This is a genomic window from Allobosea sp. P4_E12 (genome assembly GCF_056401655.1).
Genome location: NZ_JBFUIY010000039.1, coordinates 1 through 51,318, shown reverse-complemented (window position 1 = coordinate 51,318; position 51,318 = coordinate 1). Strand labels below are relative to the sequence as shown.

Genomic DNA, 51,318 nt, shown 5'->3' with positions numbered 1-51,318 from the left:
GTAACCAGCGATGGCTCTTGTAAACGCAGCACACCGAAGTCTCGTTTGACTTGCCCGAAAGCAAGTCCGCAAGAACATCGCCGTCCACGTTTCTCTTTCTGTCTTCAGTTTTCAAACAGCGGTGCGTCTAACAAAGACAAGCAGGCCAACCGATCTCTCGGCTACAAGGCCCGAAGCTCTCATGAAGCGCAGTAGAGCGGCCCCGCCAGCGGCGGCGCCGTCTCGATGGCTGCGTTATAGGCCCCACCMTCTCGACCTGTCAACGCCAAAACAAAACTTTTCCGACAGTTCGATGACTTTTTGTCCCGGCTCGCCGATCCCGACTTTATCCATCGCGCGCGTACGAGCGCGGCGCGCGCCCTACGTGCGTGGCGCCCGCAAAGAGCCGTAATCGACGGCCAAAGCCCCGCAGCGGCTCCGACCGCGGATTGATTCCGGGCTGCGACCCGGGCATGGTCGGAACCAGGCGCGTACGCGTGCAGCAGATGCGGCTTCTTCGGAATTCCGGCCCGCCCGGGCACCGGACCAGGATCAGGATTCTCTGACGACCAGCGATGAACGCCCATCCCGAGCTCAGCACGCCAGCAGAACCGCTATCGCCGGAAGCCGCCGCGCTTCTGGTCGATCTCGGTATCGAGCCGCCGATCCGGCCGGATGGTGCTCCGCATCAGGCGTTGGACCGGCGTGGCGTCTCGCTGCGCTGGTTGGCCGCCTGCGCGCTGGTCGGCTCCTGCGGCGCAGCCCTGCTCGGTGGGGCGATCCTGGTCTCGACCCGCGGGGATACGAGTTTCCCCGAGCAGCCCGAAATGGTGACCGCGCGCGGCCCGTCCTCTGCCGGCCTGGGTGGCGGGGCGCGCAAGGCGGACAAGCTGGTGGCGGACCAGCCTGTCATGGCGGCCCGACACAGCGCTCGCGCGCCCATGTCCCAACGCGTCGGTGACCGTGAGGTCATCCGCGTGCGCCCCTTCGTACGGCTTGCCTCCAACCTGTCGCTGACTACCGGCGTCTACGCGACGAGCATCCCGCCCTTCAATCCGCTGCGCCTGTTTGCGGAAGGTGGCCAGCCCGCCGAGCGCTATGCCGAACCGGCCGGCGACATGCCGGATGCCGATGTCACCATCGTCAAGCGCGACCTCACCACGATCGCGATTCCGCCCGCGCGCCCACGCCTCGGCGACCCCGACGTGAYCAAGCAGGTCGAGGAAGAGCGCGCCAACCAGGCCGTGGCGGGCCGGCAACGCCCCTTGCCGATCCCACCACAGCTGATGCTCAGCCGCACGCTGGGCGGCGGTGCGGCGCCCAGCGCCACGAACGATCTTCTTGCCTATTCTCCGGCCACGGACACGCGCTTCTCCGGCATCGAGGTGCGCGTCGTCCCTGAAAATGTCACCAACGCACTGAAGACGCCCATCCCCGCATCCCGCGAGCCGCTTGTCGAGGACAAGCTGCTGATCACCCGGCGCGGCGAGAATTTCGAACAGGTCATGCGCAATGCCGGAGCTCCGGCCGAGCAGATCAGGGCGATGATCCAGGCCTTCAGCGGCAAGGTGCGCGTTGCCGCCTTGCCGGATGGCCAAGTCCTGCAAGCGCTGTTTGCACCCGGTCCGCGGCCAGGCGATCCGCGCCAGATCGTTCGCGTCTCGCTGCTCACCAACGGCCAGCCCGAGGCGACGATTGCGGTCAACGACCAGGGCGCTTTCGTTCCGGTCTCGCTGCCGAAGCAGGAGATCGTCGGCACGCCCCGCAGGGCAACCACGGAAGACGAAGAGGACGAGGAGGATACCGGCGGCGCCAGGCTCTATGAGAGCCTCTACGAGACCGGATTGCGCCACGACCTGCCGCGCCCGATGATCGACGAGCTGGTTCGGATTTTCTCCTACGACCTGGACTTCCAGCAGCGCGTGCGCGGCGGCGACAATCTCGAGGTGATCTTCACCGAGGACGAGGAAGGCGAGCGCGGTGAAATCCTGTCGGCAACGCTCACCATCAACGGCGATACCCGCCGGGTCTTTCGCTATCAGTCCCCTGAAGACGGCCTGATCGACTATTTTGACGAGGAAGGTCGCTCGCTGAAGAAGTTCCTGCTGCGCAAGCCGATCACCGATGCCGAGATGCGCTCCGGCTTCGGCATGCGCTACCACCCGGTCATGCGCTATTCGAAGATGCATACCGGCGTCGACTGGGCCAACCGCATCGGCACGCCGATCCTGGCCGCCGGCAACGGCACGGTGATCAAGGCCGACTGGGCCTCCGGCTACGGTCGGCGGATCGAACTCCAGCACGCGAACGGGTATGTCACGACCTATTCGCACCAGTCGGGTTTTGCCAAGGGCATCGCTGCCGGTGTGAAAGTGCGCCAGGGCCAGGTCATCGGCTATCTCGGCAATACCGGCCTCTCCACCGGACCGCATCTGCACTACGAGGTCATGGTCAACGGCAACTTCGTGAATCCGATGAAGATCCGCGTTCCGCGAGGACGCGAGCTCGAAGGCAAGACGCTGGCCGAGTTCAAGCGCCAGCGCGACGAGATCCAGGGCTTGATCGTGCGCTCGGGCGGCGTGCTGGCCCAGGCGCGCTAGTGCCCTCGCGGGACTGACCGAAAACGCGGCACGGCTATGCCGCTATTTGCGCCACCGCTTCCTTGACTTTGCCTGCTGCAAGACCGATCGCGAGGGGCGCCTTCCCGCTCCCGCTCATCGAATCTGTCGCGCCGATGCTCTCCTCCCTGCTTGTCGTCCTGCCCGTCTTCGGCCTGATCGGCCTCGGCTATGTCGCCCGCTGGACGAAGCTGGTCCGCGAGACGACCGGCGAAGGTCTTTCCGACTTCGTCTTCGTTCTGGCCGTGCCCTGCCTGCTGTTCCGGACGCTGGCCAAGGCCGACATCCCGGCGAGCCAACCCTGGGGCTACTGGATCTCCTATTTCACCGGCCTCACCATCGTCTGGGCCCTGGCCATGCTGATTGCGCACCGCGTCTTCAGCCGTAAGGGACCGGAGTTGGTGGTCTCGGGCTTCGCCGCGGCCCAGTCCAACACGGTCTTCGTCGGCGTGCCGATGATCCTGAAGGCCTATGGCGATGCCGGCGCGGTGCCGCTCGGCCTGCTGCTGGCGATCCACCTGCCTGTGACGATGACGGCGGCAACCCTGCTCGCCGAGGGCCGCTCGGCGTCGCTGAAGATGATGGCCCGCAGGCTCTTCACCCATCCCATCATCATCGGCATCCTGCTCGGCTCGGCGGTGCGGCCGGTGATCGGCTTCATCCCAGCCCCGGTCTGGACATTGGTCGACCTGCTCGCCGGTGCCGCGGTCCCTTGCGCCTTGATCAGCCTCGGCATCGCCATGCGGCGCTACGGGCTGGAATCGGGTCTCGGTCTGCCGGCCGTATTGAGCGCCCTCAAGCTCGGCCTTCACCCGCTGATCGTCTATCTGCTGGCGACCCGCGTCTTCGAGATGCCGGCGCACTGGTCAGGCGTCGCAGTGCTCTTCGCCGCCTGCCCCTGCGGGATCAACGCCTATCTCTTCGCCGAGCGCTATCGGCAGGGTGTCGCCGATGCCTCGAGCGCGATCGCGCTCTCGACCATGCTCTCGCTCTTTACCACCGCGGCCTGGCTGACCTGGCTCGGCGTCGGCTGAACCGCCGATGCATCGGCCCAAAAAATGGGTTGCCGCTTTCGGGCCGATCCAAACATAGCCCGCGGACCGGATATGGGATCCGGCCCGATCTAGGCAAAACCGAGCCGCGCGCGGATGTCTGCGGCCGTAACACCCTGTGCCCTCAGCTCCGCGAGGCCTTCCGACATCCGGCTCTTGGCGAGCTTCTGGCCGGTCTCGTCCTGCAACAACCGATGGAAGTGGTAACGCGGCACCGGCAGGTCGAGCAGGTGTTGCAGCACGAGATGGATATCGGTCGCCGCTTCGAGATCCCGTCCGCGCACGACGTGCGTGACGCCCTGAAGCGCGTCATCCGCGACTACGGCAAGGTGGTAGCTGGTCGGCACGTCCTTGCGTGCCAGAACCACATCCCCCCAGCGCGCGGGAGCAGCCGCTACACGCGTCACTCGCCCATCCTCATCGAAGAGCGGATACCCGACCTCCCCGCCGATCCCTGCCGCCGCCCGCCCCATCGCCAGCCGCAACACATGGGCCTCGCCGCTCGCCGCGCGCTTGCCCGCGTCATCGGGAAGCAGCGCGCAGCAAGTCCCGGGATAGAGCGGCGATCCGTCGGGATCGCGCGGCCAGGGCCGGCCCGCCTCTGCTTCCTTGACCTCCACTGCACGCATGATCTGCCCGCGCGAGCAGAAGCAGGGATAGATCAGCGCCTTCGCCTGCAGCCGGCCGAGCGCGGCGCGATAATCGTCGAAATGTTCGGACTGCCGGCGGATGGCGGCGTCGAAGCGGATGCCGAGCCAGGCGAGATCGTCATGGATGCCTTGCTCGAATTCCGGCCGACAGCGCGCGACGTCGATATCCTCGATGCGCAGCAGCAGCYTGCCGCCCAATCGCTTGGCCAGGCGCTCGTTCATCAGCGCCGAGAAAGCGTGGCCGAGATGTAGCCGGCCGTTCGGGCTGGGCGCGAAACGAAACACCGGTCTGTCGCAATCGCGTGAGGACGTTGCCATGGGCCCTCTCTATGGTCTGGCCATGACTGGGCCAAGTCTTCAGGAATGCCTAAGTCTTCGGACACAGCCAACTCTCCTGACGCGCGCGCACTGCCACCATCCCGGTTCAAGAAGCGACGATGACCAGAATCACCTGTGACGCCGACCTCGAAGAGGGCATGGCCGCGCTCCGCCCGCTTCACCCGAGCTGGAGCGCCATCATCGACCGGACCGGCCTGCCGCCGCTGCGTCGCCGCGAGGGCGGCTTCAAGGGGCTGGCAACGATCATCGTGGCGCAGCAGCTTTCGGTGGCGAGCGCGCGCGCCGTCTGGACCCGGGTCGAGTCGGTCCTGACGCCGCTCACGCCGGAGCGCGTGCTCGCTGCAAGCGATGAGGATATGCGGCTGTCCGGTCTCTCGCGGCCGAAGCAGCGCACCCTGCGCGCCGTTGCCGCGGCAATGGTCGACGGAACGCTCGACCTGGGGTCTCTGGAGGGCGGTACGCCGGAATATATCCACGAGCACATGACCGCCGTCTCCGGCATCGGACCCTGGACCGCGGATATCTATCTGTTGTTCTGCCTCGGACACCGCGACGGCTTCGCAGCCGGCGATCTCGCCATCCAGGAGGCTGCACGCGTCGCCTTCGGCCTCGATGYCCGCCCGAAACCGGGCGAGCTGCAGGAGATGGCCGAGGCCTGGCGCCCCTGGCGCGGCGTGGCAGCCAGACTGCTCTGGGCCTACTACGCCGCGCTGAAGCGCCGCGAGGGGATCAACGCCTAAAGCATCGGTCCGCGAAGTGGAGTGCGGCTTTCGGGAAAGCCGATGCGAATACAGAAGGTTGGATCGGACCTTAGCCGCGAACCACTTTGAGCGCGGCCTGAGCGGCCGCGCGCAGGAAGCCCGAATCGCTCATCACGGTGACAAGCCTGGCTCCCATCTCGACACCCTCCTTCGCCCTCTCGGCGGTGGCGGCATAGAATGCGACCGGCTTGTTCACGGCAGACGCACGGGCCACGATGTGACGCAGGGCCTCGTCGACCTCCTTCGCCGAGGCGTTGACCGACGCTCCGCCGGACAATGCGATCGAAAGATCGGATGGGCCAACGAACAACGCGTCGATGCCTTCAAGCGCCAGAATATCGTCGAGAATCGCCATGGCCTCGCGCGTCTCGATCATCGCGAAGGTCATCGAGAAACGATTGGCGGCCTTGAGATAGCTATTGGCATCGAGCCCCGAAGCGCCCAGGCCGCCATAGCTGCCCCAGCTGCGTTCTCCGAGCGGCGGATACTTGGCATAGGCCGCCAGACGGCGCGCATCCTCCATGGTGTTGATCATCGGCGCGATCACGCCCGAGACGCCGGCATCGAACAGCTTCGACACGTTCTGGAATTCGCCAACCGCGATCCGCGCCAAAGCAGGCTTTCCGGCCGCATTGATCAGCGGGATCGCCCGGATGACCTCGCCAAGCGTGATCGGCCCGTGCTGCATGTCGAGCGTGACGGCGTCAAAACCTTCCTGCGCGAGCACTCCGGCAATGCTCGGATCGGGAAGCCCGCACCAGGCAGACAGGAGCGTATCGCCCTTGGCGAGACGATCGGCGAGCGAGGACAGGACGGTTGGCTTGGCGGAAGACATCGGCGTTTTCATCCGGTTGAGCCCGCTCTTGAGACACGGCGGGACGAGGACAGTGGGCAGCAAACTCGCACAAAAACAAACGGGCGCTCATGCGCCCGTTTCAACCACGTCCTGCGTTTGGTGAACCGGCCGTGCCGATTCACGTGAAACAGGGATTCGCCACTAGCGCCCGGCCTGGACTTCCTCTGCGGCCCTGATCAGGAGCTCGGTCATCACGCGGCGAATCTCCTCGTCCGCAACCGCGACGCTCGCAGTTGCGAAATCGGACCTCACCTTGCGCAGCACGTCATCGTCGCCGGCCTCCTCGAAATCGGCCAAGACTACGGACTTAGCGTAAGCGTCCGCTTCAGCGCCGCTCTTGCCGAGCTTCTCGGCTGCCCAGAGGCCGAGAAGCTTGTTACGCCGGGCCGTCGCCTTGAAGCGCAGCTCCTCGTCGAGGGCGAACCTGTTCTCGAAGGCATCCTTGCGCTGATCGAATGTCGTCATGCGGGTTAAGTCCTCTTGCGGGCTCCGGGTGGCTTCTCCAAGCGATATAGGGTGCCGCAGCGCCCAGGGCCAGCGCGGATTGCAATCTGGCGATCGGGCCCTTCGCCCGGTTTGTTGCGTTTGCAGTGCAGAAGCGCCATATAGCGGTCGCGAGGGTGGCCGATTGGGCTATGCTCGCTTTGAACCGGACCAATCCGCAATCCAGGCCGATCGCGTCCGAGCGCAGATCTAAGGCGAGGCTTGCGAAGGACCGGCGGAACAGGGGCCACGATCCCGCCGCGGGCAACCGCGACCAGAGAAAGGCCGATTTTGGATTTCCTCAAGCCACGGTACATCCCGATGAATCGCCGCCGTCGCATTTACGAAGGCAAGGCGAAGGTCCTCTATGAGGGACCGGAGCCCGGTACGCTGATCCAGCACTTCAAGGACGACGCCACCGCCTTCAACGCCAAAAAACATGAGGTGATCGACGGCAAGGGCGTCCTGAACAACAGGATCTCCGAGCACATCTTCTCCAATCTCAACGATATCGGCGTGCCGACGCATTTCATCCGTCGGCTGAACATGCGCGAGCAGCTGATCCGCGAGGTCGAGATCATTCCGCTCGAGGTGGTGGTGCGCAACGTCGCCGCCGGCTCGCTCTCGACTAAGCTCGGTCTCGAAGAGGGCACGCAGCTGCCGCGCTCGATCATCGAGTTCTATTACAAGAACGACGCGCTGAACGATCCGATGGTCTCGGAAGAGCACATCACCGCCTTCGGCTGGGCGACGCCCCAGGAAATCGACGACATCATGGCGCTTGCCATCCGCGTCAATGATTTCCTCTCCGGCTTGTTCCTCGGCGCCGGCATCCGCCTCGTCGACTTCAAGATGGAATGCGGCCGGCTCTGGGAAGGCGAGATGATGCGCATCGTCGTCGCCGACGAGATCAGCCCGGATTCCTGCCGGCTCTGGGACATCAAGTCCAAGGACAAGATGGACAAGGACCGCTTCCGTCGCGACATGGGTGGGCTGATCGAGGCCTATACCGAAGTGGCCCGCCGCCTCGGCATCATGGGCGAGAACGAAAAGGCCGGCCCTGCCGCCGGACCTCGCCTGGTGCAGTGAGCACTGGCGGAGCCGTGACAGCGAATTGGAAACGGGAGCGCCTGCGCTCCCGTTTGCTTTTGGCTGCGCTGCTCGGCGGCCTGAGCCTGCTCACCGCCTGCAGCAACCATTTCGGACCCGGCCTTGCCGAGCTGGCGGCCGATCGGGGCTGGCAGCCGCTGCCGATCGGCTCCTGGGTCGTCAATGACGGCCTCGAGCCCCGTACCATCGTCTATTGCGCCGGCGCGCCCTGCCTGCGCCCCGCTGTCGCAGCCTTGATCGCCGTTGAAGGCCGCAAGGCCGACGAGTTCGAACGAGGCCTCGCCACCGACCCAGCCCGTCTGGCGCGTGAATTCTCGAAGCCGGTCGATGCTGCAAAGGGCGCGAAGCCCAGGCCCACAGCGGCCACGGTCAAGAGCACCACCAGCGTTTCCCGCTTCGATGGCGGCGGTCCGTCCGGATTGCTCGTCGAAATTCGCGGCAAGGGCGAGACCGGACTGCTTGCGGCAACCGCGATCCTCTATGGCAGGGAAGCCGGCAAGCTCGTCATGGCGATCGCGGTCAGCAACGATGCCGAGGCCGCGCAAAACTATGCACGCGCCGCCTGGCGCAGCCGCTGATTCGCCGTGAAGCCCTGACATGTGGTTGAGCCCGAACCGATTCGCCGCTAAGGCACCCCGCAGAAGCCCTGCCCGGAGAGCACAATGAAAGCCCGCGTCACCGTCACCCTCAAGAACGGCGTGCTCGATCCGCAGGGCAAGGCGATCGAAGGCGCTCTGAAATCGCTCGGCATCGACGGTGTCGGCTCGGTGCGTCAGGGCAAGGTCTTCGACATCGAGTTCACCGCCGGCGACAAGGCCGCCGCCGAGAGCGCGCTCAAGGATGCCTGCGAGAAGCTGCTCGCCAACACCGTCATCGAGAATTACCGCGTCGAAATCGGAGCGTGAGACGATGAAAGCCGCCGTCGTCACTTTCCCCGGATCCAATCGCGAGGGTGATGTCGCCACTGCCCTGCGGCAGGCCGGTGCCACCGTCACCCATGTCTGGCATGCGGACACGGAGCTTCCGGCCGGCACGGATCTCGTCGTGCTGCCGGGCGGCTTCTCCTATGGCGACTATCTGCGCTGCGGCGCCATCGCCGGCCGGGCCCATATCATGGATGCGACGCGAGCCCATGCGGCGCGCGGCGGCTATGTGCTCGGCATCTGCAACGGCTTTCAGATCGCCTGCGAAGCGGGGTTGCTCCCGGGTGTCCTTGCCCGCAACGCCAATCTGAAATTCGTCTGCAAGCGCCAGCATCTCACCGTCGAACGCGCTGATACCGCCTTCACCCGCGCCTACACCAAGGGCCAGGTCATCGATGTCTGCATCGCCCATGGCGAAGGCAACTATATCGTTGATCCCGAGACCTTGGCGCGCCTCGAAGGCGAGGGCCTGGTGGCCTTCCGCTACGCCGACGCCGACGGTCAGGTCACCGCCGAAGCCAACCCCAATGGTTCGCTGAACGGCATTGCCGGCATCTACTCGCCCGGCTTCAATGTGCTCGGATTGATGCCGCATCCGGAAAACCTGATCGATTCGCTCACGGGCGGCACCGATGGGCGCGGCATGTTCGAGAGCCTGATCAACGGCAAGAAGGCAGCCTGACCGGCTCGCTCCCCGTCATGCTTGGGTTTGGCCCGGCATGACGGACACGACCGGGCCGGGCGGCCCGGCTCACTTCGCCAGCGCAGCCGCCTTCGCCAGCAGCTTCTGCGCGCTGTTCACATCGAGCGCGCCGACATGCTTGTCGACGATCCGCCCGTCCGGGCCGATCAAGAAGGTTTCCGGCACGCCATAGACGCCCCATTCGATTGCGCCACGGCCGGCGCGATCGACGCCCACGGCAGAATAGGGATTGCCGAGCGCTCCCAGGAAGCGGCGGGCATTCTCGGCCTCGTCCTTGTAATTCAGCCCGACCACGGCGACCTTGCCCTGCTTGACCACGGGCGCCTCAGCCATCGCGACAAGATGCGGGTGCTCGACGCGGCAGGGCGCGCACCAGCTCGCGAAGACATTGACGATGGTGGCCCGCCCCTTGGCCAGGTCGGCCATGGTGAAGGCCGGGACTGGCTGCCCGTCGCGCTGCAACCCTTCGAGCGCGGTCAGCGCGATCGTCGGAGCCGGCTTGCCGATCAGCGCCGATGGAACCTTGCTGGCATCCCCGCTGAACAGCCCGACCAGGAAGACCAGGGACAGCCCGGCAAACAGGATCAGGGGAATCAGGAAAACCAGCGGCGAGCGCCGGCCTGGCGCGCTCTCGACCTCGCTCACGACAATGCCTTCCCGGAACGGCGGCCGGCGCCGCGCTGTTCCAGCGCGTCGAGAGCCTGCCTTTGCGCGCGGTGATCGCGCCAGGTCATCAGAATCAGCCCGCCGAGGATCATCACGACAGACGCATAGGCGGTCAGGATGTAGCCGGCATGCGGCCCAAACGCGCTCATACCGCGACCTCCGCCGCCAGCCGGTCCAGCCTCTCGGCCTCGAAGATCGTCAGCGTCCGGACCCGGCGGCGCATGATCTCGGCCCGCATGGCGACGAGATGCAGCGCCAACGCCAGCAGCGTGAAGCCGACTGCCAGGATCAGGAGCGGCCAGAGCATGGCGGGATGAATGGTCGGCCCGCCGGCGCGAAAGACCGATGCCGGCTGGTGCAGCGTATTCCACCAATCGACGGAGAACTTGATGATCGGCACATTGACGAAGCCGACCAGTGTCAGGATCGCCACTGCCCGCCCGGCGCGCGAGGGATCGTCGAGCGTGCGCCACAGCGCCATGATGCCGAGATAGATCAGGAAGAGCACGAGCACCGAGGTGAGCCGCGCATCCCAGACCCAATAGGTCCCCCACATCGGCTTGCCCCAGAGAGCCCCCGTGATCAGGCAGATCAGCGCGAAGCAGGCTCCGATCGGAGCCGCCGCCTTCTGCGCCACATCCGCAAGCGGATGGCGCCAGACCAGGGTGCCCAGTGCCGAGACCGCCATCATCGAGTAGAACATCAGCGCGAGCCAGGCAGCCGGCACATGCACGAACATGATGCGGATGGTTTCGCCCTGCTGGTAATCCGCCGGCGCGACGAAAAAAGCGAGATAGAAGCCGACGGCAAGCAGCAACGCGGCCGCGCCCCCAAGCCAGGGCAGCAGCCGGCTCGACAGGCGCATGAAACGCGTCGGATTCGCCAGTTCGATCAGGCTAGCCATGCGGCCCTTTTGCTCTTCATTTGACGAGTGAGGATGTAGCAACCGGCTTCACGCTTCACAATCGCAGCCGATGGCCATGGCGTCGCAGCCTAGTCCGCCTGCCGGAGCGCCGCAGCAGCGGCGATGGTGCCGATCACGAGCGTCGCGAGCGACAAGGCGCACAGAATCAGAAACGGCGTCAGGAAGGGCACCGTGCCGCCAAGCGCGCTGTTCGAAGCCGAGACGCCGAAGATCAGCACGGGTACCGTCAGCGGCGCGACGAGGATCGGCAGGATCAGGCCGCCCCGCTTGAGGCCGGCCGTCAGCGCGGCTCCCGTGGCGCCGATGAAACTAAGCGCCGGCGTCCCGACCAGCAGCGTCCCGGCGACCGGCAGCATCGCCTCGGCGGGAAGCGCGACCAGCAGGCCAAGCAGCGGGGCAGCCAGCGCCAGCGGCAGGCCGGTCGTCAGCCAATGGGCGAGCCCCTTGGCCAGTACGGCGAGTTCCAGGGGCAGGGCCGAGGCGCGGATCAGGTCGAGAGAACCGTCCTCCTCATCGCCCTGGAAGAGCCGGTCGAGCCCGATCAGGGTCGCAAGCAACGCTCCGAGCCAGAGAATGGCCGGGCCGATCCGCGAGAGCAGATTGAGATCGGGCCCGAGTGCGAAAGGCACCAGCACGACCAGTGTCAGGAAGAACACCAGCGCGAGCTCCCCGCCTCCGCCGGCACGAGCCGCCAGGGCGAGGTCGCGTTTCAGGATCGCCAGGAAAGCTCCGCTCACGGCCCGATCCTCATCTCGCGCGCCGTTTCCAGGCCAAGCGGGCCGTGCGTCGCCGCCAGGATCGCGCCGCCCGCATCGAGATGAGCCTGCATCAGCCCGATCAGCATGTGTTGGGAGGCCGTATCGAGCGCCGAGGCCGGTTCGTCGAGCAGCCAGAGCGGCCGTCGTGAAACCAGGAGCCGTGCCAGCGCGACGCGCCGGCGCTGCCCGGCCGAGAGATAGCCGACCGGCAGAGCCGCGACATGCGGCAAGCCAATAGCGGCAAGCGCCTCATCGGCGGCGAGCCCGGGCTCGCCGAGCAGGGCCTGGACGAAATCGAGATTCTCGCGCGCCGTCAGCGCCGTTTTCAATCCGTCGCGATGACCGACGAGATGGATCTGCTCCATCAGGGGCGCATCGCCGATGCCGGTTACTCGCAAAACTCCGGCGGCGGGCCGCAACCGCCCGCAGATCATGGCGATCAGGCTCGACTTGCCGGCGCCGTTGCGGCCGGTGAGCGCAATCGCCTCCCCGCTCCCGAGCGTGAACTCAAGCTTTTCGAAAACCAGTCGCCCGCCTCGGCGGCAAGCCAGGTCTTCGGCGCTCAGCGTGAGTGGGGCGTAGGAAAACTGCGTCAAGGCCAGGGCATCTTCCCGTGCGTCAGAAGCTGCCACGCACGCGTTTCGTTCATGTAGCGGGCTTCTTGGAATTGATCTATAGAACGCTCGGCTACGCCGCACGCCGATCCGGCGCGGGGCTCGGGCACTCCCGGGGCGGCGCGCGCGTCATGCGCATTAGGCCTTCGATCTCGCCTGCCCGCAAGGGCGACCGAATCGCGACCGCAACCCCTTGATCAGGATTATGCCCGCATGGCTAACCAGGATTCCTTCAAGTCCCGCAAGACGCTCGACGTCGGCGGCAAGAGCTACGTCTATTACTCCCTGCCCGACGCCGAGGCGAACGGCCTTCCCGGCATTTCGAAGCTTCCCTTCTCGATGAAAGTTCTGCTCGAGAACCTGCTGCGCTTCGAGGATGGCCGCTCGGTCACCAAGACCGACATCGAGGGCTTCGTTGCCTGGCTGTCCGACAAGGGCAAGGCCGGCAAGGAGATCGGCTTTAGGCCCGCACGCGTGCTGATGCAGGATTTCACCGGCGTTCCGGCAGTGGTCGACCTGGCCGCGATGCGCGATGGCGTCGTCGCGCTCGGCGGCGATCCGGCCAAGATCAACCCGCTCGTCCCCGTCGACCTCGTCATCGACCATTCGGTCATCGTCGACGAGTTCGGCACGCCCAAGGCTCTCTCGCAGAATGTCGAGCTTGAATATGAGCGCAACGGCGAGCGCTACCGCTTCCTGAAATGGGGCCAGGGCGCCTTCGACAATTTCCGCGTCGTCCCGCCCGGCACCGGCATCTGCCATCAGGTCAATCTCGAATACCTCGCCCAGACCGTCTGGACCAGGACCGAGACGATCGACGGCAAGGAGGTCGAGGTCGCCTATCCCGACACCGTCGTCGGTACTGATTCGCACACCACCATGGTCAACGGCCTGGCCGTGCTCGGCTGGGGCGTCGGCGGCATCGAGGCCGAGGCTGCCATGCTCGGCCAGCCGCAGTCCATGCTTCTGCCCGAGGTCATCGGCTTCAAGCTCACCGGCTCGCTGCGCGAAGGCATCACTGCGACCGACCTCGTGCTGACCGTCACCCAGATGCTGCGCAAGAAGGGCGTSGTCGGCAAGTTCGTCGAGTTCTTCGGCCCCGGCCTCTACAACCTGACGCTCGCCGACCGCGCCACCATCGCCAATATGGGCCCGGAATACGGCGCAACCTGCGGCTTCTTCCCGGTCGACGCCGAGACGATCGACTATCTCACCACCACCGGCCGCAAGTCGGACCGGATCGCGCTGGTCGAGGCCTACAGCAAGGCACAGGGCCTGTTCGCCACCATCGAGACGCCGGACCCGGTCTTCACCGACACGCTGGAACTCGACCTGGCCACGGTCCAGCCTTCGATGGCCGGCCCGAAGCGCCCCGAGGGCCGCGTCGACCTCGGCGCCGTCGCCAAGGGCTTCGCCGCAGCGATGGACACCGAATACAAGAAGGGCGCCGAGATCGCCCGCCGGGTTCCCGTCGAAGGCCGCGCCCATGATCTCGGCCATGGCGACGTCGTCATTGCCGCCATCACCTCCTGCACCAACACCTCGAACCCCTCGGTGCTGATGGCCGCGGGCCTGCTCGCCCGCAACGCGGTCGCCAAGGGCCTGACGGTGAAGCCCTGGGTCAAGACCTCGCTTGCCCCCGGCTCGCAGGTCGTGGCGGAGTATCTCGCCAAGTCCGGCCTCCAGACCGACCTCGASAMGCTCGGCTTCAACCTGGTCGGCTWCGGCTGCRYCACCTGCATCGGCAAYTCCGGYCCGCTGCCGGGCCCGATCTCGAAGGCGATCAATGATCAGGGCCTGATCGCGGGCGCCGTGATCTCCGGCAACCGCAATTTCGAAGGACGCGTCTCGCCGGACGTGCAGGCGAACTACCTCGCCTCGCCGCCGCTGGTCGTCGCCTATGCGCTGGCCGGCAGCGTCCAGAAGGACCTGACGACCGAGCCGCTCGGCACGGGCAAGGACGGCCAGCCCGTCTTCCTGAAGGACATCTGGCCCTCCAACAAGGAGATCCAGAGCTTCATCGCCCAGAACGTCACGCGCGCCATCTTCGAGGCGAAATATGCCGACGTGTTCAAGGGCGACCAGCACTGGCAGGACGTGAAGACCCCGGAGAGCCAGACCTACGCCTGGGACGATGCCTCGACCTATGTGCAGAACCCGCCCTATTTCCAGGGCATGGGCAGGAAGCCTTCGCCGGTCACCGAGATCGTCGGCGCGCGCATCCTCGGCCTGTTCGGCGACAAGATCACGACCGACCACATCTCGCCGGCCGGTTCGATCAAGGCCGCCTCGCCGGCGGGCAAGTACCTGACCGAGCACGGCGTCGCCGTCGCCGACTTCAACCAGTACGGCACGCGGCGCGGCAATCATGAGGTGATGATGCGCGGCACCTTCGCCAATATCCRCATCCGCAACCACATGATGGGGCCGAACGGGCGCGAGGGTGGCTACACCATCCACTATCCCAGCAAGGAAGAGCTGCCGATCTACGACGCCGCCATGCGCTACCAGGAGGAGAAGGTGCCGCTGGTCATCTTCGCCGGCGTCGAATACGGCAACGGCTCCTCGCGTGACTGGGCGGCGAAGGGCACCAACCTGCTCGGCGTCAAGGCCGTGATCGCGCAGAGCTTCGAGCGCATCCATCGCTCGAATCTCGTCGGCATGGGTGTTGTCCCCTTCACGCTTGCGGAAGGCACGAGCTGGGCTTCGCTGGGCCTGAAGGGTGACGAGAGCGTCACCATCAAGGGGCTGGCCACGGTCAAGCCGCGCCAGATGCTGGAGGCGGAGATCACCTTCGCCGACGGCACGGTCAAGAATGTCCCGATTCTCTGCCGCATCGATACGCTGGACGAGCTCGATTACTTCAAGAACGCCGGCATCCTGCACTACGTGCTGCGCGGCATCGCGGCGTAGTCCGCGCCCTGCCCTGGCTCCGTCTGACCGGGCCGGGGACATCGACATACAGGGCCGGCCTCTGGCCGGCCCTGTTTCGCCTTGCGGCGCCTCCAGTTGTCCTCGCGCAGGCGTAGGTGTAATGGGGCGTCACAGCCATCCTTGGCGGGGGGCTTGGGGCAGGCGCGCRCCAGCGCGCCCGGATGTCCGCCGCCACAATCCAAGACGACGGGAGCACCCGCATGTCCGCMACGTTCGAGACGGTCGCCGGTATCATTTCGGAGACCTGCGATATTCCTCGCGAGAAGATCACGCCCCAGAGCCACGCCATCGAAGACCTCGGCATCGACTCGCTGGCTTTCCTCGACATCGCCTTCGCGATCGACAAGGCTTTCGGCATCAAGTTGCCGCTCGAGCAGTGGACCCAGGAGGTCAACGAAGGCAAAGCGCCGGCCGAGCAGTATTTCGTGCTTGAGAACCTGTGCCAGCGTATCGACGACCTCGTCGCCGCCAAGAAGGCCTGAATTTCGCTCGCAGGGCCGCCGCTTCGATGAATTCGCGAGGCGGCCTTGAGACGGACACCCTCTCCCGATAGAGCATGATGCAGCCGAGCCGGGCGTTCCCTCGCCCGCTCGGCGCATCTGTTGCTCGCCACCCGGTCAGGACCCGCATGCGCCTCGAATATTTCGACATGATCGACACGGTCGTGACCTTCGATCCGTCGCAGAAGCGCATCGCCACACGTTCGACCGTGCCGAGCGCGAGCCCCGTTTTCGAGGGGCATTTCCCCGGCCACCCGCTTGTTCCCGGCGTGCTCCTCACCGAAACCATGGCCCAGGCTTCCGGCTATCTTCTGCTCGCTCTCAACCAGTTGCAGCAGATGCCGTTCCTGATGATGGTCGACAAGGCGCGCTTCCGCACCTTCGTCGAACCTGATGCGGTGCTGGATGTCAGTGCCGAGCTCGTTCACGAAGGCTCGGGCTACGCCGCCACCAAGGCAAGAATCGCGATCGACGGCAAGCCGATCTGCGATGCCGAGCTGCGTTTCCGCCTGATGCCGTTCCCGGCCGACATGCGGACGTTGATGGAGCAACGGATCGCGGCGATCGGCCTCGTCCCGGAACGGAACTGACATGATGCGTGACGTCGTCATTACCGGCATCGGCCTGGCCTCCAGCCTGGGCGAAGGCATCGAGACGCATGCAGCGGCTCTGGCCTCCTCCGTTGAACCGGTCGTCGATACCGAGAGTTTCGCGCCCTATCCCGTGCACCGGCTGAAGCCGCTCGAACTCGATCGGCAGATTCCGAAGAAATCCGATCAGCGCCAGATGGAGCCATGGCAGCGGCTTGGCGTCTATGCCGCCGGTCTTGCTCTCGACGCTGCCGGCCTGAAGGACGACGTCGACGCCAAGAGCGAGCTCCAGGTCATCGTCGCCGCCGGTGGTGGCGAACGCGATCATGCCGTCGATTCCGCGATTCTGACCGGCTTGCGCGGCGCGAACCAGCCTGGCGCCTTCCTGAACGAGCGGCTGATGGGCGACCTGCGCCCGACGCTCTTCCTGGCGCAGCTCTCCAATCTTCTCGCCGGCAATATCGCGATCGTCCACGGCGTCACCGGCGCTTCGCGTACCTTCATGGGCGAAGAGCAGGCCGGCGTCGACGCGATCCGCACCGCCCATGCCCGCGTCGCCTCCAGCCAGGCAGACGTGATGCTGGTCGGCGGCGCCTACAATGCCGAGCGTCGCGACATGCTGCTGCTGCTCGAAGCCGGTGGCTATTTGCGCAAGGGTGATTTCGCACCCGTCTTCGAACGGCAGGATGCGCCGGGACTGATCACCGGCAGCGCCGCAGCGTTCCTCGTCCTCGAATCAGCCGAGCGCGCCAAGGCGCGTGGCGCCAAGGTTCTGGCCGGCCTCAGCCATGTCGCGGCCGCCCGCGCGCGCCGCAGCGAGCAGGGCGCGGTCGAGGCCACATTGCGCAAGCTGGTTGCCGGCTTCGGCGCAGTGTCGTCTTCAGCCCTCGTCATCTCGGCGGCGACCGGCGCAGCCGGCGTCACCGGCGAAGAGGCATCGGCCATCGCCAACCTGCCCGCCGCCAAACGCATTGCCACAGGCGATCTCGTTGGCCACAGCCTCGAGGCTGCATTCCCCATTTCGGTTGCCCTTGCCGCCATCGCCCTTGCCAATGGCCAGGCAAGCGAAGCGATCGTCACCGGCGCCGGCCATTGGCGCGGAGAAGGCGCGGCGCGCCTCGTGAAAGCGTGAGGATATCGCCATGAGCGCACAGCATCGCGACTCCAAGGGCCGCCCCGTCGTCGCCGTCACCGGACTGGGTGTCGTCACCTCGCTCGGCCAGGGCAAGCAGACCAACTGGGAGGCGCTGACCGCCGGGCGCTCGGGCATCCATCGCATCGAGCGCTTTCCGATCGACGGGCTGCGCACGACCATCGCCGGCACGGTCGATTTCCTCTTCGATGCGCCTTTCACGGCGCCTCAGCTTTCCGAGAAGCTCGCGACGCTTGCCGCAGAGGAGGCCGTGAGCCAGAGCGGGCTCGGCTCGGACGGTGATTTTCCCGGCGAACTCTTCATGGCCGTTCCTCCGGTCGAGATGGAATGGCCGCAGAAGCAGGAACTGGCCCAAGCCATCGACGGCGACGTCGATTATGACGGATTGCTGCGCGCCGCCGCCGCGCACAAACACAAGCCGATGCATGAGCTCTTCCTGTTCGGAGGCGTCGCCGATCACATCGCCGATCGGTTTGGGACCCGGGGTTCGCCGATCTCGCTCTCGACCGCCTGCTCGTCGGGCGCAACCGCCATCCAGATGGGCGTGGAGGCGATCCGGCGCGGCGAGACGAGCGCGGCGCTGTGCGTCGGCACTGACGGCTCGGTCCATGCCGAGGCGCTGATCCGCTTCTCCCTGCTCTCGGCATTGTCGACGCAGAACGATCCGCCGGAAGGCGCGTCCAAGCCCTTTTCCAAGAACCGCGACGGTTTCGTCATGGGCGAAGGGGCCGGGGCGCTGGTTCTCGAGGATTACGACCACGCCCTGGCGCGTGGCGCGACCATCCTCGGCATCGTCGCCGGTTGCGGCGAGCGCGGCGACGGCTTCCACCGCACGCGTTCGAGCCCGGACGGCAAGCCGGCGATCCTCGCCATGCAGGATGCATTGGCCGATGCCGGGCTGACGCCGGACGATGTCGACTACATCAACGCGCACGGCACCTCGACGCCCGAGAATGACAAGATGGAGGCGATGAGCTGCTCCGCCGTCTTCGGCGAGCGCATGGCGCGCCTGCCGATCTCCTCGAACAAGTCGATGATCGGCCATACGCTCACAGCCGCCGGAGCCGTCGAAGCAGTGATCTCGCTTCTGACCATCGCCAACGGCCGCATCCCGCCGACGATCAATTACAACCTGCCCGACGCTGCCATTGCCCTCGATGTCGTGCCGAATACGGCGCGCGACGCCAAGGTCAGGACCGTCATCTCCAATTCCTTCGGTTTCGGCGGGCAGAACACCTGTCTCGTGCTGACCGCCCCCCCGGAGGCGGCATGACCCGCATTCTCGTCACCGGCGGCGCCAAGGGCGTTGGCGCCGAGATCGTGCGCGCGCTCGCAGCCGCAGGGCATGATGTCGATTTCACCTATCGGTCATCGGCCGATCAGGCGCTGGCGCTGGCAGCCGAGATCGGCGCGGCACATCCCGGCCAGGCCGTTCGCGCGCTGCCGCTCGATCTCGCCGACAAGCCAGCCCTGGACACATTCTGCGAGGCGGTCGAGGGCGACAGCTATTTCGGCTTCATCCACAACGCCGGACAACCCTACGACACGCTCGCAGCGATGATGGTGCAGGACAAGGCCGAAGCGATCATGCAGGTCAATTTCTGGGCCTTCACGCGTCTTGCCAAGAGCCTGATGCGCGGCATGCTCCGCGCCCGCAGCGGACGCATCGTCGCGATCGGATCCGTGGCCGCGCTGCGCGGCAATCCGGGCAACGCCGCCTATGCCGCCTCTAAGGGCGCGCTGATTTCCTATGCCAACACCCTGGCCGTCGAAACCGGCAAGCGCGGCGTCACCGTCAACGTGATCGCGCCGGGCTTCATCGATACCGACATGATGGCCCCCTACGCCGCCTATCGGGAAAAGATGGAAAGCCAGATCCCCGCCGGCCGCTTCGCGAAGCCCGAGGAGATCGCCGGGCTCGCCACCTTCCTGATGAGCCCCCCGGCCGGCTATATCACCGGCACCGTCCTGCCGATTGATGGTGGCCTGACGGCACAGCTCGGCGTGCATCRCTGAGCGCGCTCAGCCGGTAGATGCGTATTTGAAAGGCTCGACATGCGTTCCCTCCAGCTCTTCGGCGACCGTGACCTGCGCCTGACCGAAATCGACCCGCCGCCGCCACCCGCCGCCGGCGAGGTGCAGATTCGCGTGCGCGCCGTCGGCCTGAACTATCTCGATGTCTGGGGTTTCCGCGGCATGGCCTTCGCCAAGCGCAAGATGCCTCAGGCGGCCGGTGTCGAGGCCGCAGGCGAGGTTGTGGCTGTCGGCGAAGGTGTCAGCCGTTTCCGGGAGGGCGACACCGTCACCATGTACGGCGCCGAGACCTGCGGCCACTGCAAGGCCTGCCGCGAGGGTCGCGACAATCTCTGCGAGAATGTCGCCGGCATCATGGGCTTCCATATCGACGGCTTCGCCCGCGAGCTGATCAACCGGCCCGAGCGCCTCGTGATCAAGGCTCCGAAGGGCGTCTCCTTCGAGGAGGCCGCCTGCGCGCCGATCGGCTTCGGCACGGTGCAGCACATGCTCTTCGACAATGCCAAGCTGGAGCCGGGTGAATCCATTCTCGTTCACGCCGGCGGCTCCGGCATCGGCACCGCCGCGATCCTGATGGCCAAGGCGATCGGCTGCACCGTCTACACCACCGTCGGCGACGACGAGAAGGGCGCCAAGGCCAAGGCGCTGGGCGCCGATTTCGTGGTCAACTACAAGACCGAGCGCTTCGAGGGCGAAGTGCGCCAGCTCACCAAGCGCAAGGGCGTCGATGTCGTCTTCGAGCATGTCGGTGCCGATACCTGGAATGGCTCGCTGCTTTGCCTGAAGCGCGGCGGCAGGCTCGTCACCTGCGGCGCAACGTCGGGCCCCTCGACCACGATGAACCTGATGCAGCTCTTCCAGCAGCAATACCGCATCTTCGGCTCCTTCGGCTGCCGCATCGAGAACATCGCGCAGTCGCTGGAGAAGATGGCGGGCGGCATGAAGCCGGTGATCGACTCGGTCTTCCCACTCGAGGATTTCGAGAAGGGGCTCGCCCGACTTGAGGGCCGCAAGGTCTTCGGCAAGGTCATTGTCGCCTTCTGAGCCCGGAATTCGCGCGCCAGACTTGACCGGCGCGTATTCCTGACGCAAGTCGCGCGGCTGGCGCCGGGCCTTTCCGGCTCTTCGGAAAGAGGCCCTCGCGGCATTGAGACGTTTGAAGCACTTCGCGGGCCGGCTCGTTGCGGCCGTCATGATCGGCCTGATCCGGGCTCTGTTCGGTTTCCTGCGCCTGCTCGGGCCGGAACGCGCCAGTGATCTCGGAGGCTGGCTGCTGCGCAGCGTCAGCCCGCTGATCCCGGTCAATCGCGTCGCACTGGCCAATATCCGTGCCGCCTTCCCGGAGAAGAACGAGGCCGAAGTCCGGACGATCGCGCGCGGAGCCTGGGAGAATCTCGGCCGCACCGCTGCCGAGTACGCGCATCTCAAGACCCTCTTCGACTATGACGACGACAACCGGGATGCTCCCTCGCGGGTCGAGGTCTCCGGCATCGAGCATTTCGTCGCGCTGAAGGATGACGAGAAGCCAGGACTGATCTTCTCGGCGCATCTCGCCAACTGGGAGCTCCCGGCGATCTGCGCCGCGGCCTACAAGCTCGACACAACCGCGGTCTTCCGCGCGCCGAATGACCCGGCAATCGCCAACGTGGTGCACGAGATTCGCTCCGGCGCCATGGGCGGGCTTGCCGCGGCGAAGCAGGGCGCTGCCTTCGCGATGCAGGGCGTGCTTGAGAAGGATGGCCATCTCGGCATGCTGATCGACCAGCATTTCACCCGGGGCGTGGTGATCCCCTTCCTGGGCCGCCCGGCCCTGACCAACCCGATCCTCGGCAAGTTCGCACGCCGCTTCGACTGCCCGGTCCATGGCGTGCGGGTCATCCGGCTGCCGGGGCAGCGCTTCCGGCTGGAACTGACACCGCCGCTCGACCTGCCCCGCGACGAAGCCGGCGAGATCGACGTCACGGGCGCCATGGCGATGATGACCGCGGTGGTGGAAGGCTGGGTGCGCGAGCACCCTGAGCAATGGCTCTGGATGCATCGGCGCTGGCGCCCGAACATGATCAAGGCGGCTGCGCTGGCGAATTACGGGGATACGACCTGGCCACAGCCCAAATTCAAGGCAACGTGATTTCCAAGTGAGGCTTATTGAGCGCTTTGGTAACGTCTCGCAGTCAGCTTGAAGCCGAGTTTCGAGAATGACCCGCCGGTTACGCGCCTTTTCTGCCTTCCTTGCTGCCCTCGCGTTTGGCGGCGCGACAGCGCTTGCCCAGACGCCGGCCAAGCCGCCAAGGGCGGTGATCGAACTTTTCACCAGCCAGGGCTGCTCATCCTGCCCCGCGGCCGACGCCCTCTTCGTCGAGTTGGCCAAGGACCCGAGCCTGATCGCCCTCACCATGCCGGTGACCTATTGGGATTATCTCGGCTGGAAGGACACGCTCGGCCAGGACGTTTTCAGCAAGCGCCAGAAATATTACGCCAAAGGTCGCGGCGACGGCCAGATCTACACGCCTCAGGCCGTGATCAACGGCGCTTCGCACATGGTCGGCTCCGACAAGGCCCTGATCGAGCAATCGCTCAAGGAGCACGCGAGCCCGGCGCTTCCGGTCTCCGTCACCCTGTCCGAAGCCTCCGGCCACCTGAGCATCAAGCTCGATCCCACCGGAACCGGCAGCGAGCGTGGCGGCGGCGTCTGGCTGGTGCCGATCTCGCGCCTTGTCACGGTGCCCATCGAACGCGGTGAGAACAAGGGCAAATCGGTGACCTACGCCAATGTCGTGCGCGGCATCGTCAAGGTTGGCGAATGGACCGGGGCGGCCACGACGATGTCGGTCCCGCTCGCGACGACACAGCTTCCGAATGCCGACGCTTATGTCGTCCTGGTGCAGGGCGACCAGCCCAATCGGGTGATCCTGGGCGCCGCACGCAGCCCGCGCTGAGGCTTCAGAGCAGGACCACCTTGTTCGGTAGCTCGTCGACGTCGTCTGCCGCTGGCGGCGCATGGCGGGCAAGAACGCTGCCGACCGCTCCAACCGCATCGATCAGACCTTCGCGCAGGCGGTCCTCCTTCGCTGCCGCGAGCAGCGGCTCGATGATGCCGCGCCAGACCGCCTGATCGATCGTCTCGTCTATTCCGATATCCGCGACGATTTCGGCATAGCGCTCCTGCAGGGCGATGTAGAGCAGGACGCCGGTGCGCCCACGCGTGCGGGTAAGGCCGCGTGCGGTGAACTCGCGCAGCGCAACGTCATGGGCCCGCCGGCGCTTGATGAAGCCAGGCACGAATCGCCCACCGCGCCCATACCAGAGCAGCGTCACCATCAAAGTCGCAGCGCAGACGAGTTGGATCAGGAAGATTCGCGGAGCGCTGGTTGCCGTCAGTATCAGCAACGGCCAGGGCACGAACAGCGCCAGCACCAGTGCCATCACCAAAGGCACGGTGCGGTAGCTGCTTGCAGCGCGGTCGATCACCACGACGATCTCGCCGGAGGTCAGGCTTTCCGCCTGCCGCACCGCTTCCGCGATCGCCTCCTGGTCTTGCGTATCCATCACCAACTCCCAGAAGCACCGCCGCCGCCGGACGAGCCCCCGCCGCCTGAAAAGCCGCCGCCCGAACCCGAACCCCAGCCGCCGCCACCGCCCCAGCCGGAACCGGAACCCGTCCCCCAGCCGGAGCTGGTCGGCGGCAGCGTCACCCAGCGGCCATCGCGCATCCGGTGTCCGCGCCCGCCGCCTTGCTGGTTCAGCCCACGCAGGATGCTGACCACGACGATGAAGATGAAGAACATCACCAGGATGACGGCAACATCCTCCCCAAAGCTGCTCTCGTCACTGCGGACGGTCGCGCGGCGCTGCCATTCCTCGGCATCTCCAGCCAGAATGCTTAGGATCGCGTCGACGCCGCCCTCGATGCCGCCGGCAAAATCACCCGTCTTGAATTTCGGTGCCACCGCGGTGGTGATGATGACCTTCGAGAGCGCGTCCGTGAGCGCGCCCTCCAGCCCATAACCGACCTCGATGCGGACCTTGCGCTCGTTCGGCGCGACGAGCAGCAGCACGCCGTTATTCCTGGCCTTCTCGCCGAGCTGCCAGTGCCGGAACAGGCGATTGCTGAAATCTTCGACGGCGTAGCCTTGGAGCGACGGCACGGTCGCAACCACGACCTGATCGCTGGTCTTGGCCTCATGGGCCTGCAGCTTCTGCTCGATGCGGCTGCGCGCCGCGGCATCGAGCAGATTGGCGTTGTCGACGATGCGGCCGGTCAGGGCAGGAAAATTGGGATCGGCCGCAAGCGCGAAGCCGGCCCAGAGCAGGACAAGCAACAGGGAGAGATAACGGAGAACCCCTCTCCCTTCTGGAAGAGGGGCTACCCGACCTGTTCGGTGAGCGAGCCGGGGCACCCCGGGGCCCGCTTAGAACTTCACCTCTGGCGGCTTCTCCGCGCCCGCCGCCGCGGAGAAGGTTTCCATCGCCTTGGCGCCCCAGAACAGCCGCGCCCAGATCACGCCGGGGAAGGTGCGGATCTCGGTGTTGAAGCTCTGCACCGCCTGGATGTAGTCGCGCCGGGCTACCGCAACACGGTTCTCGGTGCCTTCGAGCTGCGACTGCAGGGCGAGAAAGTTCTGGTTCGACTTGAGCTCAGGATAGCGCTCGACCGTGACCAGGAGCCGTCCCAGAGCGCCCGTCAGGGCATTCTGCGCATCCTGATACTCCTTGAACTTCGCGGGATCTGTGATGGTCGACGCGTCGACCTTGACCTGCGTCGCCTTGGCGCGCGCCTCGATCACCTGGGTCAGCACCTCGCGCTCCTGCGAGGCATAGCCCTTCACGGTCTCGACCAGATTGGGGATCAGGTCGGCGCGGCGTTGATACTGGTTCTGGACCTCGCTCCAGGCCGCTTTGGCCCTCTCCTCGAGTGTCGGCACATTGTTGATACCGCAGCCCGCGAGCATAAGGCCGAAGAGGGTGACGGCCGCAAGCGCAAGGCTGCGGCGACGAACGGTGGAGAGCGCGAACGACATGTCGATGCCCCTTTTGGCAATGATCGAGCGATCGATTCGGAGCTTAGCGCTCCGCTCGAGCGGGTGAAAGGCAGCTCGTACAATCACCCGTTGCGTTATCCGGGCCTTGCACCGCAGCCCTTCCACTGCTGGGATGGGCGTCAGCCTGCAGCGGGAGATCGCCAGCATGAACCTCTCCTTCTCCACATCACGCTCCGCCGGACGATCAGCCCTCCTTGCGCTGGCCGCAGCCAGTGCCCTTTGGGCAGGAGGAGCGGCCTCACAGCCCCTTGCACCCGCGCCCGAAGCTGCGACCGGCCGCATCGCCAAACCCGTCGGCACCGCGCAGCGCTACATGGCGGCGGCGGCCAATCCGCTCGCCGCCAGCGCCGGCCGCGAGATCCTGCGCGCCGGCGGCAGCGCGACCGACGCTGCGATCGCGATCCAGCTCGTTCTCAATCTGGTCGAGCCGCAGAGCTCGGGCATCGGTGGCGGTGCCTTCTTCGTGCACTGGGACGAGGCCGGACGAGCACTCGTCACGCTGGACGGCCGCGAGCGGGCTCCCCAGGCAGCCAGGCCCGACCGCTTCATCGGCGCCGACGGCAAGCCGATGAAGTTCATCGACGCCGTCGTCGGCGGACGATCGGTCGGCGTGCCCGGCACGGTCAAGCTGCTGGAGGAGGCGCATAAGCGCTGGGGCAGACTGCCCTGGGCCACCGTCATAGCCCCCGCGATCAAGCTGGCGGAAGAGGGCTTCACCATCTCTCCGCGCCTCAACGGCCTGCTTTCCGGTGAGACAAATCTCGCAAAGGACCCGCGCGCCTTCGCCTATTTCTACGAGCCGGACGGCAAGGCCAAGGCGGTCGGCACGGTCCTGAAGAATCCGGCCTTCGCCGCAACACTTCGTGCCATCGCCGAGAGAGGGTCCGACGCCTTCTACTCCGGGCCGATCGCCGAGGACATCGTCTCGACCGTGACCGGTCACAAGACCAACCCCGGCGATATGACGCTGGCCGATCTGCAAGCCTACAAGGTCGAAGAGCGAGAGGCCGTCTGCGGCTCCTATCGGGTCTGGCGGATTTGCGGCATGGGGCCGCCGAGCTCCGGCGCGATCGCCGTCCAGCAGATGCTCGGCATCCTCGAAACCCAGAACATGGCCCGGCTCGGCCCTTCTGCCGAAAGTGCACACTGGTTCAGCGAGGCAGGTCGCCTCGCCTTCGCCGATCGCGCGCTCTTCCTCGCCGACCCGGCCTTCGTCAGCGTGCCCGTCAGCGGCTTGATCGACCGCGATTACATCCGCTCGCGCGCCGGGCTCGTCAGTCCCGACAAGTCGATGGGCCGCGCCAAAGCCGGCGATCCTCCCAACAAGCGGGCTCAGCTCTTTGCCCCCTCGGACGGCATCGAGAACGGCACGAGCCATATCTCGGTGATCGACGCCGACGGCAATGCGGTCTCAATGACTACGACGATCGAGGATGGCTTCGGCTCGCGGCAGATGACCAAGGGCGGCTTTCTGCTCAACAATGAGCTGACCGATTTCAATTTCGCTCCGGAGGAGGAGGGCAAGCCCGTCGCCAACCGCGTCGAGGGCGGGAAGCGCCCGCGTTCGTCGATGGCGCCGACCCTGGTGTTCGATGCCTTTGGCCGCCTCTACGCCGTGGTCGGCTCCCCCGGCGGCAGCCAGATCATTGGCTTTGTCGGCAAGACACTGGTCGCCCTGCTGGACTGGAAGATGTATCCGCAGGCCGCCGTCGACTTCGCCAATTTCGGCAGCCGCAATGGCCCCACCGAGCTTGAAAAGGGCACTGAGGCCGAGGCCTGGAAGACAGCGCTCGAGGCCAAGGGCCATGAGGTCAGGCTGCTGGAAATGACCTCCGGCATCCAGGCGATCGTCAAGACCCCTGAAGGCTTTGTCGGGGGAGCCGATGGCCGGCGCGAGGGGGTGGCGATCGGCGACTAAAGCATCGGCCCGAAAAGTGGATTGCGGTTTTCGGAAAAGCCGATGCAAACACAGAAGGTTAGATCATCGGACCGGATACGATATCCGGTCCGATGATGTAGCGGGTCCGGCACATCATGCCCGGGCGAATTCCGGGCCTCATCGGCTTCGGAGTGTCTCGGGTCGGCGCTGCGCCCGAGACAGGCGGCAGGCGTTAAACCTGCCCGACCGGGCGCTCCCCACCCGCGCCGCGCCCCGCGATCAGCCAGTAGACGAAGCCGGTGGCGGCCCCGACCAGGAACAGCGCTGCGATGATCTGTGTCTCGCTCGCCGTCGGTGCGCGTGACAGCCGCAGCATGGCGAGCGGCAGCAGCGCCGCGAGGGTGCCTGTCAGCCCGCTCTGGATGAGCCCGCTGCGGATGCGGAAGAGCTCGGAGCCGATAGCGACGAGCACGACCGGCGCGACCATGATTGCAAAGCCCAGCCGGCCGAGCAGTGTGAAGGCAGCTTCCGCCGTGGGGCCGGGATCGAAGCCGCTCTCGGCCTGGGCGAAGAGCGCTGTGAGCAGGCGCTCGAAGCCGCCGCCGATCAGCAGGGCGATGTCAGGCGAAACCACGCTGGCGATGAGCAGGGCAAACATCCCCGATCCCATCGCAACGAGCAACGCGAATGGAATCAACAGCAGCCAACGCAGCATATGTCAGCCCGCCAGCGCCGCAGCTTCGGCCTCGCTCTGCTCCAGCATCAGCCGGGCACGCGCCGAGAGCTTTTCAGTCTCGCTCTTGAGCTGGCCGCAGGCGGCGAGGATGTCGCGCCCGCGTGGCGTACGCACCGGCGAGGCATAGCCTGCGCGGTAGACGATCTCGGAGAAGCGCTCGATCCGGTCCCAGTCAGAGCATTCATAGCGCGTGCCGGGCCAGGGATTGAACGGGATCAGGTTGATCTTGGCCGGAATGCCCTTGAGCAGCCTGACGAGCTCGCGCGCCTCGGCATCGCTGTCGTTGACGCCCTTCAGCATCACGTATTCGAAGGTGATGCGCTTGGCGTTCGACAGGCCGGGATAGTTGCGGCAAGCTTCGAGCAGGTCGCGGATCGGATACTTCTTGTTCAGCGGCACCAGTTCATTGCGCAGGTCGTCGCGCACGGCATGCAGCGAGATCGCCAGCATCGTGCCCATCTCCGCGCCGAGCGCTTCGATCTGCGGCACCACGCCGGAGGTCGAAACCGTGATGCGGCGACGGCCGAGTGATAAGCCCTCATTGTCCGAGATCACGTCGATCGCATCGCGGACGCCGTCGAAATTGTAGAGCGGCTCGCCCATGCCCATGAAGACGATGTTCGAGACGAAGCGGCCACCATCATTCGGCACGAAGGCACCCTCGGGCGGGGTGCGCCCGGGGAAGTCGCCGAGACGATCGCGCGCCACCATCAGCTGCGCCACGATCTCCTCGGTGGTGAGGTTGCGCACCAGGCGCTGCGTACCGGTGTGGCAGAAGGTGCAGCTGAGCGTGCAGCCGACCTGGCTCGAGACACAGAGCGTGCCGCGGTCGACCTCGGGGATATAGACGCATTCGATCTCGGCACCGCGATCGCGTGCACCGACCGGAGGCATCCGCAGCAGCCATTTGCGTGTGCCGTCGCTCGAGACCTGCTCGGCTGTAACCTCCGGCAGATCGAGCGTGAAGCGCTCGGCCAGCGCAGCGCGCAAGACCTTGCTGATCGTCGTCATCGCGGAGAAATCGCGGACGCCGTAATGATAGATCCAGTTCCAGAGCTGGCCGACGCGCATGCGTCGCTCCCTCTCGGAAACGCCGATTTCAGCCAGCGCATCGGACAGGCCGGCGCGTGTGCGCCCGACCAGCGAGGCAGGTCGCAAAACGGGTTCGGCCGCCGGAGCGGGGGAAGCAGGGACGGACAGGGACATCGGAACTCGGGCTCAAGCGGGCATCATGCGCCCGCGCTCAGCGGGCTCATATCATAATCCGCATAAAGCGCGAAATCGGCGGAAATGCGCCGCCTGCCCGCGCTACTTGCAGGCGTCTTCGGCGCGCTTGACGATCTGGTTGAGGCCGGCGAGCGAATATTTGTCGCTGGTCGGATTGCCGCGTTTCGACATGCCCTTGACCTCGAGGCTCGCGCCCTTGCGCAGCGCGTCGAGCATGCGGCCTTCCTCAGCCGGGTTCTTGAGCCACATGTTCTGGCCCTTTGCGACCAGCGCGAAGCGCTCATTGCCGATGATCGCCTGATGCTCGACATCTTCCTTGAGGTCGAAATTCATCACCAGGCTGATCTCGTTGCGCACCCCTTCGGTGGGGCGGCTGGAGACGAAGAGCATGCCTTCGACATCCTTGAGATTGGCGGGAATGCGGGTTTCCGCCTTGGAAAGCGCGTAGCAGACCTTGGATCGCCCCTGCTGCGACGAGAAAGCCTGCCACTTTCCGGCCGTCTCGAGCAGCATCGCCTGGGCCTGGCCCGAAGCCGCAGCGCGTTGGGCCGGAGCAGGCGCTCGCTGCGCCTGGGCCGGGGAAATCAGAAACGGCAAAGCCAGCGCGACCAGCGCCGAAGCCAGTTTCGCATGCCGGGTGGCGGTGACGCCGGTTCGGAAGTAGTTGAGAATCATCGACCGCCATCAATCAGCAGAAATGTTAACAGCATCTCTATTTCCGAAGCATTTTGCGCGGAATCTCAAGAATGCCTGAACCATAGGATGTCACGATCCTGGCGAAAATGCGAATATGACGCTGCCGCGAACAAGGTTCCGTCCGCACCGGGGCCGTGGCACAATCCGCCGGGAAACAGGCGGTGACCAGCGTTGTCCGGATGGTATCGCGGGCACAAGCCAGGCTGAGGACGGTGCGACGAGATGAAAGCACTGCTTTGCGAGACCCACGGGCCGGCAGAAAACCTGGTGATCCGTGAACTGCCCGATCCGAAGCCGGGCCCAGGCGAGGTCGTCATCACCGTCAAGGCGGCGGCGCTGAACTTCTTCGACACGCTGATCATCCAGAATCGCTACCAGACCAAGCCGCCCCTGCCCTTCTCGCCAGCAGGCGAATGCGCGGGCATCATCAGCGCGATCGGCCGCGATGTCGAAGGCTGGCGCATCGGCGAGCGTGTCGCCGTATGGCTCGGGCATGGTGGAGCGCGTGAAAAGGTCGCGGTCTCCTCTCGGGCGATCGTACGCGTGCCGGATACCCTTGATGACGCGCAGGCCGCCGGGCTTTTCGTGACCTATGGCACCGCGATGCACGGTCTCATCCAGCGCGCCGGGCTCAAGGCCGGCGAAACACTGGCCATTCTCGGCGCAGGCGGCGGCGCCGGCCTGGCCGCCGTCGAGATCGGCGCCTTGCTCGGCGGCCATGTCATCGCCTGCGCCTCATCGCCGGAGAAGCTGGCGCTGGCACGTGAACATGGCGCCCAGGAGGAGATCGACTACAGCATCGAGGATGTGAAGGCGGGCCTGCGCCGCCTGACGGAGAATCGTGGCGTCGACGTGCTCTACGACACGGTTGGCGGCGATCTCGCCGAGCCGGCATTGCGCGCCATGGCCTGGGAGGGGCGCTACCTCGTTGTTGGCTTTGCCGGCGGCGCGATCCCGAAGATTCCACTCAACCTGCTGCTCCTCAGGAGCTGCGACCTGCGCGGCGTGTTCTGGGGTGAGTTCGTCGCGCGCGAACCGGCGGCGCATCGCCGCAACATGGAACGACTGCTGGAATGGGCCGCAGCCGGGCGCATCAGCGCCCATGTCCACGCCACCTTCCCGCTCGAACGCGCTGCGGAAGCGTTTGCGATGATCGGGGATCGCAAGGCGCAGGGCAAAATCGTCCTGACGCCCTGAACGGGGCTCAAAGCCCCGCCAGCGTGTCCTGCGCCTTCTGGCGATGCTCCGGCGTGATCGACCCCGCGACCGCGGCGATCGCAGCCGCCATCACGGCCGCATCGTCGCTAAAGCCAAGGATCGGCATGATGTCGGGAATCGCATCGATCGGCAGCACGAAATAGCCGAGCGCGGCCAGCAATGTCAGCCGGACACGCCGGGGCGTCGCCGGATCGCGGGTGCAGAAATAGGCTGCCAGCAGATCCTCGGCAAAGGGGATGCGCTTGGCGACCCGCTTGAGAAGGCTCATCAGATCGGCGCCGAAACGCGCTTCGTCGCGCAGGCTCCGCCGGATCGCCGCCATCTCTTCGGCGCTGAAACGCGAACTGAAACCCTCGCTCATTCCTCACTCCGTGGAAGGACCTGAAAACCCCGGCCCAGTGCGGAATACACATTTCCCACGCCGAAAATGTGGCCCCGGACGCAAGGCTGCACAAGGGTTGCGCCAAGAATCGTCCTTGGAGCAGCCGATGGCGCGGATTAAGGCTGGTCCAGCCATTTTTGCGAACAGGGACCTGACATGAAGCTCGATTCGTCCATCGCGGCCGTCGTCACCGGCGGCGCGTCCGGCCTCGGCGAAGGCACCGCACGCATGCTCGCCTCCCAGGGCGCSAAGGTCGCCATCTTCGACATGAATGCCGAGCGCGGCAAACAGGTGGCGAGCGAAATCGGCGGCATCTTTGCCCTTTGCGATGTCTCGAACGATGCCTCGGTCGACGAAGCCCTGCTCACGGCTCGTCAGGCGCATGGCATCGAGCGCATCCTGGTGAATTGCGCCGGAATCGCCCCGGGCCGCCGTGTCGTCTCGAAGAAGCGGGAGACCGGCGAACTCGTGGCCCACGACCTCGCGACCTTCGAGAAGACGCTCGCCGTCAATCTCGCCGGCACTTTCCGCATGATCGCACGCTCGGCGCTCGCACTCGCCGCGGAGCCACCGGTCACGCCCGATGGCGGGCGCGGAGTCTTCATCTGCACGGCTTCGGTCGCGGCCGAGGATGGCCAGATCGGCCAGGCGGCCTATTCCGCCTCGAAGGGCGGCATTGTCGGCATGACCCTACCGATCGCGCGTGACCTCGCCCAGCTTGGCATCCGCGTCATGACGATCATGCCCGGCCTGTTCGAGACTCCGATGTTCGCGTCGGTACCGGACGACTATCGCCAGGCGCTGGAAGCCTCGATCCCGCATCCCTCGCGCCTCGGCCGCCCCGCCGAATATGCCGCGCTGGTCAGGAGCATCGTCGAGAACGACATGCTGAACGGCACGGCAATCCGCCTCGATGGCGCGATCCGGCTGGCACCGAAATAGCGCGCTGCGTCAAATAATCCTGAAGACCTTGCACCCGTCTTGTCGCGGTAGAGGTCCCACCGCATCGCGTCGCCGCCTCGTGCTTACGCCCGAGGCTCAAGGGAGCGCGGCGCAGAACATGGCGCCAGCCTCTTCATCGCTGGCGGACGAGGCCACAACGCAGCGGGCAGCCGTGCCGCCCCTTGCAGGGACGCCCTATTTTCCGGGCGTCGCTGGCGGCTTGATCTCATGCTTCAGGATCAGCGGCGTCTGAGCCAGGGCAAAGGCCATGGTCAGCGGCATCACGCCCCAGACCTTGAAGGCGACCCAGAAATCCTGCGTCTGCGTACGCCAGACGATCTCGTTCAACGCGGCAAGGACGAAGAAGAACAGGCCCCAGCGGAAGGTGAGCTTGCGCCAGCCCTCCTCGTCGAGCTGCAGGACAGTTTCGAGCACCAGCGCCAGCAGCGAACGCCCGAAGAACAGTCCGCCAAGCAGGATGCAGCCGAACAGCGTGTTGACGATGGTCGGCTTCACCTTGATGAAGAAGGCATCGTCGAGCGCCAGCGTCAGCCCACCAAAGACCGTCACCACGACCGCGTTTACGATCGCCATGCGCGGCAGATGGTGGAGCAACACACGCGACAGGGCGAGCGAGACAAGCGACGCCACGATGAAGATGCCGGTCGCAACAAAGATGCGCCGGTCTTCGGCGACGCCGAACAGGCGGTCGCCATAGGAGTTGGCGAAAAAGAAGATGGCCAGCGGCCCGAACTCGAGGCCGAGCTTGAGCAGCGGGTTAACGCCCTTGTCCTTAGTCGTCTCGGCCAGACTCTCGCTCACGCGGCTTCTCCCAATCCAGCAACCGCTCGTGCAAAATCACGTGCGGAGAATGGTTCCAGATCCTCGACACTCTCGCCGACGCCGATGAAATGCACCGGCAAGCCAAACTGGGCGGCGAGCGCCACGAGGATGCCGCCACGCGCCGTGCCGTCGAGCTTCGTCATCACCAGCCCGGTCACGCCAGCCGTCTCGCGAAAGGCCTCGACCTGCGAGATCGCATTCTGGCCCACCGTCGCGTCGAGCACCAGCAAGGCTGCATGCGGCGCCTCCGCGTCGAGCTTGCGGATCACCCGCACCACTTTGGCGAGCTCGTCCATCAACCCTGCCTTGTTCTGCAGCCGGCCGGCCGTGTCCACGAGAAGGATATCGACCCCGTTGGCCCTGGCTTTCTGCAGCGCCTCAAAGGCCAAACCCGACGCATCCGCACCCTGCTGACCAAATACAACCTCCGCACCCGTGCGCTCGCCCCAGACCTTGAGCTGCTCGATCGCAGCTGCGCGGAACGTATCGCCCGCAGCGAGCATCACCGACTTGCCTTCGGCACGGAATTTCGCAGCCAGCTTGCCGATCGTCGTCGTCTTGCCGGAGCCATTAACCCCGACCATCAGGATCACGAACGGCTTTTTCGTGGCATCGATCGTCAAGGGGTGCGCCACCGGCGTCAGAATGCTCTCGACCTCGCGCGCCAGGATGGCCTTCACCTCCTCCGGCTCGATCTGCTTGTCATAGCGTCCCTCGCCCACCGCCTTGGCGACGCGCGCCGAGGTGGCGAGGCCAAGATCGGCCTGGATCAGGATGTCTTCGAGATCCTCCAGCGTCGCGGCATTGAGCTTGCGCTTGGTGAAGAGCTCCGTGATGCCGGTGGTCAGCGCCGAGGAGGTACGGGAGAGCCCGTCCGCCAGCCTGCGCCACCAGCTGCGCTTCGGCTGCGGCGCCGGGCTCGGCTCCGCGGTCTGTCCGGATGCCATGGGCGAAACCGGCGCGGGCTCCGGTTCGGCTTCAACCTCCGGCGTCGCGATCGGCAAGGGCGCAGCCTCGCCGATCAGCAGATCGGGGGCGATTGGGGCATCGGGTACAGCGTCAGGAGCCGGCTCGGCTGCGGCATCCGGCAAATCCGGGGAGGGCTCGGCTGCGCTCTCAGGAGCGGGCTTGGACTGTTCCTGCTCCAGCCCGAACAGCCTCGAAAAGAAGCCGCGCTTTTTCGGTTCGCTCTCGCTCATCACTCGTCCCGTCATCCTGCAGGCCAGGCGCCCGAGTTGCGCCACACCGCTGGTTTGGATAGCGCAATGCCATGAGCAGACCGGATCAACCAGCAATTTCGCGCGAGACCCCAGAAGCCGCCCTGCCGGTGCCACTGCTCTATCGCGACGCGATGATGCTGGTGATCGACAAGCCCGCCGGCCTGCCCTCGCATCGCGGCCCGCAGGCAAAGCGCCGCGTCATTCCCGTGCTGACCGATTATCTCGACGCCCTGCGCTTTGGTCTGCCGCGACGGCCAGAAGCCGCCCACCGGCTCGACAAGGATACGTCCGGCTGCCTCATCCTCGGCCGCCACCCACGCGCAATGGCCGAGCTCAACCAGCTGTTCCGCGACGGCCGCATCGACAAGACCTATTGGGCTATCGTCGAGGGCGCCCCGCAGGACGACGAAGGCATGATCGATCTGCCCCTCGCCAGGCGCTCTCCCGAACGCGGCTGGTGGATGAAGGTCGACCCGGAGGGATTGCCTTCACAAACCCGTTATCGGGTGCTGGGTCGCGCGGAGGGTTTGACATGGCTCGAACTCGAGCCGCTCACCGGCCGCACGCATCAATTGCGGGTGCATTGCGCGGCCTCCGGCTGGCCGATGCTGGGCGACGAAGTCTACGGCTCGGCGCCGCGGGACGGCGGACCTGGACTCCAGCTCCATGCCCGCGCTGTCAGCGTTCCGCTCTATCGCAAGCGCGAGCCGGTCAGAGTCGAGGCGCCCCCGCCTTCGCACATGCTGGAGGCGCTTGGGCGCTGCGGCTGGAGCAAATCTTTCGGGAATCCTAACGCCGCTGTCGAACAGGGCGAACCGTCATCAACCCTTCGCTAATTTGAGCTTGCTATCGCTAGGGAACAGCAACCGGAGCGTGCATTGATGCCGGAGACAGCGACCTTGAGCAGCAGAGCCAGCCCCGATGGGCTCATGACGCTCGAAGCTGCACGCCAATCCGCGCGTGAGGCCGCCCCGGATGCACCACTGGCGACATTGCTCTCCTGGGTCGAAGACTATCTGATGAGAGGTCATGCCGATCTCGGCAGGACCGGCGCCGTCTGCCCCTTCACACGCCAGGCGGCCCGGCTCGATACGGTCCGCCTCGGCATTTCCAATCAACGCGCCACGGATGAGGATGCGGCCTTCGCCCTGGTTCGGAGCGGTTTCGGTGCACTCGACGCCATCCCCTGCAAGGCCGGCATGCAGCACTTCCGCACGGTGATCATCGGCTTTCCGAAATGCGACAGCCCGGACGGCATCGCCATGCTCAAGCGCGTCCAGGACCGTCACAAATTCTACTCGCTGCGGCGCAACCGCATGATCGGGCTGATGCATGCGACGTCGGAGGCGCCAGGCCTTTGGAATTCGGATTTCCGGCCGCTGCGCGCGCCTCTGCCTGTCATCGCCATCCGCCACATGGTCGAGCATGACGCGCCCTTCGCGGCCAGGCACCCCCTGCTGCTCCTGCCCTATCTCGCCCGCTTCCCGATCACAGGGTCGAGGCGGCTGATCGCGCATCTGCGCGCCGGAGCCCAATGATGAGCAAGCGGCGGGAAGGCTCTGAGATCGGCGGAGCCGTGACGACAGAGGTCATAACCGAGCGCGATGGTTTCCTCGCACTCCAGCCGGAATGGGACGCGTTCTTTGCACGTGCGGCCCTGCCGCATCAGGTCTTCCAGAGCCACGTCTTCCTGAAGCACTGGGCCGCGCATTATCTCGAGGGGCATGGCCGGCTCAGTATCGTCATTGCACGCCGCCACGGTGTCCTTGCGATGATCTGGCCACTCGTCCGGCAGCGCCGCTGCAGCCTCGAGACGCTCCGCTTCATGGGCATCCCGGTCGCGCAGTTCGGTGACATCCTCGTCGAGCCCGGCCCCGACCGCGATACTCTGGTGCGGGCAGCATGGCGCGCCGTGCGCGCACTGGGCGCCGATCTGTTCGAGGCGCGCAAACTGCGAGCAGACTCCATTCTCGCCGCCTCCGGCCTGCTCGGTGAAGCGATGCCGATCGAGCAGCTCAACGCCCCCTTTGCCGATCTGGTCTGGCGGGTCGGCACGAACGGCCCGAGCAGCGCCTACCCGGCCCGCGAGCGCTCGAATTACCGTCGGCGCCTGCGCCGGCTCGAGGAACGCGGCACGATCAGCTTCGAGGCGCCGCCGCCCGGTCCCGCCGCCGCAGCCCTCGCCGGCGACGCCGTGGYGTTCAAGCAAGCCTCGCTGCTGCGCCATGGCACCGTCGCGCCGACGATCGACGATCCTCGCTTCGCGGCCTTCTTTCGGGATTTTGCCGGAGATGCGGACGGGGGGAGTTCGCTGCGCGTCTCCGCAATATGCTGCGATGGCGCCCCGGTCGGCATCGACCTCTCGCTTGACTGCAAGGGCCGCAGCTTCGGCCATGTCCTCGCAGCCCATCCCGATTTCGAGCGGGGCGGCGTCGGCAGCATCCTGATTCATCACAGCTTCGCCAGCGCCAGGGCACGCGGCAATGCCGTGTTCGACCTGCTGGCCCCGTCGGATGCCTACAAGCTCGAACACGCCGACGGGCAGACCGGTGTCAGCGACCTCCTGCTGCCGCTCTCCCTCAAGGGGCGGCTCGCCTGCAGCGTCGGTTTCCAACGCTTGCGGCCCGTTCTGAAGAGCGCGGCCAAGCGACTTCCACCCGGTATTGCGCGCCGTGTCGCGATCTGGGGCAGGGCTGGCTGATCAGCCGGCCATGGCGTCCATGGCGCGGGCGAGCTTGACGTCGAGCTCGGTCAGCCCGCCGGCATCATGCGTAGCCAACGTCACCTCGACCGTCTTGTAGACATTCGACCATTCCGGATGATGGTCCATCCTTTCGGCCAGCAGCGCGACGCGGCTCATCCAGCCGAAGGCCTCATTGAAATCATGGAAGATGAAGCGCTTGGCGATGGCCTCACGACCCTCGACCAGTTTCCAGCCCACCAGCGTCATGAGCGCTTCGTTGCGAGCTTCGGCACTCAGTCGCTTGCGCATGATCATCTCCGCTGGAAATCGCTTCGCGGCAGCCGGTTGGGGTAGGATGGGCCAAGCGGATAGGCGGCCTCAAGCACATAAGGCCCGCCGCCGATCGAATCCCGCGATGACATCAGGGTGAAGCGCCGGGCCGTGAAGGCGATCGGCCGGACGATAGGATGCATCGCCAGATAATGCGCAACCTCGACAGGCGAGGTATCGCGCAGCCGGGCAAGCGTGACATGCGGCACGAATTTGCGCCCTTCCGCCGGTAATCCGAGGCGGCGCATCAGGCGCTCGATATCGGCCTGGAGCTCGCTGAGCTGGCGACTGGGTTGCACCCGCGCAAACACGGCGCGCGGCTTGTCGCCCCCGAAACTGCCCAATGCGTCGAGCGTCACCTCGAAGGGCTGTGTCTGCAGATCGGCGAGAAAGCTGTCGACATCATGGGCCATGCGGCGGTCGACATCGCCGAGGAAGCGCAAGGTAACGTGATAGTCGGCCGGCTCGATCCAGCGCGCACCAACGAGTCCGCCCCGATGCAGCGTCAGCGTCGAGGCGACCTCGGCGGGTATCTCCAGAGCTGTGAACAGCCTCGGCATGGCGAATCAGTGCCAAGTTTTTGTGACTCTGGCGAGACGAAAAGCGATGGAGCGCAGGAAAACCTCTGCAAACCTTCGCCCTCCCGCCCCGCCATGAGCCGCGCTGGTTTCAGGGACAGGGGTTTCCGACCAGTTGGTGAATCGCGTCGATCTTTGCTTCGACCTCGGGCGAAAGTGCGACATCGATCGAACCGATATCGGCCCGCAATTGTTCCATTGTCGTCGCGCCAATGATGTTGGCCGTCACGAAGGGGCGCGAATTGACGTAGGCCAGCGCCATTTGCGCCGGATCCAGACCAGCCTCGCGGGCAACCGCGATATAGCGCTTCACCGCATCTTCCGCGCCGACAGCCTCGTAGCGCTGGCCGCGATTGAACAGCGTCGAGCGCGCGCCGGCCGGCTTGGCACCGTCCAGATATTTGCCGGTGAGGTAGCCCTGGGCCAGCGGCGAATAGGCCAGCAGGCCGACCTGCTCACGCATCGCTATCTCGGCCAACCCCGTCTCAAAGGTACGGTTGAGCAGGTTGTAGGCATTCTGGATCGATTGGACGCGAGGCCCTCCGCGCGCTTCGGAATCGCGCACGAAGCTCATCGTGCCCCAGGCGCTCTCGTTGGAGAGCCCGAGATGACGGATCTTGCCAGCCTTCACGATCTCGCCGAAGGCGTCGAGTTGTTCGGCGATCGGCGTCTCGCCATCGGGCGTTTCGAAAGCGGCCTTGTTGAAGCGCGTTGGATTCGAGCCCCACGGCATCGCACGCTCGGGGAAATGCAGCTGGTAGAGGTCGATATAGTCCGTCTGAAGCCGCTTCAGGCTCTTGTCGACAGCCTCGAAGATCTGCTTGCGGTTGATGCGGGTCGGTCCGCGATCGTCCCGGAACCAGTCATTGGCCGAGCGGCCGACGATCTTGGAGGCCAGGATGACCTTGTCGCGGTTCTTCCGCGCCTTGAACCAACTGCCGATGATCCGCTCCGTCGAGCCCTGCGTCTCCGGCCGCGGCGGAATCGAGTACATTTCTGCCGTATCGAAGAAATTCACGCCCTGCGCGAGAGCGTAGTCCATCTGCTCATGGCCCTCGGCTTCGGTGTTCTGCTGGCCCCAGGTCATGGTTCCAAGGCAAATGACCGAAACCTGGAGGTCGGTGCGCCCAAGACGGCGATATTGCATGGTCAGACAACTCCGGAGATTGCGCGCAGGGGCGCTCATGGGGTGGGAAGCGATTTTCGGGCCGACCGGCATGATGCGAACGCCCTGCTCCGTGGCGGCGCATCGGTCCGGAACGGAAGGGATCAGGATTTCGAGCGGATGGTCTCCAGGAAACGCTCGACCGTCGGCAGAATCCGCTCGACGATGACGCGCACGCCTTCGGCTGTCGGATGCAGCAGATCCGGCTGGTTCAGCGCACGATCGCCCGCAATGCCCTCTAGGAAGAACGGATAGAACACCAGCGCGTGTTTCTCGGCGAGTGCCCTGAACAGCCCGTCGAAACGGCCGGTGTACTCCGCGCCGAGATTGCGCGGCGCATACATCCCGGCCAGCAGCACCGGGATACCGCGCGCTTTCAGCCGCGTGATGATGTCCTCGAGCGCTTTTTCCGTCACCGCCGGATCGAAACCGCGCAGCGCGTCATTGGCGCCAAGCTCGACAATCACACCATCGGTCCCGTCAGGCACCGACCAGTCGAGCCGCTCGAGGCCCCCCTGGGCGACATCGCCCGAGACACCGGCATTGGCGATATCGACGGCATGTCCCTTCTGGCGCAAGGCTTGCTCCAGCACCGCCGGAAATGCCGCGCTCGCTGGCAGGCCATAGCCGGCGCTGAGGCTGTCGCCCAGCACGACAAGCTTGAGCGGGCGCGGTGTCTGGGCTTGTGCCATGGCTGAAACCGGAAGGAGCATCAAAAGCGCCAGCCAAAAGGCCGCAGCGCAAAAAGCACGGGCAAATGATTGGACAAGCGCGCGACCGCGCCCATATCGGGCGGCGGGGCGCAACGCGCCGAGACCCCATCCCCATCGCGATGCGATGCGGATGGACGGCGTCGATGGCATTGAAGACAGGATCATGTGGCGATGAGTGATAAGTCAGCCCCGGCGATCGAATTGCGGGATGTCCATCTTAGTCTGGGGCGTGCAGCCGCCCGCGTCCATATCCTGAAGGGCGTTTCTTTGTCACTGGCTGCCGGCGAGGCGACCGGGCTGGTCGGTCCTTCGGGATCAGGCAAATCCACCCTGTTGATGACGATGGCCGGGCTCGAACGACCCGATTCCGGACTGGTGAAGGTAGCGGGCCAGGATCTTGGTCAGCTCGGGGAAGATGGCCTTGCGGTTTTTCGTGGGCGCCAGATCGGCATCGTCTTTCAGTCCTTCCATCTCGTTCCGACCATGACGGCGCGCGAGAATGTCGCTCTGCCACTCGAACTTGCGGGCGCAGACGATGCGTTCGCCCGGGCGGAAGCCGAGCTGCGCAATGTCGGGCTCGGCGATCGCATGGACCATTATCCGGCCCAGCTCTCCGGCGGCGAGCAGCAGCGTGTCGCGATCGCTCGCGCCGTCGCGCCTGATCCGGCCATTCTCGTCGCCGACGAACCGACCGGCAATCTCGACGAGAGCACCGGCCGCTCGATCGTCGATCTGATCTTCGCGCTGCGCCGCGAGCGGGGCGCCACCCTCGTGCTGGTCACGCATGACCTCTCGCTTGCCGCGGCCTGCGACCGGACGGTGCGCCTGCGCGCCGGGCGGATCGAAGCCGATGCCGATCTCGCCGTCGCCTGAGCCCTCGCCATGCACGCTCCGGTCAAGCCCACCGCTGCCACCCCTCCCCGCTCCCCTTTTGGCCCGGCACTCGCCCTGCGGCTCGCCTGGCGCGATCTGCGTGGTGGCCTGCGCGGTTTCGGCGTCTTCATCGCCTGTCTCGCTCTCGGCGTCATGGCCATCGCAGCCGTCGGCTCGGCGTCGCGCGGCCTGACGGAAGGGTTGCATCGCGAAGGGCGACGCATTCTCGGCGGTGACGTCGCCTTCAGCCTGATCCATCGCGAGGCCACCGCCGTCGAGCGGAGCTTTCTCGAAGGACGTGGCGCCCTCTCGACCATCGCCACGATGCGCGGCATGGCCAATGCCGGCGACAAGGGCGCGGCCCTGATCGAGCTCAAGGCGGTGGATTCCGCCTATCCGAGCATCGGCGAGGTCGTCAGCGAGCCGGCTGGCCCGCTTTCCGATCTGCTGTCCCAGAGCAATGGCAGCTTTGGCGCCATTGCCGATCCCGTGCTGCTTGGTCGCCTCGACCTGAAGATCGGCGACACGATCTCGGTCGGCAGCGCGCGCGTGCAATTGCGCGCCAGCCTCGTCTCAGAGCCGGACAAGATCGCGTCGGGCGTCGGCTTCGGTCCTCGTCTTCTGGTGTCCCAGGACGCATTGCGTGCCACCGGATTGCTCCAGCCGGGCAGCCTGGTGCGCTGGACCTATCGCGTCTCGCTGCCCCCCACGGCGTCCGATGATGCGGCCCTCGAGCGCCTCACCGCCGATGCCGGTCACCAACAGCCGGACGCTGGTTGGGAAATCCGCTCGCGCGCCAATGCCGCGCCGAGCTTTCAGCGCAATCTCGAGCGTTTCACGCAGTTCCTGACCTTGGTCGGACTGACCGCCCTGCTGGTTGGCGGTGTCGGCGTCGCCAATGCGGTGCGCCGCTTCGTCGAGGCCAAGAAGCTCGATTTCGCGACCTTGAAGGCGATCGGCGCAACCGGCGGGCATGTCGTCGCGATCCATCTGACCGAGGTCATGATCGTTGCGGCGCTTGGCATCGCGATCGGTCTTCTGCTGGGCGCCGCCGCGCCCTTCGCGCTCGGCTATGCGCTTCGCGACCTGCTGCCCCTGCCCTTCGAGCCGACATTGGCGCCAGGAGAGCTGGTGATCGCGGCGCTCTATGGCCTGCTGACCGCGCTGGTCTTTGCGATATTGCCGCTCGGCCGGGCGCATGACGTGCCAGTCTCGGCCCTGTTCCGCGACCAGATCGAGCCGGATCTGCGCCGGCCCAGGCTGGTCTATCTCGGTGTTTTCCTTGCGGCTCTCATCGGCCTCGTCGGCGTCGCGGTCGCCTTCGCCTATGACCGCCGCATCGCACTGATCTATATCGCCGTGGCCGCCGGCATCTTCCTGCTGCTGCGCCTCGTCGCCTGGAGTCTGATGGCTCTCGCTCGCCGCAGCCCGCGACCGCGGAACCCGGCCCTGCGGATGGCGCTCGCCAATGCCCATCGCCCCGGCGCATTGACGCCGTCGCTCGTGCTCTCGCTGGGCCTCGGAGTCGCCCTGCTCTCGGCGCTCGCCTTCATCGATGTCAGCCTCACCCGGCAGTTGACCCAGTCGCTGCCGGACAAGGCGCCGAGTTTCTTCTTCCTCGATATCCCGAACGGCCAGAGCGCGCGCTTTGACAGCTTCATCGCCGAAACGAGGCCAGGCGCCACGCTCGAACGCGTCCCGATGATGCGCGGCCGCATCACCAGTCTCAACGGCGTGCGTGCCGAGCAGATCAAGGCCTCCGAGCAGGCAGCCTGGGTCCTGGATGGCGATCGCGGCATCACCTATGCGGAAACCATGCCCGAGGGCTCGATCATCACTGCCGGGGAATGGTGGCCGGCAGGCTACCGCGGCGAACCGCTCGTCTCCTTCGATGCGCCGATCGCCGCCGGGCTTGGGCTCAAGGTCGGCGATAGCGTCACCGTGAACGTGCTGGGCCGCAACATCACGGCGCGGATCGCCAATCTGCGCACCATCGAATGGCGCTCGCTCGGCATCAATTTCGTCATGGTGTTCTCGCCCAACACCTTTGCCGGCGCGCCGCACACCAATCTCGCAACTGTCACCTCCGGGACCGACGCGACGGCCGGCGCCGATGCGCAGCTGCTGCGCCGGCTGGCGGTCGAATTCCCATCGGTCACCGCCGTGCGGGTGAAGGACGCGCTCGAAGCGGTCAACACCATCGTCAGCCAGCTCGCGACCGCGATTCGCGGCGCCTCGGGCCTGGCGATCGCCTCCAGCCTGCTGGTCCTGGCAGGCGCTCTCGCGGCCGGGCAGCATGCGCGGCTATACGACGCGATGATCCTGAAGACGCTCGGCGCGACACGTCGCTTCATACTTTCGTCGTACGCCCTCGAATATGCCGGAATAGGTTTTGTCTCCGCCCTGTTCGGCGTTGTCGCCGGCGCATTGGCAGGCTGGGGGGTCGTCACCCAAGTGATGAAGATAGAATTCGTCAGCGATCCAACCGGCGCGATCCTCGCTGCGACTGCCGCGATCATGGTCACCGTCCTGTTCGGATTGTTCGGAACCCTAAAAATACTATCGAAGGCGCCAGCTTCTCATCTGCGGAATTTATGAGAACTGTCGCTCTTGCCTCCGAGATAGACATGGAGCGTTCGCCGCATTGCATCATTCTGGGGCCCGTGATCTATTCAGGCGGCGCTCTTAACCATGGCGGCCTCTTGTAAGGTCGCTCAATCCCCCTCATATTCCGCGTTGTCGCCACGATTTTGGGCGATGGTGGAGATCGCGGAGGCGATGTCCGCCCCGGAATTCTACCTGTGAGGGAAATCGCTCTATGAGCAACTTCGACCGCAATGCTCCAGTCTGGGGTGCCGGCCGCGCACAGCAGACCAGCGCCGTCGAGATGGATCAGGGCCTGCGCTCGTTCATGCTCGGCGTCTACAACAACATGTCGATCGGTCTGGCCATCACCGGCCTTGCCGCCCTCGGCATCAGCATGCTCGCGATCGGCGGCGTCTCGGCGGAAGGCAAGATCACCGCACTGACCCCGCTCGGCCAGGCCCTTTATCTCAGCCCGCTCAAATGGGTTGTGATGCTGGCCCCGCTCGCCTTCATCTTCTTCTTCTCGTTCAAGGCCGAGAGCATGAGCTCCTCGACCGCGCGCACCATGTTCTTCGCCTTCGCGGCGGTGATGGGCGTGTCGATGTCCTCGATCTTCGTCGTCTTCACCGGCGCGTCGGTCACTCAGGTCTTCTTCATCACGGCCGCCGCCTTCGGCGCGCTCAGCCTTGCCGGCTACACCACGAAGAAGTCGCTTTCGGGCATGGGCTCCTTCCTGATCATGGGCCTGATCGGTCTGGTGATCGCCTCGGTGGTCAACATCTTCCTGGCCTCGAGCGCGCTCTCTTTCGCCATCTCGGCGATCGGCGTGCTGGTCTTCGCCGGCCTGACCGCCTGGGATACCCAGCGCCTGAAGGAGATGTTTCTCTACTCGGATCTGGACGCCGAATCGGCTGCGAAGCTCTCGGTGAACGGCGCTCTGTCGCTCTACCTGAACTTCATCAACATGTTCCAGATGCTGCTTCAGCTGTTTGGCGATCGTCGCTGATCGATCGTCCGCCTTGCGGATCAAGCGAGCCCCGGCTGCAAAGCCGGGGCTTTTCTTTTGCGTTCCTCGCGGTCCATCTTGATCGGATGGACCCCATCACGATCAGGGACGGTCGCATCGACGACATCCCCGTCATCACCACGATCTATGCCGATGCCGTCTCGAACGGCACCGCCTCCTGGGAGCTTGAACCGCCCTCGACCGGCGAGATGCAGCGGCGCTTCGAGGCGCTCGTTGCCGATGGCTATCCCTATCTCGTCGCGACCAGAGGCGAGGATCTGCTCGGTTATGCCTATGCCGGTGCCTATCGCCCGCGCCCGGCCTATCGCAGCACGGTGGAGGACTCGATCTATCTCTCGCGGCAAGCACAGGGCTTCGGCATCGGCCGCGCTCTGCTGAGCGCGCTGATCGCCGCGTGCGAAGTCAGGGGCTTCCGGCAGATGGTCGCGGTCATTGGCGATGGGAACGGCGCCTCGGCCGCCTCGCGCCGGCTGCATGAACACGCCGGATTCGCGCTCATCGGGGTCGCCAGGGCCGTCGGCTACAAGCACGGCCGCTGGCTCGACCAGATGCTGATGCAGAAGGAAATCGGCGACGGCAACCGAACCGCGCCGCCCCTCAACTCACCACGCTGAGCTTCTTGTCGACCACCCGCAGGACACGGCTGAGATCCGAGCCGCGCTTCAGGATCAGCCCGGTCGCCGCGACGATCGAGTACGCGCCCTGGCGCTTGGCAAGGGCGGGATCCTTGACGATCCGGTAGAGCGGGACCTCGGAGGTTCGGCGATAAACCGAGAACTGTGCCTTGTCCTTCAGGAAATCGATGGCGTAGTCGCGCCATTCGCCGGCAGCGACCATCCGGCCGTAGAGATTGAGAAGCTCAGAGAGTTCCCGGCGATCAAAAGTAACGGCCGCCGGCTTGGCCGGACCGGGGAAGGCAACCACCGCCCCGGCCCCGTGCGATTGCGGCGTTTCGCTTTCGCTCATAGCGCCTCCCGATCGGCGGTCGAGCAGGGCCCGATCGCACTTCCCGTTGGGCAGGATGATGCGCCCCGGATGCTGCGCTGGCAAGAGATCGAGGCAGGCCGAAAAGAATCACGCCTTCGTCAGCCACGCCGCATTTTCGCCGCGAACGCGCCAAGCGATGGCCAAGTTGCCGGGCTCAACTCCCCTCGTTGCCTCGACGGCCCGGCCTCATTGAGTTCCGGATACGTCAGCCCCCCAGCCCCCCGGGCTTGGTGAGGTCGGGCCTATCGGTTCGAGGCTACCTCAACGGCTGGCGGTTTCCGCTGGCCGTTTTCTTTTGGCGAAAATGCAGGCTCTTCAGCGGTTTTGTCCGTGATACTGGGCATTTGGCCGCATATCGACGGCCGAGGCCATCCTGTTCGACATGTTGAAGAACGAAGCGACCGCACCGACATCCCAGATGTCACGTTCGCCGAATCCCGCCGCCCGCAACGCCTCGCGATCACCTTCCTCGACGAGATAGGGCGTCTCGCTCAGCTTCACCGCAAAATCGAGCATCGAACGATGGCGGGGCGAGAGCGAGGCAGCGCGATAGTTCATGGCCATCAGCTCGCCGAGCACCGGATCCCCCGAGAGCTGACGGACCGCGGCGCCATGTGCCGTCAGGCAGTAATAGCAACGGTTCACGCTCGACACGGCGACGGCGATCATTTCGCGCTCGAGCTTGGAGAGACCCGAAGGGCCGAGCATCAGGTCGTTGTAGAACGCGGCGAAGGCCGTGAGCTTGGCATCGTCATGGGCGTAGGCCAGCAGCACATACGGCACGAAGCCGAGCTTCTCCTGGCATTTGGCGAAATAGGCCCGATTCTCGGCCGACAGTTCGACTTCCGGCAACGCCAGCGCCATCACCCTTGGCGACTCATCCTGCCGAGTCGGAAGCTCTCCGACCTTCGATTTGTCATGCTTGTTCGACATGGTCCGTTTCCTGATGTGTCGGCGGGGTTGAACTTTCGACAGGATCTGCCGCGATGTTCGCACGGGCGCCCTTGTTCGTGTGCATGATGCGACGAAAGTTGAAAGGCGCCGCAGCCTATGTCATCGCTGCGGCAAAATAACTGAGGGTTCTGGGGATGGTTAAACGAGTGACGAATGCAACGATCGAGGCTCTGGCCGCGGTCGAGGCCGCAGCCTCCCAGAGCGGAACCGGCATGCCGGCGGAGTTTCCGAAGCTGCTCTATGGCCGCGTCGTTGCCGAAGATATCGTCGCACTCCCGCCGGATCTCCTCGCCCGTGCCGCTGCCGCCGCCTACAAGCATCTGACCGCGAAGCGCCGGCCCGGCACGCCGAATCTGCGTTTCCGGGACGAGGCGTTCAGCGAGCATGGCCGCGAACGCCAGATCACGATTCTCGAGGTCGTGAACGATAACAAGGCTTTCCTGCTCGATTCGACGCTGGCTGAGCTGACCGAGCAGGGTTACGAGCCTCGCCTCGTCGCCCACCCCATCCTGGCGGTCGTGCGCGATGCCGACGGCGCTTTTCACTCGCTTGCAGGCGAAGCGACCGGACGGGCTCCGGAAGGCGCTCGCCGCGAAAGCCTGATCCATATCCATCTCGACCGTATCGACACGCCCGAGGCGCGCGAGCGCCTGAAGACCGGTCTTGAGCGGGTCTATGTCGATGTCGGCCTAGCGGTCGACGATTGGGCGGCCATGCGCGGGCGAATCACCGAGGTGATTCAAGCCTATCGCTCCAACCCGCCCCCGCTTGCCGAGGACGAGGTCGCTGAGGCCCTGCAATTCCTCGAATGGATCGCCGGCGACAATTTCACGCTTCTCGGCATTCGAGCCTACCGTTTCCCGGGCGGTGATGCGGCTGCCGACCCGATCGACAGCTCGGGTCTCGGCATCCTGCGCGATCCCTCCGTGCGCATGCTGCGCAAGAATCGCGAAATGGTGGTGATGACGCCGGAGATTCGCGCCTTCCTCGCCAAACCGCAGGCGCTGATCATCACCAAGGCCAACGTCAAGAGCCGCGTGCATCGCCGCGTCCATCTCGACTATATCGGCGTCAAGCTGTTCACACCTGATGGCCATCTCGACGGCGAGATGCGCATCGTCGGCCTGCTGACCTCCAATGCCTATACGGGCAGCGCCCGCGCCATTCCCTATCTGCGGCTCAAGGTCGCGCGCGTCGCCAAGAACACGGGCTTCGACGCGGCGAGCTATTCCGGCCGCGCGCTGCTCAACGTGCTCGATGCCTTTCCGCGCGACGAGCTTTTCCAGATCGACGGCGAGACACTCGAACGCTTCGCGCTCGATATCCTGCAGCTGACCGAGCGCCCGCGCATCCGCGCGCTGGCCCGGGTCGACGAGTTCGACCGCTTCGTCTCGATCCTCGTCTTCATTCCGAAGGATCGCTACGACACGCAGGTCCGCCGTCGCGTCGGCGAATTCCTGGCGCGGATCTATGAGGGGCGCCTGTCGGCCGCTTACCCGGCCTATCCGGAAGGCCCGCTGTCCCGCACCCATTACATCATCGGCCGCGACGAAGGCCGCACACCAAGGGTCGATCGCGCCACGCTGGAAGCCGGCATTGCTGCGATCGTCCGAACCTGGGCGGATGGCCTCAAGGACGTTCTCGACGAGCAGAAGGCGGGCCCGGCAGCGCGGTCGCTGACCGAGCGCTATGCCGAGGCCTTTGGCGCGGCCTATCGCGAGCGCTTCTCGGCAACCGATGCGCTCGAAGACATCGACATGCTGCAGAAGCTCACCCCGGAGCGGTCGCGCGCGGTCAATCTCTATCGCCGCGAGGGCGATACCGCGGCGCGGGCCAATCTCAAGGTCTTCTCGAGTGGTTCGCCGATCTCCCTCTCCGCCCGCGTGCCGGTGCTCGAGAACATGGGCTTCCGCGTCGTCAACGAGCGGACCTTCAACCTGACGCCGGCAGCCAATGGAGTTGAAGCGCCTGAGGCCGCCCGTGTCTGGCTGCACGACATGACGCTTGAGCGTGCCGGCGGAGGCGAAATCGATGTCGCCCGCCTCGATCCGACGATCGAAGCAGCGCTGATGGCCCAGTTCCGTGGGCTGGCGGAATCGGACCGTTTTGACCAGCTCGTCCTTGCCGCCGGAATCGCCTGGCGCGAGGCGGCGCTGCTGCGTGCGCTCGGGCGCTATCTCAGGCAGGTCGGCGCGCCCTACGCCCAGGACTACATCGCCGATGCGCTGACCCGACACCCCGGCATCGCCTCGAAGCTGATCGCCTATTTCGTCGCCAAATTCGACCCGCATTTCGATGCGAGCAAGCGCGAGAAGGCGATGCAGGCCGAGCGTGACAGCATCGAAGCCGCGCTCAACGACGTCACCAGCCTAGACGAGGACCGCATTCTGCGGCGCCTGGTCAACCTGATCGAAGCGGCGCTGCGCACCAATTTCTTCCAGATCGGCCCGGATGGCTATCCGCGCAGCACGATCTCACTGAAATTCGAATGCGCCAGGCTCGACGATCTGCCGCTGCCGCATCCGCTCTACGAGATCTTCGTCTATTCGCCCCGCGTCGAGGGTGTGCACCTGCGCTTCGGCAAGGTCGCGCGCGGCGGCCTGCGCTGGTCCGACCGGCCGCAGGATTTCCGCACCGAGGTGCTGGGCCTGGTCAAGGCTCAGCAGGTGAAGAACGCCGTGATCGTTCCGGTCGGCGCCAAGGGCGGCTTCTTCCCCAAGCAGTTGCCGCCGGCGAGTGATCGCCAGGCCTGGATCGCGGAAGGCACCGAGAGCTACCGCATCTTCGTCCGCACCCTGCTGGAGCTCACCGACAATCTCGACGGCGAGACGGTCATTCCGCCGGCCGACACCGTGCGCCATGATGGCGATGATCCCTATCTCGTCGTCGCCGCCGACAAGGGCACCGCAACCTTCTCCGATATCGCGAACGCGCTTTCGATCGAGAAGGGACATTGGCTCGGCGATGCCTTCGCCTCTGGCGGCAGCCAGGGCTATGACCACAAGAAGATGGGCATCACCGCACGTGGCGCCTGGGAGGCCGTGAAGCGGCATTTTCGCGAGATCGACATCGACATCCAGTCGACCCCCTTCTCGGTGGCGGGTGTCGGCGACATGTCGGGCGACGTCTTCGGCAACGGCATGCTGCTCTCGCCGGCGATCAGGCTTGTGGCCGCCTTCGACCACCGCGACATCTTCCTCGATCCGGAGCCCGATCTGGCAGCGTCACACGCCGAACGCCAGCGCCTGTTCGCGCTGCCCCGCTCCTCGTGGCAGGACTACGACAAGTCGCTGATCTCCAAGGGCGGCGGCGTATTCTCGCGCCAGGCCAAGAGCATCCCACTCTCCCCGGTGCTGCGCGCGCTGCTTGATCTCGACAAGGCGGAAGTCACCCCGCCCGAACTGATGACCGCAATCCTCAAGGCGCGGGTCGACCTGCTCTGGTTCGGCGGCATCGGCACCTATATCCGAGCCACCGACGAGACCGATGCCCAGGTCGGCGACCGCGCCAATGACGCGATCCGGATTGCGGGCGCCGATCTGCGGGCCCGTGTCGTCGGCGAAGGCGCCAATCTGGGCTGCACCCAGCGCGGACGCATCGAAGCCGCCCGCAACGGCATCAGGATCAACACCGATGCCATCGACAACTCCGCCGGCGTCAACACCTCCGACGTCGAGGTCAATATCAAGATCGCACTCGCGGGCCCTGTCCGCGACGGGCGCCTGCCTGAGAAGAAGCGCAACGCCCTGCTCGTCGACATGACCGATGAGGTCGGCCTCCTCGTCCTGCGCAACAACTACCTGCAGACGCTGGCGCTTTCGCTGACCGAGGCTCAGGGCGCGACGGCAACGCCCGCGCTGCGTCGCCTGATGCTGACGCTGGAAGCCCAGGGCCGCCTCGATCGCTCGGTCGAGTTCCTGCCGACCGATATGGTGCTGGCCGAGCGCGAGAAGCGCGGCGAGGGCCTGACCCGGCCGGAGCTTGCCGTGCTGCTGGCCTATGCCAAGCTCGCGCTGCACGATGCCTTGCTCGAATCGGCCATTCCGGACGATCTCTATCTCAACAACGAGCTCGCCCGTTATTTCCCGAAGGCGCTGCGCGACAAATACGGCGCCGAGATTGCCAGCCACAAGCTGCGTCGCGAGATCGTCGCAACCCAGCTCGCCAACGCCATCATCAACCGTGGCGGCCCGGCCATCGTCTCGACCCTGGCCGGCCAGACACGCGCCGACGCACCGGCGATCGCCGCGGCCTACGCCATTGCGCGTGACTCCTTCGATCTGATCGCCCTGAACGGGGCGATCGATGCGCTCGACGCCAAGATCCCGGGCAAGACCCAGATCGGTCTCTATGCCGCGGCCCAGGAACTCGTCACCGATCGGATGAGCTGGTTCCTGCGTCGGGGCGTCGCCAAACCGGGCTCCATCGAGCAAACGGTTGCGCATTACGCGAGGGGCGTCTCCGCACTCGCCGGCGAACTCGACAGCCTGCTGCCCGAGGCAGCCGCCCAGGCGCGTACGGCCCGCATCGCCGTTCTCGTCTCGGAATCAGTGCCCGAAACCCTCGCTGCGCGGATTGCCAGCCTGCCCGCACTTGCCCAGGCGACCGACATCGTCGACATCGCCGACCGGACCAAACAGTCGATTTCCGAGGTGGCGCGGATTCATTTCGGCGCCGATTCGGTCTTCGGCCTGTCCAGCCTGGCGGCAGCAGCAGCAGCCGTACCGGCGACCGACGATTATGAGCGCCTGGCCCGCGACCGCGCCATCGAAACGCTGGTCGATGCTCATGCCGGGTTGACTCAGGAGATCGCCTCGGGCGCAACCGGATCCGACACCCTCGATGGCTGGCTGGCCGAGCGTGGCGCGGAGGCCGATCGCACCCGCGCGACCGTCTCGGCCATCACGATGTCGGGCCTGTCCCTGCCGAAATTGATGGTCGCAGCCGGCATGCTCGCCGATCTTCCGAGAAAGCACTGAGACGAGATCATGACCGAACGCGACATGCCCGCCACCCGGATCGACCCGAAACTGCTCGAGATCCTGGTCTGCCCGGTGACCAAGAGCACGCTCGAATACGACGCAGCAAGGCAGGAGCTGATCAGCCGCCCTGCCAAGCTCGCCTATCCGATCCGCGACGGCRTKCCGATCATGCTGCCGGAAGAGGCACGGCAGATCGAGGGATAGACCCCGCTCTCGAGGCCCACTTCGGAGCGATCAGTGTCATGGTCGGGCCTGTCCGACCACGACGCCTCTTCTTAAAGCATCGGCCCGAAAAGTGGATTGCGGTTTTCGGGAAGGCCGATGCAAAGACAAAGAGTTAGATCATCGGACTGGATACGATATCCGGTCCGATGATCTAGGAGCCCGTCCGAGTAATCCTCTGGACGGGGTGGCTTCGGGATGATTCACTGGCTCATGGCCAAAGTGTTTCGCTCTTGGGATGTCGATCAGGGCTGGCTTTTGCCGCCTTCGCTGCATGAGTTCGTGCCGCCCGGTCACCTGGCGCATTTCGTCCGTGACACGGTGCGCGAAGGGCTCGACCTTTCGGCTATTATCGACAGCTACACCGAGGAGCGCGGCTATCCGCCCT

The 51,318-nt window shown here is 65.6% G+C and carries 52 protein-coding genes and 1 pseudogene; 30 read left to right on the top strand and 23 right to left on the bottom strand.

Features of this window, described 5'->3' with window-relative positions; translation table 11 throughout:
• The 3 genes from AC1DW9_RS31240 to AC1DW9_RS31230 all read left to right on the top strand — a co-directional run.
• Positions 1-195: hypothetical protein (locus AC1DW9_RS31240; RefSeq protein ID WP_476855289.1), on the top strand; the 195-nt coding region annotated here is incomplete at its 5' end.
• A gap of 359 nt (positions 196-554) precedes the next feature.
• Positions 555-2,579 carry a peptidoglycan DD-metalloendopeptidase family protein gene (locus AC1DW9_RS31235; RefSeq protein WP_476855288.1) on the top strand — a complete coding sequence of 675 codons (2,025 nt, stop codon included), beginning with the start codon at positions 555-557 and terminating at the stop codon, positions 2,577-2,579.
• Between the two features lie 134 nt (positions 2,580-2,713).
• On the top strand, positions 2,714-3,631 hold the full coding sequence (locus AC1DW9_RS31230; protein ID WP_441493326.1) for an AEC family transporter: 918 nt from the start codon (positions 2,714-2,716) through the stop codon (positions 3,629-3,631).
• 89 nt (positions 3,632-3,720) lie between these two features.
• Here the strand turns inward: AC1DW9_RS31230 and gluQRS are convergent, their stop codons facing one another.
• Positions 3,721-4,617, bottom strand: a complete 897-nt coding sequence (gene gluQRS, locus AC1DW9_RS31225; protein WP_476855287.1) for a tRNA glutamyl-Q(34) synthetase GluQRS — start codon at positions 4,615-4,617, stop codon at positions 3,721-3,723.
• Between the two features lie 119 nt (positions 4,618-4,736).
• Between gluQRS and AC1DW9_RS31220 the strand changes: the two genes are divergently transcribed.
• A complete protein-coding gene (locus AC1DW9_RS31220) occupies positions 4,737-5,378 on the top strand; it encodes a DNA-3-methyladenine glycosylase family protein (protein ID WP_476855286.1) in 642 nt (213 codons plus the stop codon).
• A gap of 70 nt (positions 5,379-5,448) precedes the next feature.
• Here the strand turns inward: AC1DW9_RS31220 and AC1DW9_RS31215 are convergent, their stop codons facing one another.
• Together AC1DW9_RS31215 and AC1DW9_RS31210 are read right to left on the bottom strand one after the other, a co-directional pair.
• Positions 5,449-6,234, bottom strand: a complete 786-nt coding sequence (locus tag AC1DW9_RS31215; protein ID WP_113513399.1) for an HpcH/HpaI aldolase family protein — start codon at positions 6,232-6,234, stop codon at positions 5,449-5,451.
• Between the two features lie 162 nt (positions 6,235-6,396).
• Positions 6,397-6,720, bottom strand: coding sequence for a DUF1476 domain-containing protein (locus AC1DW9_RS31210; RefSeq protein ID WP_113513401.1), 324 nt, complete (start codon positions 6,718-6,720; stop codon positions 6,397-6,399).
• Positions 6,721-7,029: 309 nt separating this feature from the next.
• Between AC1DW9_RS31210 and purC the strand changes: the two genes are divergently transcribed.
• The 4 genes from purC (at position 7,030) to purQ (ending at position 9,453) form a co-directional block, all read left to right on the top strand.
• Complete coding sequence (gene purC / locus AC1DW9_RS31205; protein ID WP_043242352.1) at positions 7,030-7,827, top strand: phosphoribosylaminoimidazolesuccinocarboxamide synthase; 798 nt, start codon at positions 7,030-7,032, stop codon at positions 7,825-7,827.
• Positions 7,828-7,841: 14 nt separating this feature from the next.
• Positions 7,842-8,426 (top strand): hypothetical protein, encoded by a 585-nt coding sequence (locus tag AC1DW9_RS31200; RefSeq protein WP_441508254.1) that lies wholly within the window; start codon positions 7,842-7,844, stop codon positions 8,424-8,426.
• A gap of 84 nt (positions 8,427-8,510) precedes the next feature.
• Positions 8,511-8,753, top strand: a complete 243-nt coding sequence (gene purS, locus AC1DW9_RS31195; protein WP_043242342.1) for a phosphoribosylformylglycinamidine synthase subunit PurS — start codon at positions 8,511-8,513, stop codon at positions 8,751-8,753.
• Between the two features lie 4 nt (positions 8,754-8,757).
• Positions 8,758-9,453 carry a phosphoribosylformylglycinamidine synthase subunit PurQ gene (gene purQ, locus AC1DW9_RS31190; RefSeq protein ID WP_441508253.1) on the top strand — a complete coding sequence of 232 codons (696 nt, stop codon included), beginning with the start codon at positions 8,758-8,760 and terminating at the stop codon, positions 9,451-9,453.
• Between the two features lie 69 nt (positions 9,454-9,522).
• Here purQ and AC1DW9_RS31185 read toward each other — a convergent pair whose 3' ends face one another.
• From AC1DW9_RS31185 to ccmA, 5 genes are all read right to left on the bottom strand, one after another.
• On the bottom strand, positions 9,523-10,119 hold the full coding sequence (locus tag AC1DW9_RS31185) for a DsbE family thiol:disulfide interchange protein (RefSeq protein WP_113513409.1): 597 nt from the start codon (positions 10,117-10,119) through the stop codon (positions 9,523-9,525).
• Complete coding sequence (gene ccmD / locus AC1DW9_RS31180; RefSeq protein ID WP_441493321.1) at positions 10,116-10,289, bottom strand: heme exporter protein CcmD; 174 nt, start codon at positions 10,287-10,289, stop codon at positions 10,116-10,118. Before ccmD ends, AC1DW9_RS31185 begins: the two co-directional genes overlap by 4 nt.
• Positions 10,286-11,044, bottom strand: a complete 759-nt coding sequence (locus tag AC1DW9_RS31175) for a heme ABC transporter permease (RefSeq protein ID WP_441508252.1) — start codon at positions 11,042-11,044, stop codon at positions 10,286-10,288. The genes ccmD and AC1DW9_RS31175 overlap by 4 nt, the downstream gene beginning before the upstream one ends.
• Positions 11,045-11,133: 89 nt before the next feature.
• The gene (gene ccmB / locus AC1DW9_RS31170; RefSeq protein WP_441481041.1) at positions 11,134-11,802 is read right to left on the bottom strand and encodes a heme exporter protein CcmB; all 669 of its coding nucleotides are present in this window, start codon (positions 11,800-11,802) and stop codon (positions 11,134-11,136) included.
• A complete protein-coding gene (gene ccmA, locus AC1DW9_RS31165) occupies positions 11,799-12,455 on the bottom strand; it encodes a heme ABC exporter ATP-binding protein CcmA (RefSeq protein ID WP_441508251.1) in 657 nt (218 codons plus the stop codon). The genes ccmB and ccmA overlap by 4 nt, the downstream gene beginning before the upstream one ends.
• A gap of 195 nt (positions 12,456-12,650) precedes the next feature.
• Here ccmA and acnA point away from each other — a divergent pair, with 195 nt between their 5' ends.
• From acnA to AC1DW9_RS31120, 9 genes are all read left to right on the top strand, one after another.
• A complete protein-coding gene (acnA, locus tag AC1DW9_RS31160; RefSeq protein WP_476855285.1) occupies positions 12,651-15,350 on the top strand; it encodes an aconitate hydratase AcnA in 2,700 nt (899 codons plus the stop codon).
• 221 nt (positions 15,351-15,571) lie between these two features.
• Positions 15,572-15,853 (top strand): acyl carrier protein, encoded by a 282-nt coding sequence (locus tag AC1DW9_RS31155; RefSeq protein ID WP_043242327.1) that lies wholly within the window; start codon positions 15,572-15,574, stop codon positions 15,851-15,853.
• A 146-nt stretch (positions 15,854-15,999) separates the two neighbouring features.
• Positions 16,000-16,461: a 3-hydroxyacyl-ACP dehydratase FabZ family protein gene (locus tag AC1DW9_RS31150; protein WP_069878634.1), complete on the top strand. Its 462-nt coding sequence runs from the start codon at positions 16,000-16,002 to the stop codon at positions 16,459-16,461.
• Position 16,462: 1 nt separating this feature from the next.
• The gene (locus AC1DW9_RS31145; RefSeq protein ID WP_441493316.1) at positions 16,463-17,593 is read left to right on the top strand and encodes a beta-ketoacyl-ACP synthase; all 1,131 of its coding nucleotides are present in this window, start codon (positions 16,463-16,465) and stop codon (positions 17,591-17,593) included.
• A 10-nt stretch (positions 17,594-17,603) separates the two neighbouring features.
• Positions 17,604-18,887 (top strand): beta-ketoacyl-ACP synthase, encoded by a 1,284-nt coding sequence (locus AC1DW9_RS31140; RefSeq protein WP_441493315.1) that lies wholly within the window; start codon positions 17,604-17,606, stop codon positions 18,885-18,887.
• Positions 18,884-19,630 (top strand): SDR family NAD(P)-dependent oxidoreductase, encoded by a 747-nt coding sequence (locus tag AC1DW9_RS31135; RefSeq protein WP_476855284.1) that lies wholly within the window; start codon positions 18,884-18,886, stop codon positions 19,628-19,630. Before AC1DW9_RS31140 ends, AC1DW9_RS31135 begins: the two co-directional genes overlap by 4 nt.
• Positions 19,631-19,669: 39 nt before the next feature.
• Positions 19,670-20,692 carry a zinc-binding dehydrogenase gene (locus AC1DW9_RS31130; RefSeq protein WP_113513425.1) on the top strand — a complete coding sequence of 341 codons (1,023 nt, stop codon included), beginning with the start codon at positions 19,670-19,672 and terminating at the stop codon, positions 20,690-20,692.
• Positions 20,693-20,795: 103 nt separating this feature from the next.
• Positions 20,796-21,776, top strand: a complete 981-nt coding sequence (locus tag AC1DW9_RS31125) for a lipid A biosynthesis lauroyl acyltransferase (protein WP_441493313.1) — start codon at positions 20,796-20,798, stop codon at positions 21,774-21,776.
• A 67-nt stretch (positions 21,777-21,843) separates the two neighbouring features.
• Positions 21,844-22,584: a DUF1223 domain-containing protein gene (locus AC1DW9_RS31120; RefSeq protein WP_441493312.1), complete on the top strand. Its 741-nt coding sequence runs from the start codon at positions 21,844-21,846 to the stop codon at positions 22,582-22,584.
• Between the two features lie 4 nt (positions 22,585-22,588).
• Here the strand turns inward: AC1DW9_RS31120 and AC1DW9_RS31115 are convergent, their stop codons facing one another.
• From AC1DW9_RS31115 to AC1DW9_RS31105, 3 genes are all read right to left on the bottom strand, one after another.
• Positions 22,589-23,194 (bottom strand): TPM domain-containing protein, encoded by a 606-nt coding sequence (locus tag AC1DW9_RS31115; RefSeq protein ID WP_441508248.1) that lies wholly within the window; start codon positions 23,192-23,194, stop codon positions 22,589-22,591.
• A complete protein-coding gene (locus AC1DW9_RS31110; protein WP_441493310.1) occupies positions 23,194-23,967 on the bottom strand; it encodes a TPM domain-containing protein in 774 nt (257 codons plus the stop codon). Before AC1DW9_RS31110 ends, AC1DW9_RS31115 begins: the two co-directional genes overlap by 1 nt.
• Positions 23,968-24,057: 90 nt before the next feature.
• On the bottom strand, positions 24,058-24,666 hold the full coding sequence (locus AC1DW9_RS31105) for a LemA family protein (protein WP_441508247.1): 609 nt from the start codon (positions 24,664-24,666) through the stop codon (positions 24,058-24,060).
• A 166-nt stretch (positions 24,667-24,832) separates the two neighbouring features.
• Here AC1DW9_RS31105 and ggt point away from each other — a divergent pair, with 166 nt between their 5' ends.
• Positions 24,833-26,605, top strand: coding sequence for a gamma-glutamyltransferase (gene ggt / locus AC1DW9_RS31100; protein WP_441508246.1), 1,773 nt, complete (start codon positions 24,833-24,835; stop codon positions 26,603-26,605).
• Between the two features lie 193 nt (positions 26,606-26,798).
• On the opposite strand, the gene AC1DW9_RS31095 is transcribed toward ggt, so the two are convergent.
• The 3 genes from AC1DW9_RS31095 to AC1DW9_RS31085 all read right to left on the bottom strand — a co-directional run bounded on the left by AC1DW9_RS31095 (position 26,799) and on the right by AC1DW9_RS31085 (position 29,204).
• Positions 26,799-27,224 carry a hypothetical protein gene (locus tag AC1DW9_RS31095; RefSeq protein WP_441493308.1) on the bottom strand — a complete coding sequence of 142 codons (426 nt, stop codon included), beginning with the start codon at positions 27,222-27,224 and terminating at the stop codon, positions 26,799-26,801.
• A 60-nt stretch (positions 27,225-27,284) separates the two neighbouring features.
• A complete protein-coding gene (rlmN, locus tag AC1DW9_RS31090) occupies positions 27,285-28,508 on the bottom strand; it encodes a dual-specificity RNA methyltransferase RlmN (protein ID WP_441508245.1) in 1,224 nt (407 codons plus the stop codon).
• A 102-nt stretch (positions 28,509-28,610) separates the two neighbouring features.
• Positions 28,611-29,204, bottom strand: a complete 594-nt coding sequence (locus tag AC1DW9_RS31085) for a hypothetical protein (protein ID WP_084651246.1) — start codon at positions 29,202-29,204, stop codon at positions 28,611-28,613.
• 243 nt (positions 29,205-29,447) lie between these two features.
• On the opposite strand from AC1DW9_RS31085, the gene AC1DW9_RS31080 reads away from it, so the two are divergent.
• Complete coding sequence (locus AC1DW9_RS31080; protein WP_441508244.1) at positions 29,448-30,422, top strand: NADPH:quinone oxidoreductase family protein; 975 nt, start codon at positions 29,448-29,450, stop codon at positions 30,420-30,422.
• Between the two features lie 7 nt (positions 30,423-30,429).
• On the opposite strand, the gene AC1DW9_RS31075 is transcribed toward AC1DW9_RS31080, so the two are convergent.
• Positions 30,430-30,804, bottom strand: coding sequence for a YkvA family protein (locus AC1DW9_RS31075; RefSeq protein WP_069878622.1), 375 nt, complete (start codon positions 30,802-30,804; stop codon positions 30,430-30,432).
• 177 nt (positions 30,805-30,981) lie between these two features.
• Between AC1DW9_RS31075 and AC1DW9_RS31070 the strand changes: the two genes are divergently transcribed.
• Positions 30,982-31,767 (top strand): SDR family NAD(P)-dependent oxidoreductase, encoded by a 786-nt coding sequence (locus AC1DW9_RS31070; protein WP_441493305.1) that lies wholly within the window; start codon positions 30,982-30,984, stop codon positions 31,765-31,767.
• A 195-nt stretch (positions 31,768-31,962) separates the two neighbouring features.
• On the opposite strand, the gene AC1DW9_RS31065 is transcribed toward AC1DW9_RS31070, so the two are convergent.
• Entirely contained in the window at positions 31,963-32,589 is a 627-nt protein-coding gene (locus AC1DW9_RS31065; RefSeq protein WP_441493304.1) for a septation protein A, read from the bottom strand.
• Positions 32,586-33,809: a signal recognition particle-docking protein FtsY gene (gene ftsY, locus AC1DW9_RS31060; protein ID WP_476776989.1), complete on the bottom strand. Its 1,224-nt coding sequence runs from the start codon at positions 33,807-33,809 to the stop codon at positions 32,586-32,588. The genes AC1DW9_RS31065 and ftsY overlap by 4 nt, the downstream gene beginning before the upstream one ends.
• 71 nt (positions 33,810-33,880) lie before the next feature.
• Between ftsY and AC1DW9_RS31055 the strand changes: the two genes are divergently transcribed.
• From AC1DW9_RS31055 to AC1DW9_RS31045, 3 genes are all read left to right on the top strand, one after another.
• Entirely contained in the window at positions 33,881-34,666 is a 786-nt protein-coding gene (locus tag AC1DW9_RS31055) for an RluA family pseudouridine synthase (protein WP_441508242.1), read from the top strand.
• Positions 34,667-34,729: 63 nt separating this feature from the next.
• Positions 34,730-35,368, top strand: a complete 639-nt coding sequence (locus AC1DW9_RS31050) for a DUF6875 domain-containing protein (protein WP_441508241.1) — start codon at positions 34,730-34,732, stop codon at positions 35,366-35,368.
• Positions 35,368-36,531, top strand: a complete 1,164-nt coding sequence (locus AC1DW9_RS31045; RefSeq protein ID WP_476855283.1) for a GNAT family N-acetyltransferase — start codon at positions 35,368-35,370, stop codon at positions 36,529-36,531. Before AC1DW9_RS31050 ends, AC1DW9_RS31045 begins: the two co-directional genes overlap by 1 nt.
• On the opposite strand, the gene AC1DW9_RS31040 is transcribed toward AC1DW9_RS31045, so the two are convergent.
• From AC1DW9_RS31040 to AC1DW9_RS31025, 4 genes are all read right to left on the bottom strand, one after another.
• Entirely contained in the window at positions 36,532-36,822 is a 291-nt protein-coding gene (locus AC1DW9_RS31040; RefSeq protein WP_043237017.1) for a 4a-hydroxytetrahydrobiopterin dehydratase, read from the bottom strand. It abuts the gene before it with no gap.
• A 2-nt stretch (positions 36,823-36,824) separates the two neighbouring features.
• Positions 36,825-37,403 carry an RNA 2',3'-cyclic phosphodiesterase gene (gene thpR / locus AC1DW9_RS31035; protein WP_441493299.1) on the bottom strand — a complete coding sequence of 193 codons (579 nt, stop codon included), beginning with the start codon at positions 37,401-37,403 and terminating at the stop codon, positions 36,825-36,827.
• A 109-nt stretch (positions 37,404-37,512) separates the two neighbouring features.
• A complete protein-coding gene (locus AC1DW9_RS31030) occupies positions 37,513-38,568 on the bottom strand; it encodes an aldo/keto reductase (RefSeq protein ID WP_441508239.1) in 1,056 nt (351 codons plus the stop codon).
• Positions 38,569-38,690: 122 nt separating this feature from the next.
• Positions 38,691-39,278 carry an arylesterase gene (locus AC1DW9_RS31025; RefSeq protein WP_441493297.1) on the bottom strand — a complete coding sequence of 196 codons (588 nt, stop codon included), beginning with the start codon at positions 39,276-39,278 and terminating at the stop codon, positions 38,691-38,693.
• 192 nt (positions 39,279-39,470) lie between these two features.
• Between AC1DW9_RS31025 and AC1DW9_RS31020 the strand changes: the two genes are divergently transcribed.
• From AC1DW9_RS31020 to AC1DW9_RS31005, 4 genes are all read left to right on the top strand, one after another.
• Positions 39,471-40,172 carry an ABC transporter ATP-binding protein gene (locus tag AC1DW9_RS31020; RefSeq protein ID WP_069878613.1) on the top strand — a complete coding sequence of 234 codons (702 nt, stop codon included), beginning with the start codon at positions 39,471-39,473 and terminating at the stop codon, positions 40,170-40,172.
• Positions 40,173-40,181: 9 nt separating this feature from the next.
• Positions 40,182-42,770, top strand: coding sequence for an ABC transporter permease (locus AC1DW9_RS31015; protein ID WP_441508238.1), 2,589 nt, complete (start codon positions 40,182-40,184; stop codon positions 42,768-42,770).
• Between the two features lie 220 nt (positions 42,771-42,990).
• Positions 42,991-43,764, top strand: a complete 774-nt coding sequence (locus tag AC1DW9_RS31010) for a Bax inhibitor-1/YccA family protein (protein ID WP_476776988.1) — start codon at positions 42,991-42,993, stop codon at positions 43,762-43,764.
• Positions 43,765-43,850: 86 nt separating this feature from the next.
• Entirely contained in the window at positions 43,851-44,399 is a 549-nt protein-coding gene (locus AC1DW9_RS31005) for a GNAT family N-acetyltransferase (protein WP_441493294.1), read from the top strand.
• Here the strand turns inward: AC1DW9_RS31005 and AC1DW9_RS31000 are convergent.
• Positions 44,383-44,751, bottom strand: a complete 369-nt coding sequence (locus tag AC1DW9_RS31000; RefSeq protein ID WP_113513467.1) for a DUF2794 domain-containing protein — start codon at positions 44,749-44,751, stop codon at positions 44,383-44,385. The two genes, AC1DW9_RS31005 and AC1DW9_RS31000, sit on opposite strands and share 17 nt — an antisense overlap.
• Positions 44,752-45,087: 336 nt before the next feature.
• Complete coding sequence (locus AC1DW9_RS30995; protein WP_441493328.1) at positions 45,088-45,636, bottom strand: peroxidase-related enzyme; 549 nt, start codon at positions 45,634-45,636, stop codon at positions 45,088-45,090.
• A gap of 224 nt (positions 45,637-45,860) precedes the next feature.
• Between AC1DW9_RS30995 and AC1DW9_RS30990 the strand changes: the two genes are divergently transcribed.
• The 3 genes and pseudogenes from AC1DW9_RS30990 to AC1DW9_RS30980 form a co-directional block, all read left to right on the top strand.
• Entirely contained in the window at positions 45,861-50,705 is a 4,845-nt protein-coding gene (locus tag AC1DW9_RS30990) for an NAD-glutamate dehydrogenase (RefSeq protein ID WP_476776987.1), read from the top strand.
• Between the two features lie 9 nt (positions 50,706-50,714).
• Positions 50,715-50,912, top strand: a complete 198-nt coding sequence (locus AC1DW9_RS30985; protein ID WP_476855282.1) for a Trm112 family protein — start codon at positions 50,715-50,717, stop codon at positions 50,910-50,912.
• 231 nt (positions 50,913-51,143) lie between these two features.
• Positions 51,144-51,318, top strand: a pseudogene (locus AC1DW9_RS30980) (IS5/IS1182 family transposase); the annotation flags it as partial.

What these genes read in the sequence shown, in the direction of transcription:
- AC1DW9_RS31020 (WP_069878613.1), top strand. Translation starts at nt 39,471, where the DNA reads ATGAGTGATAAGTCAGCCCCGGCGATCGAATTGCGGGATGTCCATCTT.
- AC1DW9_RS31150 (WP_069878634.1), top strand. Translation starts at nt 16,000, where the DNA reads ATGCGCCTCGAATATTTCGACATGATCGACACGGTCGTGACCTTCGAT.
- AC1DW9_RS31010 (WP_476776988.1), top strand. Translation starts at nt 42,991, where the DNA reads ATGAGCAACTTCGACCGCAATGCTCCAGTCTGGGGTGCCGGCCGCGCA.
- AC1DW9_RS31040 (WP_043237017.1), bottom strand. Translation starts at nt 36,822, where the DNA reads ATGCGCAAGCGACTGAGTGCCGAAGCTCGCAACGAAGCGCTCATGACG.
- AC1DW9_RS31115 (WP_441508248.1), bottom strand. Translation starts at nt 23,194, where the DNA reads ATGGATACGCAAGACCAGGAGGCGATCGCGGAAGCGGTGCGGCAGGCG.
- AC1DW9_RS31130 (WP_113513425.1), top strand. Translation starts at nt 19,670, where the DNA reads ATGCGTTCCCTCCAGCTCTTCGGCGACCGTGACCTGCGCCTGACCGAA.
- AC1DW9_RS31120 (WP_441493312.1), top strand. Translation starts at nt 21,844, where the DNA reads ATGACCCGCCGGTTACGCGCCTTTTCTGCCTTCCTTGCTGCCCTCGCG.
- AC1DW9_RS31105 (WP_441508247.1), bottom strand. Translation starts at nt 24,666, where the DNA reads ATGTCGTTCGCGCTCTCCACCGTTCGTCGCCGCAGCCTTGCGCTTGCG.
- AC1DW9_RS30990 (WP_476776987.1), top strand. Translation starts at nt 45,861, where the DNA reads ATGGTTAAACGAGTGACGAATGCAACGATCGAGGCTCTGGCCGCGGTC.
- purS (WP_043242342.1), top strand. Translation starts at nt 8,511, where the DNA reads ATGAAAGCCCGCGTCACCGTCACCCTCAAGAACGGCGTGCTCGATCCG.
- rlmN (WP_441508245.1), bottom strand. Translation starts at nt 28,508, where the DNA reads ATGTCCCTGTCCGTCCCTGCTTCCCCCGCTCCGGCGGCCGAACCCGTT.
- AC1DW9_RS31075 (WP_069878622.1), bottom strand. Translation starts at nt 30,804, where the DNA reads ATGAGCGAGGGTTTCAGTTCGCGTTTCAGCGCCGAAGAGATGGCGGCG.
- AC1DW9_RS31030 (WP_441508239.1), bottom strand. Translation starts at nt 38,568, where the DNA reads ATGCAATATCGCCGTCTTGGGCGCACCGACCTCCAGGTTTCGGTCATT.
- AC1DW9_RS31055 (WP_441508242.1), top strand. Translation starts at nt 33,881, where the DNA reads ATGAGCAGACCGGATCAACCAGCAATTTCGCGCGAGACCCCAGAAGCC.
- AC1DW9_RS31145 (WP_441493316.1), top strand. Translation starts at nt 16,463, where the DNA reads ATGATGCGTGACGTCGTCATTACCGGCATCGGCCTGGCCTCCAGCCTG.
- AC1DW9_RS31000 (WP_113513467.1), bottom strand. Translation starts at nt 44,751, where the DNA reads ATGAGCGAAAGCGAAACGCCGCAATCGCACGGGGCCGGGGCGGTGGTT.
- thpR (WP_441493299.1), bottom strand. Translation starts at nt 37,403, where the DNA reads ATGCCGAGGCTGTTCACAGCTCTGGAGATACCCGCCGAGGTCGCCTCG.
- AC1DW9_RS31015 (WP_441508238.1), top strand. Translation starts at nt 40,182, where the DNA reads ATGCACGCTCCGGTCAAGCCCACCGCTGCCACCCCTCCCCGCTCCCCT.
- AC1DW9_RS31095 (WP_441493308.1), bottom strand. Translation starts at nt 27,224, where the DNA reads ATGTTTGCCCTGCTCATCGCCAGCGTGGTTTCGCCTGACATCGCCCTG.
- ftsY (WP_476776989.1), bottom strand. Translation starts at nt 33,809, where the DNA reads ATGAGCGAGAGCGAACCGAAAAAGCGCGGCTTCTTTTCGAGGCTGTTC.
- AC1DW9_RS31005 (WP_441493294.1), top strand. Translation starts at nt 43,851, where the DNA reads ATGGACCCCATCACGATCAGGGACGGTCGCATCGACGACATCCCCGTC.
- ggt (WP_441508246.1), top strand. Translation starts at nt 24,833, where the DNA reads ATGAACCTCTCCTTCTCCACATCACGCTCCGCCGGACGATCAGCCCTC.
- AC1DW9_RS31140 (WP_441493315.1), top strand. Translation starts at nt 17,604, where the DNA reads ATGAGCGCACAGCATCGCGACTCCAAGGGCCGCCCCGTCGTCGCCGTC.
- AC1DW9_RS31080 (WP_441508244.1), top strand. Translation starts at nt 29,448, where the DNA reads ATGAAAGCACTGCTTTGCGAGACCCACGGGCCGGCAGAAAACCTGGTG.
- purQ (WP_441508253.1), top strand. Translation starts at nt 8,758, where the DNA reads ATGAAAGCCGCCGTCGTCACTTTCCCCGGATCCAATCGCGAGGGTGAT.
- AC1DW9_RS30995 (WP_441493328.1), bottom strand. Translation starts at nt 45,636, where the DNA reads ATGGCGCTGGCGTTGCCGGAAGTCGAACTGTCGGCCGAGAATCGGGCC.
- AC1DW9_RS31215 (WP_113513399.1), bottom strand. Translation starts at nt 6,234, where the DNA reads ATGTCTTCCGCCAAGCCAACCGTCCTGTCCTCGCTCGCCGATCGTCTC.
- AC1DW9_RS31230 (WP_441493326.1), top strand. Translation starts at nt 2,714, where the DNA reads ATGCTCTCCTCCCTGCTTGTCGTCCTGCCCGTCTTCGGCCTGATCGGC.
- AC1DW9_RS31175 (WP_441508252.1), bottom strand. Translation starts at nt 11,044, where the DNA reads ATGGCTAGCCTGATCGAACTGGCGAATCCGACGCGTTTCATGCGCCTG.
- AC1DW9_RS31085 (WP_084651246.1), bottom strand. Translation starts at nt 29,204, where the DNA reads ATGATTCTCAACTACTTCCGAACCGGCGTCACCGCCACCCGGCATGCG.
- AC1DW9_RS31210 (WP_113513401.1), bottom strand. Translation starts at nt 6,720, where the DNA reads ATGACGACATTCGATCAGCGCAAGGATGCCTTCGAGAACAGGTTCGCC.
- ccmD (WP_441493321.1), bottom strand. Translation starts at nt 10,289, where the DNA reads ATGAGCGCGTTTGGGCCGCATGCCGGCTACATCCTGACCGCCTATGCG.
- AC1DW9_RS31025 (WP_441493297.1), bottom strand. Translation starts at nt 39,278, where the DNA reads ATGGCACAAGCCCAGACACCGCGCCCGCTCAAGCTTGTCGTGCTGGGC.